Genomic DNA, 55,286 nt, shown 5'->3' with positions numbered 1-55,286 from the left:
GCGTCGCCGCGCGGTCCATCGCGATGTCGAGCGCGCGGGTCGCGAGGCCGAGCCAGCGCATGCAGTGCGTCAGGCGCGCGGGCGCGAGGCGGACCTGGGCGTAGCGGAAGCCCTCGCCGACGGCGCCGAGGACCTGGTCCTCGGGGACGACGCAGTCCGTGAAGGTGATGCGCGCGTGGCCGCCGGGACTGATGTGGTCGATCGTGTCGATCGCCTCCTCGACGACGAATCCGGGCGTGCCGGCGTCGACGAGGAACATCGTCGCCCTGCCGTCCGTCATCGCCATGACGATCGCGAAGGCCGCGCCGACGCCGCCGGTGATGAACCACTTCTCGCCGTTCAGCGCCCAGCCGCCGTCGACCCGGGTCGCCGTGGTCCTGAGCATCGACGGGTCCGAGCCCGCGCCCGGGGACTGCTCGGTCATCGCGAAGCACGAGCGCACGTCGCCCGCGGCGAGCGGGCGCAGGAAGCGCTCGGCCTGGTCGGGCGTCGCGATCTTCTCGAGCATCGCCATGTTGCCCTCGTCGGGCGCGGCGCAGTTCAGCGCGAGCGGTCCGAGGAGCGAGCGGCCGGCCTGCTCGAAGACGACGGCCTGCCCGGCCACGTCGAGGCCGAGCCCGCCGAACTCGTGGCCGATGTGCGGCGCGAAGAGGCCGGCGGCCTTCGCGGCGTCCTGCAGCTCGACGCGGAAGTCGTCGCTCGGACCGTGGTGCCCGCCGCCCGGCCGCGGGGTGTCGCGCGCCTCCAGCGGGACGACGACGTCGTCGATGAACTCCCGGGTGCGCTGCTGGAGCTCGCGGAGCTCGGGTGAGAGGCTCGGGTCCATGCCCGGCAGCCTAAGCGCCGCGGGCGGTCAGGCGCCCCGTGGTCGCCGCACGGCCCCACGCGAGCCCGCGGTCACGTCCTGCCCTCAACGGCCGCGTGGTCGCCGCACCTCCTGGGCCGGCTTGCCGTCCGGCCCGAGCTCGCGCTCCGGCGGCCACGCCCCGATGTGGTTGTCGCGCGCGCCGTCGATCGTGATGACCGACCCGGTCGTGTAGTCCCCCGCCGGCGACGCGAGCTGGCAGACCATCCAGGCGATCTGCTCGGGCGTGCCGAGCCGCTGGAGCGGGACCGTCTCCGCCGCGCCCTCGACGAACTGCGACGGGTACTTCGTCAGGAACGTGTCGGTGCCGACGATGCCCGGGGCGATGGCGTTGAGGCGGATGTCGAAGCGCGCCCACTCGATCGACAGCGTCTTCATAAGGCTCTCGATGCCCGCCCGCGACGCCGACGAGTGCGTCATGCCCGGGAGGCCGGTGTGCGGCGTCATCGTGATCGACACGACCTTGCCGCCGCCCCCCGGAATCATCGCCTTCGTCGCGACGGCGTGGGTCATGAGCCACGTCCCCTCGAGGTTCAGGCGGATGACGGTCCGGAAGCCCTTCGGGGTGATGAGCTCGGCCGGGGTGAGGAACTGCCCGCCCGCGTTGTTCACGAGCAGGTCGATCCGCCCGTGCCGCGCGAGCACCCCGTCGACGGCCGCGTCGACCTCGTCCTCCTCGCGGATGTCGCAGACGACGGCCTCGCAGCGGCCCGACGGCACGAGCGCGCAGGTCTCGGTCAGGGGCTCCTCGCGCCGCCCGAAGACGACGACGTGCGCACCGAGGGACGCGAGCTCGATCGCGGTCACGCGGCCGATGCCCGAGCCGCCGCCGGTGACGATGGCGACCTGGCCGTCGAGCAGCCCGTCGCGGAAGATCTCGTTCATGCGCCCGGACCCTAACCGCCGCGGCTGCGAGGCTCCCCCCATGTCCCGCCTCCTGCTCCGGCACCCGGCGCGCCGCGGCCTCCTCGTGGCCCTGCTGCTCCTCGCCGTCGCCGTCGCGCCCACCGCCGCCCACGCCGCGGTGTCCGGCCCCTTCGGCCACAAGGGCCGCTGGCTCACCGACGTCCGCGGCCGCACCCTCGTCCTCCACGGCGTGAACATGGTCTACAAGCGACCGCCCTACACGGTGCAGGCCGCCGGGTTCGGGGCCGACGACGCCGACTTCCTGAAGGCCGAGGGCCTGGACACCGTCCGCCTCGGCGTCATCTGGAAGGCGCTCGAACCGCGGCCCGGCGTGTACGACGACGCATACGTCGTGCAGCTCCACGCGACCGTCGACCTCCTGCGATCCCGCGGGATCGCGACGCTCCTCGACGCCCACCAGGACCTCTACAACGAGCGTTTCCAGGGCGAGGGCGCCCCCGACTGGGCCGTACGCGACGACGGCCTGCCGGCCGCCCCGATGGCCGGTTTCCCCGGCAACTACCTCGTGATGCCGGCGCTACAGCGGGCCTTCGACCACTTCTGGGACGACGACGCCGCCCCGGGGGACACGACCGGCCTGCAGGAGCGCTTCGCGGCCGCCTGGGCGCACCTGGCCGCGTCCTTCCGCGGCGACCCGGGCGTCCTCGGGCTCGAGCTCTTCAACGAGCCGTGGCCGGGGTCGACGTGGCAGGCCTGCCTGGCCCCGGCCGGCTGCCCGGGCTTCGAGGGCAAGCTCACCGCCTTCACCCGGCGGGTGACGGCGGCCATCCGCGCGGTCGACCCGCGGGTGCTCGTCTTCTACGAGCCGCAGCCGCTGTTCAACGACGGGACCGACACGGCGCTCGGCCCGATCGGCGATCCGCACGCCGTCTTCGCCTTCCACGACTACTGCCTCAGCGCGTCCAACACCGGCAGCGACATCGGCTGCGCGCCGTTCGACGACCTCGTCTTCCGGCACGCCGAGGCGCGCGCGACGCGGACCGGCGACGGCCTCTTCATGACCGAGTTCGGCTCGACCGACGCCACCGACGTCCTCACCCACGACGTCGAGCGGGCCGACCGGGCGATGGTGGGCTGGCAGTACTGGAGCTACTGCGCCTGCGCGGCCCCGACCGACACCGGCGGTGAGGGCGCCGGGCTCGTCCGCGACCCGGCCGTCCCGCCGTCCGGCGCGAACATCAAGCCCGCCAAGCTCCTCATCCTCGCCCGGCCCCACCCGCGTGCGGTGGCCGGGACGCTGTCGTCCTTCGGCTGGGACGGGACGACGCTGCGGGCGGCGTGGACGCCGGGCCCCGGCGACGACAGCGAGCTCGCGGTCCCCTCGCGCTCCTTCCCCCGCGGCTACGGCGTGCGCGTGACCGGCGGCGAGGTGACGTCCGCCGCGGGCGCCGCCGTCCTGCACGTCCGCGCGTGCCCGGGGGCGACGGCGGTGCGGGTGGCGGTGAGCGCGACCGACCTCGCGTCGGCCGGCGCCTGCGCGCCGCGCTTCGGCCTCGCCCTGCGCGTGCGGCACGCGCGGCTGCGTCCCGGCCGGCCGGCGCTCGTCACCCTCCGCGTCACGCGCGCGACGGGCGGCGCACCGGTCGCCGGGGCGCGGGTGACGCTCGGCGGACGCCTCGCCCGCACCGACGCCCATGGCGTCGCGCGGCTGCGCGTGCGGGCGGTGCCGCGCGGTGGCCTGCGCCTGCGCGTCACCGCGCCGGGTGCGCGCCCGCGGGTCCTGCGGCTCGCGGCCGGGTCGCGGCGCGAGGTCCGCACGACCCCGGGCCCCGGCCGGATGAACTGATATGGACGGCCGTTCGTCAACCTAGGGTCGGCGAAGTGGCGCATTAGCGCTCGTTCGTGTCTGTGCTGTCGGCTGGGTTGGTGGCGGTCCGGCAGGCTGTGCGCGACGCGCGGTCAGACTGATATGCGCGGGTTGGGTACCGCAGGACCAGGGGTTCGTCGTGGGGAGCCGCTGTCTAACATCGGGCGTGGCCGGCCCCCTGACGAGGGCGGGTTGCTCATAGTTCAGCCGCGGGTTCCCCGCGCGGTGCCGGGCCGCCACCGACCCAGCCGACGGGATGTCGCCGGGTTCAGGTCACTCGATCTGGCCGATCGCCCACGTGAATCCGGCGAGCTCGCGCGCTGCGGCGACGGCGATGATCGTGCGGCGTTTGCCGCGCTGCTCAAGGCGGTTCCATGTGCGATACAGACGCCGCTGCGCGGTCCAGGCGATCGCGACCGCTTCGGCGGGCTGCCCGTCGTGGCGATCGCTCAGCGCCTTGGTGACCCGCGGCGCCTTGCGGTAGTGCCAGGCAGCCTCGACGAGCAGCCGGCGCGCGTGCCCGGAACCGGTCTTCGTGATCGAGCCGAGGCGGCGACTTGAGCCGGTGGTGTGCTCCGAAGGGACCAGGCCGATGTAGCTCATGAGCTGCTCGGCCCGGGCGAACCGGGCGAAGTCGCCGACCTCCGAGCACAGCCCGGCGGCGGTGAGCGTGTCGATCCCGCGAAGGCACCGCAGCCGGGCGACCTGCACGCCCCACGGTGAGCTCGGAAGCATCCTCGTGATCTGCGCCTCGAGCTGATCGCGGCGATGCACGAGCACGTCGGCCGCGCCGCGCAGGTCCAGCAGCGTCGCCTGCGCCGCGGGCCACACGAGGTCGACCTGATCCAGCCAGTCACGGTGGCGCTGCGTCCATGCCTTGCCGTCATCGAAGCGATGGTCGTGACGCAGCAGCAGCTTCGACAACCGGTGGCGGGCACGCATCAGGTCCACCCGCACGGCCTCGCGCGCCCGGATCAGATCGCGCAGCGCCTCCTCCTCGTGGCCCGGCACCCGCACCGGATGCAGCTTCCCCGCCCAGAGCAAACGCACGAGCAGTTCGGCGTCACGACGATCAGTCTTCACCCGGTCACCCGACGCCCGCGGGATCTTGCTCGGCGCCGCGACCACGCACGACACCTGCCGCGCCGCGAGCTCCCGCGCCAACCCGTACCCGGTCGGCCCGGCCTCATACGCCGCCCGCACCGGCCTGGGCAGTGCGGCGCACAACCTGGCCGCCTCACGCACGTCACCGCGCAACGCGAACCACTGAAGCTCGCCGCTCTCAGCATCGAGCACCGCCGCCACGATCTTCGCGGCGTGTACGTCCAGACCAACGAGGCTTCTAGCCTTCGTCATGGCCGGTCTCCTCCTCTGTGGTTGTGGGCCGCTGCGCGGCTGCAACCGCACAGCTCAAACGTCACCCCACGACCCTTCGCGAGGGACCGGCCACTTCTACCGCCCGCCTCAGACAGACGACTCAGAACCACCGCCGCCAGCGACGGCCCGATCCATATGGTCTAGCCCGGCGCGCGCTCGATGCGCAGCGCGCCGCTCGGGCAGCGCCCGACGACCGCGACGACGTCGTCGGCCTCCGCGCCGTCCGGCTGGATCCACGGCCGGGCCTTCGTGTCGAAGACCGTCGGCAGCCCCTTCACGCACTCCGCGGCGTGCGCGCACACCTCGGGGTCGAAGGAGACGTCGACGTCCTTCCCGGCGTACGTCTTGCGGGGCATCAGAGCTCGAAGTCCTTCCGCCGGCTTTCGGGGACGAGGTCGAGGTAGTCGGCGTGGTGCTCGATATAGCGGCGCACGAATGGGCAGAACGGGAGCACGTCGAGGCCCTGTGCCCGCGCGTCGTCGAGCGCGCCCTTGATGAGCGCAGTCCCGACGCCGCGGCCCTCGAAGGACTGGTCGACCTCGGTGTGGATGAAGGCGATGAGCGTCCCGCGGCGGCGGTACTGCGCGAAGCCCGCGAGCATGCCGTCCTCATGGACGTCGTAGCGCTCCCGCTCGGGGTTGTCGCGGACGGCGGTGGCCATCGGGCGAGCATAGACCTCCGCCGCCGCCCCCTCGGACGGGGGGCTTTCCTCCGATGTCCGGTAGTCGGACGTCCGAGGGGCTGATAGCGTCGCTCCCATGTCCGAGATCACGTGCCTGGGCGTCGTCGGCGGAGGGTTCATGGGGTCCGGCATCGCCGAGTCCGCCGCCCGCGCCGGCCTCTCCGTCGTCATCCACGAACCCGAGCAGGCGCCGCTCGACCGCTCCCGCGCGCGCATCGAGGAGTCGGTCCGCCGCGCGGCCCAGCGCGGCAAGCTCAGCGAGGACGAGGCCGCCGAGATGCTCGGCCGGATCACGTGGTCCACGGAGCTCGAGGCGCTGACCGCGGCCGACGCCGTCGTCGAGGCGATCATCGAAGACGCCCGCGCGAAGGGCAGCCTCTTCAAGAAGCTCGACCAGCTCCTCCCGGACGCGATCTTCCTCGCGTCGAACACGTCCTCGATCCCGATCGCCGAGATCGCGGCCTGGACCCGGCGCCCCGAGCGCGTCATCGGCGTGCACTTCTTCTCGCCCGTGCCGGTCATGTCGCTCGTCGAGATCGTCCGCGCGATCGACACGTCCGACGCGACCGTCGCGGCCGCCGACGCGCTCGCCGCGACGCTGCAGAAGCACCCCGTCCACACCCCGGACCGCGCCGGCTTCGTCGTGAACATGCTCCTCGTCCCCTACCTCATGGCGGCGATCCGGATGTACGAGGACGGCTTCGCGACCCGCGAGGACATCGACGAGGGGATGAAGCGCGGCTGCGGCCACCCGATGGGCCCGCTGACGCTCTGCGACTTCATCGGCCTCGACGTCATGTACGCGATCGGCGAGTCCCTCTACGAGGAGTTCAAGCGCCCGGACTTCGCGCCGCCGCCGCTCCTGAAGCGGATGGTCGTCTCCGGCCACTTCGGCCGCAAGTCGGGCCGCGGGTTCTACGAGTACGAGCCCGAGCCGGCGAAGGTCGCCGCGCCGGCCTGAGGCCTACTCCGGCTCGACGAAGTCCCCGGCCGCGCGCCGGAGCTCGTGGAGCACGTCGGTGATGACGGTGACGTCGGTGCGGCTGAGCGGCTCGGTCCCGAAGCGGATCGCGTTGAGGTCCTCGGTCGCCTTCGCCGCCGTCTCGCGGCCGGGCTCGGTGATCGTCGCGAGCGTCGTGCGGCGGTCGGTCGGGTGGGCGGAGCGGACGACGTAGCCGAGCCCCTCGAGCCCGTCGATGAGGCTCGTGACGCTCGTCGGGTGGACCTGCAGGCGCGCGCCCATCTTGCCGAGCGGCAGCTCGCCCTCGCGGCTGAAGTACAGGAGCATGAGCGCCTCGTACCGCGGGAACGAGAGGCGGTGCGGCTCCAGCGCCGCGTTGAGCCGGGCGAGGATGATCTGCTGCGCGCGCATCATCGACGTCACCGCCATCATCGGCGGAGCGCTCGCCGCCCCCCAGTGCTTGCGCCACTGACGGCCGGCCTCGTCGATCGGGTCGAAGGACAGCGGGTTCGGCACGCCTGCAGCTTTCCACACGGGCGGGACGCGGCGGGTCCCGCTGCCGGCTACCCGTCGCCGAACGCGCCGTGGCGCCCCGCGCCCGCGGCGAAGCGCGCCGCGCCGGTGACCGCCGTCGCGAGCGAGCGGCCGCCGTGGACCCACTCGTTCGCGAGCGCCTCGGGCAGCTCGAGGCCGTCCTGCTCGAGCGCGGCGAGGCGGTCCCCGCGCATCGTCACCTGGGGGAACGCCGCCAGCTCGTGCGCGAGCGCCTCGGCGGCCTGGCGGGACGTCCCGGCCGGGACGACGCGGTTGGCCAGGCCGATGCGCTGCGCCTCCTCCGCCCCGACCGGCCGCCCGGTGAGGATGAGGTCCATCGCGTGGCTCAGGCCGATGAGGCGCGGCAGGCGGACGGTGCCGCCGTCGATGAGCGGCACGCCCCACCGGCGGCAGAAGACGCCGAACGTCGCGTCCTCCTCGACGACCCGCAGGTCGCACCAGCACGCGAGCTCGAGCCCGCCCGCGACCGCGTGCCCGGCGACCGCGGCGATGACCGGCTTGACGAGGTGCATCCGCGACGGACCCATCGGCCCGTCGCCGGCGCCGGGGTCGTGCAGGTGGTTCGAGCGCTCGCCGCCCATCGCCTTCAGGTCCGCGCCCGCGCAGAACGTGCCGCCCTCGCCCCACAGGACGGCGACCGCCGCCTCCTCGTCGGCCTCGAACGCGCGGAAGGCGGCGGCGAGGGCGTCGGCGGTCGGGCCGTCGACGGCGTTGCGGACCTCGGGGCGGGCGAGGACGATCGTCGTCACCGGTCCGTCCTGCTCGATGCGGACTGCACTCATGCGAGCGACACTAACGTCCCGCGCTCCCGCGCCCGCACGCGTCTACAGTCCGTGTCGTGCCCGCCCCCGTCCGCGCGCGCCGGTGACCGCCGGCGCGCTGCTCACCGCCCTCGGGTCCGGGCTCGCCGTGTCGGTCGAGCTGCTCGAGGCGCTCGCGATCGTGCTCGCCGTCGGCGTCACGCGCCGGTGGGGCGACGCCGTCCTCGGCGCGCTCGCAGGCGTGCTCGTCTGCGCCCTCACCGCGGCGCTGCTCGGCCCGGTCCTGCTCCACGGCATCCCGATCGACTCGCTGCGCCTGACGATCGGCGCGCTCCTGCTGCTCTTCGGCCTGGAGTGGCTGCGCAAGGCGGTCCTCCGCCTCGCCGGGGCGAAGGCGCGCTCGTCGGTGCTGAGGGAGTTCGCCGAGACCGAGGAGGAGCTGGCCGACGACCCGCTGCCGCCCGAGGGCGAGCCCGACTGGGCCGGCCGCATCGTCGCCTTCAAGGGCGTCGTCCTCGAGGGGGTCGAGATCGTCCTCATCGTCTCGACCCTCGCCGAGCGCCCGAGCGGCCCCGCCCCGGCGCTCGTCGGCGCCGCCGCGGCGCTCGCGCTCGTCGCGGCGCTCGGCGTGTGGCTCCGCGGCCCGCTGACCCGCCTGCCGGAGACCGAGATGAAGTGGGGCGTCGGCGTCCTGCTGACGACGTTCGGGATCTTCTTCTGCGGCGAGGGCCTGCACCTGCACTGGCCGGGCGGTGAGATGGCGGTCCTCTGGCTCGGCGCGCTCATGGCGGCGGCGAGCTTCACGCTGTCCCGGGCGGTGGCCCGTCCGCGATGACCCTCCTGCGCACCCTCCGCAAGCTCGTCCTCGGGGAGACGTGGCTCGTCCCGCTCGCGGTCGCCGCGCTCGTCGCCGGGGCCGCGCTGCTGCGCCGGGCGAGCCCGTCCGCCTGGCACGACCTCGGCCCGGTCCTGCTTCCCGTCGTGGTCGTCGCGATCCTCGTCGCGGCGGTCCTGCGGACGCTGCCGGCCCGGCGCTGAGCCCCACCGCTCCCCCGGTCGGCGTGCGGCCACGTGGGGGCATATGCCCCACGAGACCGCACGCCGCCCGTCGGCGGTGCGGTCAGTGCGGGCGCGCGGCGTCCCGGATCGCCGCCGCCGTCGCCTCCGCCGCGCTGACCTGGAGCGCGAAGGCGTCCGCCTCCACCCGGCCGGACGCGAGCGCGAAGGTCACGTCGCCGTCGTAGGGCGTGGCGACCGGGTCGACGGCGCGGGCGACGCCGGCCGTCGCCGCCCGGGCGAGCAGCCAGGCGCCGGTGCGATCGAGGATCGCATCGGTGAGGAGCGTGACGAGGACGGTCGCCTCGCGGCCGCTGGGCGGGTCCGCGAATCCGTGCCCGTCGCGGATGAGGTCGGCGGTGCGGTGCATCGTGCCGTCGGGCCCGCGGGCGCCCGCGAGGATCGTCCCGTCGGCGTCGACGACCTCGCCGACCGGGTTCACGACCGCGAGCGCGGTGACGAGCGCGCCGGCGGTCGTGTCGCTCGCCGCGCCGAAGCCGGTGTACGTCCAGCCCTCGGGGCCGAGGAGCTTCCCGGCCGCGACGCCCGCGCCCGCTCCCGCGCGCCCGCGCGCGGGGACCTCGGTGCTCGCCGCCTCGCAGGCCGCCCGGCCGGCCGCGGCGTCCGGCCGGCCGTCCGGGTCCAGGGCGCCACCGTCGAAGACGACCGCCGCGGGGACGAGCGGCACCCGGATCCCCGAGCGGGTCAGGTGGCCCTGGTCGTGCTCAGCGAGCCAGCCCACCACGCCGTCCGCGGCGGCCAGCCCGAACGCGCTGCCGCCGGTGAGCAGCAGGCCGTGGACGTGACGGGCCGCGCTCGCCGGGGAGAGGACGTCGGTCTCGCGCGTCCCCGGCCCGCCGCCGCGGACCTCGACGCCGGCGGTCGCGCCGTCGGGGGCGAGGACGACCGTGCAGCCGGTGTGGCCGCGCGGGTGGGTCCAGTGGCCGGCGCGGAAGCCGTCGGGGAGGCGCGGTTGCACGCCGCGGACGCTACCGCCCTACGCTCGCGCGCCCCCGACGCCCCGCACACCCCGCACGCCCCCGGCCGCCACCGAGGGCGGGACGGGCGCGTCAGTCGCCGCCCGGCGTCGTGCCGGGCGCGACGCCGGCGCCCACCGGGCGCAGGACGACACCGCCGCTGGGCGTGTCGATCGTCGGGTTCTGGATCTGGCCGAGGCGGGCGATGAACCGCGTCCACTGCTCGGGCTTCAGGACCGCGTCGTAGCGGAAGGCGCTCGACTGCTGCGGCGTGAAGCCGACGTGGATGTGGTCGTTGTGGTCGGGCAGCGCGAGCGTGTTCGAGGCGCCGTCGTAGGTCATGAGCGTGATGATCTGCGACGGGCGCATCGCGCCCTGCAGCGTCAGCAGCCGCCGGACCGCGAGGTCGGTGATCGACCCCTCGCCCTGGTGCCCGAGGATCGGGATGCCGTTGATCTTCGCGATGTCGACGGCGTTGCCGGACGAGTGGTCGGAGACGTTGCCGCTGCTCGTCAGGTAGCCGTGGCCGCAGCGCAGCGCGCTGACCGTCGGTCGCATCCCGGAGGCAGCGAGGAACTCGAGCGTCGCGAGGACGCGCCGGTCGATGATGCCCGCCCTGATGTCGCGGCGGCCGCAGGCGTAGATGTCGATCCGCGGGTTGGCGAGCACCTCGCGCATGAGCGTCGTCTTGCTCTGGAGCAGGATCTGGCCGATCGTCTCGGTGCGGGACGCCGTGAGCGGGTTCTGCCCGAGCGCGCGGTAGACGGCCGTCGTCTCGAGCAGCTGCCAGCCGTCGAGGATCGGCTTCGGGTCGATCCGCGGGGCGCCGACGCCGGCGGGCCGGATCTCGAAGGCGAGGTGCGACGCGACGCGTCGGGTCGCGGGCCCGACCTCGCCGACCGTCGTGCCGGCCTTGATGAGCGAGCCGACCTTCAGCCGCCGGACGGGGACGCCGCGCAGCTGCCGCCGCACCGCCGGCCGGTCCGGGTTCGCGAAGAGGCGGATCTTCCCGACGGTCGCGACGGGGCCCGGGGACGTCGGCGCGGCGCGGTAGGACCGCGCCACCGAGCCGAGGTCCCCGTACGTGTAGACGTTGCCCGAGTTGTCGCGAAGCTGGACGAAGCGGCCGAGGCGGTGGGTGTGGCCGATGCGGACGACCTTGCCGTCCTGCACCGCGACGACGCGGGACCCCGCCTGCGCGAAGAGGTGCGCGGTCGGGCCCGAGCGGGCGTAGCGCGTCGGCGCGTCGACCGGGAAGCGCCCCTCGGTCAGACCGGTGAGCGACTCGACGAGCGCCGACGGGATGCCCGAGATGAGCCGCGCCCGCATGAGCACGGAGTCGACGTACCAGCCGGCGTGGTTGTAGGCGAAGATCGCCTTGCGGATGTCCTTGTCGCCGCCCGCCGCCTTGAGGTAGCGCGCCGCCGCGAAGATCGCGTCGACCGGGTTGTACGGGTCCTTCTTGCCGTCGCGGTTCGCGTCGACGCCGTAGCGCTTCCACGTCTCGGGGATGAACTGCATCCACCCGAGCGCGCCGGCGCTCGACACGTCGAGGTTGCGCCCGTAGTCCGTCTCGATCTCGTTGATCGCCGCGAGGACCTCCCAGCGCACGCCGTACTCGGTGCCGGCCGCCTGGTAGATCGGCAGCAGGAACGGCGGGATCCGGAACTTGTCGATGAAGAACGACGGCACGCCGATCGGGGCGGGCCCGGGCAGCGCGTAGGAGAACGTCGGGTTCGACGGCGCGGGGACGCTGAGCTTCGGGCCCGGCTTGGCCGACGGGTGGTCGCGGGGCGCGGTGGTCGACGACGCGGCGGGCGCGGTGATCGGTGCCGCCGCGCTCTTGCCGGCGTGCTTCGCGCGGTGCTTGCGGGCGTGCTTGTGCTTCGCCTTCACCGCGGCCGGCGCACGCGCGGCCGGCGTCGCCGCGGGCGCCTTCGCCGCCGGATCTGAGTTGATCAGCTCGACGCGCGCGATCGGCAGCGTGATGCCCGGGAGCTGCACCTGGTCCAGCGGCGTGCCGGACGGCAGGTTCGCGGTGACGGTCACCTGCTTGCCGCCCGGCAGCGTCACCACGACCGTGACGGGGTTCGCCGCGGCCGCGCCCGCGGTCGCCCCCATCCCGATCCCGGCCAGTGCCGCCGCCGCGCCAACTCCCGCGAGCTTCCTGCCCCCACGCCTCGTACCCATACCGGCGATCCTCGTGCCCCCTGACCCCCGAGCGAGTCCCCCCAGGGGGTGATATGCGCGATCCGTTGGAGGCGACTTCGCTGCTCAGGGGCGGTTCTCACGTCCGAGCGCCCGCACGCCCAGGGCGAGGAAGGCGGCCCCGATGGCCGCCATCGCGGCGAGCGCGACGAGCGGCTTCTCGCCGAAGAAGCCGGACTGCAATCCGGTCACCGCTCCGAGGTTCGACCCGAGCCGCTCGTCGAGGCCCATCGCCCCGCCGATCGCCGCGAGCGCCCAGCGCCCGAGCACCGCGTCGGTGAGGACCTTCAGCGGCGGGATCATCTTGTCGATCGGGATGAGCGCGCCGGCGAAGAGGAGCTGCGGGATGAGCAGCAGCGGGACCGACGTCGTCGCCTGGTCGGGGGTGCGGGCGGCGGCCGAGAGCCACAGGCCCATCGCCGCGGCCGACCACCCGGTGACGATGCAGAAGCCGACGATGAGCGGCGCGCCCTGGGGCACGGGCTGCAGCGCCATCGCCGCGCCCGCCAGCAGCAGCGTCTGCAGCGCGACGACCGGCATGAGGGCAAGCGCCTTCGCGACGAGGTAGCCGCCCGGCCGGACCCCGACGGCGAGCTCGCGCTCGATGATCGCCCGCTGCGAGACGACCTGCCGGCAGGCGGCGATGACCCCGAGCCAGATGCTCGCGGTGAGGAGCATGAACGCGAAGAGCACGCCGTAGAACGGGCCGAAGGTCTGGTCGCCGAGGACGCCGCGCGGCAGCACGACCGCCATCGCGATCCCGATGACCGGCGCCTGCCCGAGGAGGATCGCGAGCGAGCGTCGGTCGCGCAGGTGGCAGATCGCCTCGCGCGCGAGCAGCGCCGGGAGCTGGCCCGGGGCCGGGGCCATGCGCCCGCTTCCGCCGCCCCCACCGGCCGGCGTGAGGACGGGGCGGGCCGCGGCGCCGGGCGTCCCGCCGGCGGGACGCCCGGCCGGGCGCGTGTCGTCGGTGAGCGCGTCGTAGACCTCCTCGAGGTCCTCGACGCCGAGCGCGGCGACCATCCCGTCCGGCGGCCCCGCGTAGCGCACGATGCCGCCCGGCGAGACGGCGACGACGGTGTCGCAGCGGTGCAGGCTCGCGGTCGAATGCGTCGCGACGAGCACCCCGCGGCCCTCGTCGGCGAGGCGCCGGAGCATGATCATCAGGCGCCGCTCGAGCCCGGGGTCCAGCCCGGCGGCCGGCTCGTCGAGGAGCAGGACGCCCGGCCGCCCGACGAGCTCCACCCCGCACGAGGTCCGGCGGCGCTGGCCCTTGGAGAGCGTCGCGACCCGGGCCTCCTCCAGGCCCGTGAGCCGCAGGTCGTCGATGACCTCGTGCACCCGCGCGAGGACGTCGCCGCCGTCGCCGCCCGCCGGGGCGCGCAGCCGGGCGGCGAACAGCAGCTCCTCGAAGACGGTCAGCTCGTCGTGGAGCAGGTCGTCGGCCGGCACGAAGCCGACCGCCCCTGCAGCGCCGCCCGCGGTCTGCACCCGGCCGGCCGCGAGGGGCAGGGTGCCGGCGAGTGCCCGCAGGAGGGACGTCTTCCCCGCCCCGCTCGGCCCGATGACCGCGACGAGCTCCCCCGCCGCGAGCGTCAGCGAGGTCGGCTGGACGAGCGTCTGCTCGCCCGCGCGGACACTCACCCCCTCGGCGACGAGCAGCGTCGCGGTGGGGGGAGATCCGAGGCGATCCGACTGGTCGGGGATCGGCAGACCGCTCACTGACATGGTGTCAGCCTCCCTCATAGGGTGCTCCCCAATCATCCCTTGTGGGTATGACTTTCGTGGCGCTTTGGGAATATGTTCCTTGTGCTCCTGGTTGCAAGCGGTGACGGGAGGCGCCGCCGCGGCACCAGTCGGGTCGAGAGAGAGAGGAGTCCCCACCATGCCGCGAAGCGCTGCCCGTCCTCTGCGCCCGTTCCCCGGGGCCGACGTCGCCGAGTCGACCCCCGCCGCGCGGATCGCCGACACCGTCGCCGCCCTCGACGGTGTCTTCGCCCGCGAGGAGGTCGCCGCGAAGGTCCGGCAGGCCGGCGTCCTGCTCCGGCTCGACTGCACGGACCGCGCGGTGCAGCCGATCTTCCTCATCCTCGACGAGGACCCCGTGCACGTGACGCTCGACCCGCCCGGGCGTCGCCCCGACGTCGTGCTGACGCTGACGACGGAGAGCCTCCAGGCCGTGATGTGTGACGGCGTGGCCCTCCCGCTGCGGATCCTCTCCGGCGAGATCGCCTTCCAGGGTCCCGTCCGCAAGTTCCTCCGGGTCCTCCCCGTGCTGCGCGCGGCGATGACGGACGCGGCGACCACCGAAGGCCGTTGAGCCGGCCGTCACTGCACGCCTGCGGGGGCGTCCTTCAATGCGACCATCGTCCGGTACATCGGGAACAGCGGCTTCGTCATCGGGATGAGGTCGAGCAGGCGGTCGACCGGGCCGCGCGCCTTGACCTTCCCGCGCGAGAGGCCGACCGCCAGGTTGTACTCGCCCCGCCAGTAGCGGTCCGCGACGTCCGCCGGCATCCGCACCACGACATCCGCATCGAGGGCGTCACCACCGTCGACGACGACGATCGGATCCTCGAGCCGCACGGTGAGCGACGCCTCCGGGTCGCTGTAGAACAGCTGCAGGACGAAGCCCGCGCGCGCGAGATCCGGGCCGATGGTCGGGTGCTCGGCCGCCGCGCGGAATGCGCCGCCGACGTAGTGGTAGAGCTCGCCGGCATCGCGGAAGTAGGCCATGGCCCCACGTTCCCGCTGCGTCGTCCCCCGAACATGCCCCCTGGGCCAGAGCCTCGTCGGCCGAAGGGGGAGTCGGTCGGAAGGACACCTGTCGCCGCTGCCCACACCGGGGTAGTGTCGCCGTGAGGTTCCTTCTGGAGGAGGAGGTGGAGATGGCGGCAGCGACGCACGCTGCGCAGGACCGGTCGCTGGCCGTGCTCGAGGAGCGCGCCGCGGAGATGGCTGCGCGGGCCCGGCAGCTCATCGACTCGCACACCCTCGACACGAACCCGGCGTACCCCGAGCAGCTCGCCGAGGAGCTCGAGGCCATCTGCAGGCAGCTGCGCACGCGGCTGACGAGCGACCAGTCCCTCTCCCGCGCCCCGGTGAAGGCCGCCTCGCTCTGCGACGTCCTCGTCGAGCTCACCGACCTGCAGCAGGACCTGCGCGAGCGCGTCATCGCGCAGCGCTTCGAGGTCCTCGCCCGCGTCCACGGCGGCCTCACCCGCCTGCGCGGACTCGAGTCCGTCGCGGAGCTCCTGCAGGAGGCGGTCGAGGAGCTGTGTCACTGCTGCGACTTCGACCGCGCCGTGCTGTCGCGCGTCGACGGCTCCACCTGGAAGCCGGAGGTCATCTGCATCGCCGCGGGCCAGGACCCGGAGGTGACGGCGGCGACCGAGGCGTTCCTGAAGGGTGCCGAGATCCCGCTCAGCCCGATGCTGCTCGAGACCGAGCTGGCCCGCCGCGCGTCGCCCGCGCTCGTCACCGACCCGCAGGAGAACCAGCGCACGCACAAGCCGCTCATGCAGGCGTCCGGCACGAAGGCGTACGTCGCCACCCCGGTCCTCCAGGGCCGGCGGGTCATCGGCTTCCTCCACGCGGACTGCTACGGCAGCGGCCGCGAGCTCACGACCCTGGACCGCGACAACCTGTGGACGTTCGCCGAGGGCTTCGGCCTCATCTTCGAGCGGCTCGTCCTCGTCGAGCGGCTCGACACCCAGCGCGACCGCGTCAAGGCGTCCTTCCGCACGGCGGAGGAGAACCTCGACCGCCTGTGCGACGCGGAGGTGAAGCTCGCCCGGCAGGAGCGCGAGGCCAAGAGCGTCGCCCAGAGCGCGGCGGGCATGCTCGCACCCACCGAGTCGCGCATCAACCTCCTGCTCACCGCCCGCGAACGCGAGGTCCTCAACCTCATGATCAGCGGCGCCCGCAACAGCACGATCGCCGACGAGCTCGTCATCGCCGAGGGCACCGTGAAGTCGCACGTGAAGAACATCTGCCGCAAGCTCCGCGCGACGAACCGCGCCGAGGCCGTGTCCAAGTACCTGCAGATCGTCATGCGGAGCCGGATGTAGATGAGCGTCCTCGACGACCCCCGCGAGCACCCCTTCCCCGCCGCGTCCCCGACCGTCCGCTGGCGCCGCCGGCGGGCCCAGCTCACGGTCCGGATCAACGAGGCGGTGCAGCAGGCACGGACGCTCATCGGCCCCGACCTCGAGGTCGAGCCGCTCGACGCGAGCGATCCGGGCCGCGCGAACGAGGTCATCACCTCGCTGACCTGGCTCGCGATCGAGCGCCTGCGCGAGCAGCGCCCGGCGCGCGCGGCGACGACCGGCATGTGCGAGCTCATCTGCGACCTGCAGACGCTCGCGCTCGAGCTCCACGACCACGACATGGCGAGCAGGACCCGCCGCATCGCCGCGGTCGAGACCGGCCTCGCGAGCCTCCGCGCGATCACGAGCACGTCGGACCTGCTCGACCGCGTCTGCAAGGCGCTCGTCCGCAGCGGCGGCTTCGAGCGCGCGCTCCTCTCCCGGGTCGACGACAACGTGTGGTCCCCCTGGGTCGGGCACTTCACGGACGCGATGCCGGGCTGGTTCGACAGCTGGATCGACACCCGCATCCCGCTCGGCGAGATGGTGCTCGAGACGACGCTCCTCACCGAGCACCGGCCGAGCCTCGTGCACGACGTCAACGCCCCGGAGATCCACCAGATCGTCCGCGACGGGCTCTCCGGCTCCTACGTCGTCGCGCCGGTCATGCCGGCCGGCAACGTCGTCGGCTTCCTCCACGCCGACCACCAGGTCTCCGGCCGCCGCTGCGACGAGGCCGACCGCGACGTGCTGTGGGCGTTCGCCGAGGGCTTCGGCCACATCTACGAGCGCACCGTCCTCCTCGAGGGCGTGCGGGCGCAGCGCGAGGAGCTCCGCGACCTCATGTCCGAGGTCGACACGGCGATGCAGCAGCTCTGCGAGTCGGAGATCGAGCTCGCGTCGCAGCCGAGCACCGGCTCCTCGGTGACCCGCACCGCGGTCTCCGTGCTCACGACGATGAGCTCGAAGATGGAGGAGCTGACGCCGCGGGAGGCGGAGGTCCTGACGCTCATGGTCGCGGGGGCGAAGAACGGCGCCATCGCCGAGAAGCTCGTCATCACCGAGGGAACGGTGAAGTCCCACGTCAAGCACATCCTGCGCAAGCTCGGGGCGGTCAACCGCTCGCAGGCGATCGCCCATTACCTCGGCGTGTCGCACGAGGACCTCAGCTGACGGCTCACGACGGTGGTCCGGGGGGTACCGCCGTCGGGCGGATCGACCGGCGCCTGCGTCGGGGCGAAGCTCGTGGTGCACTTCCACGGCTGACCCCCTTCCGACGCACGGTCCCCCCGCGCCGGGGGGACGAACGCACGTCCGGGCCCGCCTAGCTTGGCGGGATGAAGCTCGGACTCCACATCGCCTACTGGGGCCTCGGCCTCGACGCCGACGACCAGTTGCGGCTCGTCCTCGAGGCCGAGGAGGCCGGCTACGACGTCGTCTTCGTCGGCGAGGCCTACGGGTCGGACGCGGCGACGATCCTCACCTGGATCGCGTCGAAGACCTCTCGGATCGGGGTCGCGTCGGGGGTCTTCCAGATCCCGGCCCGCTCGGCCGCGATGACCGCGATGACGGCGGCGACGCTCGACCAGCTGTCCGAGGGGCGCTTCCGCCTCGGGCTCGGGACGTCGGGCCCGCAGGTCGCCGAGGGGTGGCACGGCCAGCGGTTCGACCGGCCGCTCGGGCGCACCCGCGACTACGTCGCGATCGTCCGCAAGGCCCTCACCCGGGAGCGCCTGGAGTACGAGGGCAAGACGATGACGCTGCCCCTGCCCGACGGCCCCGGGCGCTCCCTGAAGCTCACGATCGGCCCGTACCAGGACCGCATCCCCGTGTACCTCGCCGCGATCGGGCCGCAGAACACCGCCCTCGCCGGTGAGATCGCCGACGGCTGGATGCCCGTCCTCTTCTCGCCGGACCACGTCGACAACGTCACGCCGATGCTCGCCGAGGGCGCCGCCCGGGCCGGTCGCACCGTGGAGGACATCGCGATCACGCCGCTCGTCTACGCGGCCGTCGACGAGGATCTCGACGCGGCCCGGGACGCGGTGCGCGACATGACCGCGCTGTACGTCGGCGGCATGGGCTCGAAGGAGAAGAACTTCTACAACACGCTCGTCCGCAGCTACGGCTTCGAGGACGAGGCGGAGCGCGTGCAGGACCTCTACCTCGGCGGCGAGAAGGAGGCGGCGAAGGCCGCGCTGAGCGACGAGCTGCTCGACACGGTGTGCCTCTGCGCCACCCCCGACAGCGTCGGCGAGCGCCTCGACGAGTACGCGGCCGCGGGCGTCGACACGCTGCTCGTGAACCCGATCGGGGCGACGCTCGAGGACCGGATCGAGCAGCTGCGCGCCATCGCCAGTGCCACCCGAAAAGGGGTCTACTCCCAAAGGGGGGGGTTCGTGTAGCGCAGGCGGGATGCCCCGGAAACCCCCCGACCTTAGGTTCACTTGAGCCGAATCGAACGGAGACGATGATGACCCCCCAGAGCAGCAACCTCCCCGAGCTCATGGTCGAGTTCTTCAACCGCGCCGCGGAGGACGCGGAGCTGAGCGAGCGGATGAGCTTCGCGAACACCGTCGTCCACATGCACTTCACCGACCTCGTCGGCGAGAACGCCTGCACGGTCTCGCTCGACCGCGATCCGATCAGCGCGGAGCTCGGTGCCGTCGGGTCCGGGGAGGTCGAGCTCTTCGGTACCGCGCAGGTCTACCAGGACCTCTTCCTCGGCAGCGACCAGCTCCCGATCGCGATCCTCAACGGCAAGATCAGCTATACGGGTCCGGTGCGGAAGTTCCTGCGCGTCGTGCCGATCCTGCAGTCGTTCGACTTCGACATGTTCCGCGGCCTCGCCTCCGCCCCCGCGGTCTCCGCCGCGCCGCGGGACCCGGCGGCCTGAGCCCCCGGGCCGCGTCCAGGCGCGGTCAGCGCGCGGCGAGGACCTCGGCGCCCACCGGCTCCCCCGCGCCCGGACGTCGCGCGTGACCCGCCGATGACGACCATCGCAGCCCCATCGACCCCTCGTCTCCGCCCGGTCCCCGCCGGAGGGCCGGGCGCCGCCGCCCGCCCCTGCCGGTCCGCCCTGGCGGCGATGGCCCGTGACCCCTCGCTCGGCCCGGCGCAGGCGGGCGCCGCGCTCGACGCCCTGGCGCAGCTCGACGCGGAGATCTGGCAGCGTGAGGCGAGCGACCGCGGCGACCGGCTCGAGTCGCTCGTCCGGATCCACGAGGCGCTCGGGCGGCTGCAGCAGTGCCGCGGGCCGGCCGAGCTCATCGAGGCGGCCCCGCGCGAGGTCCGGCGGGCCTGCGGGTTCACCCGCGTCCTGCTCTCCCGCGTGCACGGCCTGCGCTGGGTGCCCTACGCCCTCGACGAGGACGAGCGCTTCGCCGACCCCGAGTTGACGCGGGCGTTCGCGGCAGCGCTCGACAACGCGGACATCCCGCTCGCCGACCTGCACCTCGAGACCGAGATGGTGCGCCGCCGCGCCCCGCTGCTCGTGAGCGAGGCGACCGCGCCCGACCGCGACAACCCCGTGCTGCGGGCGGCGGGCTGCACCGCCTACGTCGGCGCTCCGGTGGCGCCCACGCACCGGGTCATCGCGCTGTTCCACGCCGACTTCCGCGGGGCCGGGCACGGCCCGACGAAGGCCGACCGGGACAACCTGTGGGCGTTCGCCGAGCACTTCGGCCTCCTCTTCGAGCGGGCTGTGCTCATCGACCGGCTGGCCCGTCAGCGCGAGGCGCTCGACGCCGCCTTCGCCAGCGCCGCCCGCCGCGTCGACGAGGTCTACCGGGTCGAGATGGCGCTCACGATGCAGGAGCCCGCGACCGGCGCGACCGCCCCCGCCACGGTCTCCGGCTGGGTCCGCCCGGGGCTCAGCCCCGTCATCACCGCCCGCGAGCGCGAGGTCCTCGAGCTCATGGCGCTCGGGCACACGAACGTCGCGATCGCGCAGGCCCTCGTCGTCTCCGAGGCCACGGTGAAGTCGCACGTCAAGCGCGTCCTCCGCAAGCTCCACGTGACGAACCGCGCGGAGGCGGTCGCGCGGTACCTGCACTTCGTCAAGCTCGAGGGCGGTGCGCCGTGACCGTCGCCACCGACCCCTCCGGGATCGCCGACCTGCTGTCGGCCTGCGCGAGCGTCGCGACGCGGGCGGCCGCCGTGCTGCGCGAGGACCTGGATGCCGGCCGCCCGGCGACGCTCGCCGACGTCGGGGCGCTCCGGGCGCGGCTCGCCGCCGCGGTCGCCGCCGAGCCCGGCGCGGCGCGCCGCGCGCGGCTCGTCGACCTCGCGCTCGAGGCGCGGTCGGTCGAGGTCGAGGCGCACCGCCTCGCGGGCGTGCGGCGGGCGGGCCTCTTCGACCGCGTCGAGCGCAGCCTCGCGCGCATCCGCGACGCCGGGTCCTCGGCGGCGATGGTCGAGACCGTCTGCCGCGAGGCGGTCACCGCCTGCGGCTTCACGCGGGCGATGCTCAGCCGCGTCGAGCACGGGACGTGGTTTCCGTGGATGACGCACTTCACCGAGCGCTTCGACGCCGAGGAGGAGTTCGTCGCCTGGGCCCGGTCCGCGGCGATGCCGTTCCACGTCGACACGCTCGAGGCGGAGGTCGTCCGCTCCGGCCGGGCCGAGCTCGTCTGCGACACGGCGACCGACCCGCGGGTCGAGCGGCCCCTGGCGGCGCCGGGCGGGACGCGGGCCTACGTGGTCGCCCCGATCACCCCCGCCGGGCGGGTCGTCAGCCTCCTGCACTGCGACCGCCCGCCGGGCGACCGCGGCCTCGACGAGACCGACCGCGACGCGCTCTGGGTCTTCGCCGAGGGGTTCGGGCGCGCGTTCGAGCGGGCCGTCATGCTCGAGCGGCTGGCGAGCCACCGCGAGCACGTGCGGTCCGCCTTCCGCGAGACGGAGGACGTCATGCTCGCGCTGTCCCACGCGGAGATCGAGTTCGTCCGGGACGAGAGCAAGGACTGGGACACCGTCGCCCTCGTCGGGGACGACCGCCGCCGCGCCGCGATCGACGACCTGCTCACCGCACGCGAGCGCGACGTGCTCGCGCTCATCGTCCAGGGCCGTACGAACCGGGCCATCGCCGAGGCGCTGGCGATCAGCGTCGGGACCGTGAAGTCCCACGTCAAGCATCTGCTGCGCAAGCTCGGCGCCGCGAACCGGACGCAGGCGATCTCGATGTACCTCGGGTCCCGGCCGCTCGGCCCGGACGACGAGCACGCCGAGCCCCGGGCCGCCTGACGACACGACCGGCCGGGGCTCGCCCGGCCGGGCCCGCCCGGCCGCTCAGGACGCCTGCGCGCCGCACGTCAGGTCGGTCCCCTGCCCGCGGAACAGGCCGAAGTCGAACGACTGCATGATCGGCACGACCCGCAGGAACTTCCGCACCGGGCCGCGGTACGTCACCTCCCCGTTCAGGATCGCGATCGGCAGTGCGACCCGGCCGGCGAACAGCGAGATGCCGGTCTCGGCGCTCATCGCGAGCTCGATCTCCGCCTCGGCGCTTGCGCCGACCTCCGCCTCGATCGGGTCGCGGTCGAGCCACACCGTGCAGGCGTTCTCCCCCTCCACGTCCGTGTAGGTGATCTGGACGACGGTGGCGGCGAAGCTCATGCGCTCGCTCAGCTCGGCGTCCTGCGCGCCCTTGCGGAAGAACGCGACCGTGAGGCCAGGGAGGTCGTTGGCACCGTGCACCGCTCGATGGTCGCCGCTCGGGAGGTGAGGGTCATGCCCCCATCGGATGAAGCGTGACCCTCGACTGGCCACATGGGGGGACCCCGCCCTTCGTCAGAGCGCGGGGCCGTCTATCGCCGGCCGGCGATCCCACGCCTCCGGACGTCCCCCGGGCCAGTACCCGAGCGCGAGGATCCCCATGCTGAGGAGCCACGAGAGATACATCGCATCACCGATCGGAACCTGCAGCGCGAGGCAGAACGCGCCCGCGATGCCCCAGTAGCCGAGGAAGCTCGTGAGCAGCCCGACCCTCATCGCGTGCGAGGCGACGAGCCCGACCCACACCGCGAAGATGACCCGCGAGGCGACGTCGAACAGCCCGGCACCCTTGAGGGCCCCGCTGTCTTCGCGGAGCTGGTGCGCGCGCGCGACCGACCGGACCCCCGAACCGACGAACGTGTCCGAGACGTCCTTCAGCGCGAAGAACCCGAAGATCGTCGCGGCGACGATGAGGACCGGGCCGACGAACAGTGGGTACCGGACCCACGACGGGGGCGAGCCGCCGCGCCGGCGGATGAGGTCGAGGAGGTAGAGGCCGACGGGGATGCTCAGCGCGATGCCGATGCAGCGCAGGGCCGCGGCAGCCTCCTGCCCGCCGAGGTGCGACGCGAAGTCCACCAGCTGCCGTCGCTGCTCGGCGCGGCTCGTTCCGCCCCCGCCCGTGCCGGGCTCCGAGAGCCTGCCGTGGCTGCTGGCGGCGTTCGCGACGACGAGCGCCGCCAGCGACGCGACGACCGACGCGATGGCGATCGATCCGCCGCGGCGGCCGGCCCGCCTCTCGTCGGCGACCTCGGTGGCGGTGAGCGCGGTGTGGGGCATCGTCGTCATCAGTAGGGGTGCAGCGGGAGGCGGTGGTCGTTGCGGGCCTTCTTCATCGCGCGGATCGTCGACGCGCTGCCCGGCACCTGGCGGGCGGACTTCACGATCTGGTTGAGGAACTGCGCGGCGCAGCCGGTGCCGGGCGGGACCTTCGCGAGCGCGATCCGCGCCTGCTGCGCGGCGGTGCGCAGGGCCTGCAGGTTCTTGTCGACCGTCGCGAGCTGGGCGTCGTTCGCGGCCGAGCTGAGCTTGTACGCCGCGCCGGTCGTGCACCAGTCCTGGGCCGCCGGCGCGTCGGACGTCGTGGCGACGCCGGTCCGCGCGCCTGCGCCGCCCGCCGCCGCGCTCGACGTCGTGTCCGTGCCGCCGCCCCCTCCGCCGCCGCCGCAACCGGCGGTGACCGTGGCCACCGCGAGCAGGAGCGCGAGACACCACCGACGCGGCGCCGTCATGCCACCGGCTCGTGCTGGGCGAGTGCCACCGGTCGCTCCGCCGTCGACGGGCGCTCGGCCCGCCGCCGCGGCGCGCGACGGCGGTCGGCGACGATGCAGAGGACCGGGACGATGACGATCGCGGACAGGACCGAGAGCATGAGCTCGAGCGCCGCGACGAGGCCGAACTGCTGCAGGACCGGGAGGCGGCTCACCGTGAGCACGAGGAAGCCGAGCGCGACCGTCCCCGCGGCGACGACGAGCGGCGTCGCGAGGAGCTCGAGCGCCCGCCGGGCCGCCGCGTCCGCCTCGCGGCCGTTGATGACGCGCTCCTCGCGGTAGCGCGCCTCGAGCAGCAGGCCGAACTCGACGCCGACCGCCAGCACGAGCGGATCCAGGCCGGCGCTCAGCGGCGACAGCTGCAGGCCGATGGCCTCGATGACGACCGCCGTGAGCCCCGCGGCGAAGAGCGCGGGCACGAGCGGGATCGCCGCGCGGCGCACGTCCCGGCGCGCCGCCAGCAGGAGCAGGAAGATGATGAGCGCGCTGGCCGCGAGCAGCCACGGGCGCTCGTCCTGCAGCCCGTTCACGCTCGAGGCCGACAGCGCCTGAAGGCCCGCGACATGGGCGCTGATCCCGTCGGGCGCGTCGCCGAGGATCCGCTGCATCCGGGCGATGAGCTTCGCCTGCGCGCCCGCCGACCCGAGCGGGATGCCGAAGCTGAGCTCCGCGCGCCGGTGGTCCCTCGTGAGGATGCCGTTGACGAAGTCCGGCGGGATAAGCCGCAGGATCCGCGGGATCGCGGCGGCGTCCGGGACGCCCTGCCCGGAGCTGCTGACGATCGACGCGAGGTTCGGCCCCGCCTGCAGGCCCTTGCCGAGCCCGAGGATCCTCGCCTGGACCGACGCCATCCAGGCGAGTCCCGCGGGCGAGGCGATGTTCCTCCCGGTCACGGCGATGCGGATCTGGCCGCCGGTCCCGAGCTCCTTCTGCAGCGCCTCGAGCCGCACGAGCTCCGGCATGTTCCTGTCCGCGAGGCGCCGCAGGTCGGACTGGACCGGCGTGCCGTGGCTCAGCGCGAGGCCGACGAGCGTCACCGCGAGGATCCCGGCGGCGGCGACGGTCCGCGGGCGGCCCGCCCCGAGCAGGCCCGGGGTCGGCACGCGGGGCAGCGGGCGGCCGGGCCGGTCGAGCACGACCATGAGCGGGGCGGCGATCGTCAGGAGCGACAGGAGGCTCGCGCCGACGCCGACTGCGAGCGTGACGCCGAGGCGGCCGACGAGCGGCACCGGGCTCGCCAGCAGCGCGAGGAAGCCGGCCGCCATGACACCGCCGGCGAGCAGCAGCGTCGGCCCGACCTTGCGGAGCGCGACATCGGCGGCCCGCCGCGGCTCGCGGCCGGCCGCGCGCTCGGTCCAGTAGCGCGCCTGCAGCTGGACGACGTAGTCGATCGCGAGGCCGAGGACGACCGGGAGCGCCGCGAGCGTCGCCGGGGTGAAGCCGAGGCCGAGCGGCCAGCTGAACCCGGCGGTCACCGCGACCGCGGCGCCCGCCGGCACGATGAGGTGGACGGCCCGGTTGCGGATGCCCAGCCCGAGGAGCAGCGCGAGCAGCATGGCGACGATGACGACGGGCGCGAGGCGCACCATCTCGTCGGCGACCGTCGAGGTCGCCTCGGCGACGACGAGCGGCGCGCCGGCGACCGACGTCGTGATGCCGGGCAGCCGCGCGGCGGCGACGATCCGGGTCGCGTCGCGGCCGAGGCGCGTGACGGCGGCGTCCGAGAGCCCGTGCTTCGGCCGGATGATGACGAGCGCGTGGCCGCCGTCGGGGAAGAGCCAGGCGAAGCGCTTCTTCGGGGTCGGGCTCGCGCCGAGGACGAGCTGGTCGACGAAGGTGCTGTTCGTCAGCGCGGGAAACCCGATCGAGCCGAAGCGGACGAGCAGCGCCTCGTACTGCTTGCCGAGCGGGCCGAGCGCCTTCAGCCGGGTCTCCTCATTGATCGTCTGCAGCTCGGACTCCGTGAACTTGCCGCTCGCCCGGGCGCGCCTCTCGGCCCGGCGCGCGGCCTTGTCAGCGATCTCCGCGACCGGCCCGAGCTCCTGCTGGACCACCGCGTACATCTGGGACACGGCGCGGTCCACGAACGTCCCCGGGCCGATGACGCTCTTGACCCCCGGGACGGCGGCGAGCTCGTCCTCCATCCTCAGGACCTTCGGCAGGACGGACGGCGCGAGCGTCGTGTCGGTGAGGTTGCCCTCCAGGACGACGACGACCGGCTCGCCGCCGAACGCCTTCTCCTGGGCCACCGTCGCCTTGGCGACGTCAGCGCTCGAGCGCGCCAGCAGGCCCTGCGGCGACGCCGGCGTGAGGCGCGTCGCCGCGGCCGCTGCGACGATGACCACGAGAAGGGCCAGAAGCAGGGCACGGCGCGGTCGGGAGACCGCGCCGTGGCCGAGGCCGACGCTGCTATCGACGAACCGCCCCATCGGCGGAACGCTACTTGTCCGCTGCGACGTGCGGGTAGCTTCCCGAATAGGTCGTCGCGCCGATGTCGTTCGCGGTCCCGGGCTTCTTGAACGCGTCGTTACCCGTGTGGTCGAACTGACCCAGGACGCCCTTCTCGAGGAGGACCGACAGCGCCTGCTGCATCGCCGGCGTGTAGTTCGCGAAGCTGTGCGGGCCGAGGATGCAGGTGCATCGGGCGCGCGCCCCGTACTTGTCGTACTGGACGTTGTCGCCGAAGACGCCCATCGCGCCGGCGACGTCCTTGTTGTACGGGGCGAGGAAGCGCAGGAACGGGTTCAGCTGGCGCAGCGAGGCCTCGAGGGCCGGGAACGCCGGCTTGCCCGCCTTCGCGAACGTCGTCAGCTGCCCGAGCAGCGGGTTCGCCTTCTGCGTGAAGCGCGGCAGCTCGTCGAACACCTTGTTCGCCGAGGTCGCCGTGGGCCCGAGGTCCTGGACGACCGGGGCGAGGTCGGCCGAGGCGAGCTTCAGGTCGTGGACCACCGGGACCGCGCGGCCCGAGAACGCCGACAGGCGGGTCACGGTGCCGCGGGCCTGGCGCAGCGTCGCGGGAAAGTCGGCGAAGTCCTGGGCGAGCTGCGTGTCCCGCGCGGAGACGGCCTTCGCGGTCGTCGTCGCGGCCCGCAGCAGCGAGCGCAGGTCGTTGCGCCGGTCGGCCAGCGCGGCGAACACCGTGCTGCCCTGGGAGATGATGTCCGCGACCTGCTGGTTCTGCGCGTTGAGGATGTCGGTCACCTGCGTGCCGTCGGAGGTCAGCGGCTTGAGCGCGGCGGTGAACCGGTTGAGGTCGTCGCCGTGCTCCTGGAAGCCGCCACCCAGCGCGCGCAGGTTCGTCGAGACGGCCTTCCGCGTCGGGGCGTCGAGCGAGTTGAGGATGCGGTCGATCGGGACCGCCTCCTTGTTCGCCCTCTCGGGGAGCGTGCCGCCGTCCGGGAGCTCGCCGCTCGACGGCGTGCCCGGGGAGACCTCGACGTAGTTCTCGCCGACGAGCGTCTTCTGTCGCACGAGGACCTGCGCGTCTTGGTAGATCGGCGCGATGTTGTCCTCGAGGTCCATCGTGACGTTCGCCTTGCGGCCCTGGCCCGTGATGTCCACGACCTCGCCGACCTTCACGCCCGCGGCGCGCACGTCGGCGTGTTTCAGGAGCTCCTGGGGCTCGTCCACGACCGCATGGAACGTGTAGCGATTCTCCGCCCCCGGCAGACGGCCGCCGGCCGCGCCGTAGTAGTAGACGAGGATCAGGAGCGCGCCGATGGTGATCACCGCGAGCACCGCGATCTTGCCGTACAGGTTGCCGATCTTCATGGCCGGACCTCCGGGCCCTTGGCGATGCCGAGGTATTCACACGGGACGAAATGGTGGCTGCCGGGGTCCTTCGTCGTCGCCTCGCCGAAGGTCGAGAAGCCGACGACCGCCCCTGCGCGGAAGTTCGCCGACGAGTGCGTGCCCGCGCCGTCGGCCGCGTCGCCGAGCTTCGTCGCCGACATGAACTGGGTCAGCAGGTGGCCGGCCGTCGGCAGGCAGGGCACCGCCTTGCCGACGCCGCTGTCGAGCTGCGGCGCCTGCGTCTGTAGCTGCGAGAACGTCTTCGCGAGCGACCGCGAGGTCGGGCGCAGCGACGTGGACAGCGGGAGCAGCGACCGGACCGGCGTCCGGAGCTTGCGCACCGCGGGCGTCGCGTCGTTCGCGAGGCTGTCGAGGCTGTCGAGCCCGGACGGCAGCTGCGCCGCCACCGGCTTGAGCGACTGGAGCGCCGGGTCGAGGACCGCCTCGGTCGCCCGCAGGTTCGCGAAGGACCGCTGCATCGTCTGGAGCGTCCCCGGGAGCTGCGCGAGCGTCGACGAGAACGGGCCGTCGTTCGCCGCGAGCGTGTTGAGGACCTCCTGCCCGTGCTTCACGAAGCCGGCGAGCTGGACGTCGGTCTTCCCCAGCTGCTGGGCGATGCCGCCGAAGTTCGTGACGAAGCGCCTGAAGTTGTCGCGCCGCTCGGCGACGGCGGAGAGGACCGACGTCGCGTTCGCGAAGAACGGGGACATCTCCTGGAACGCCCACCGGAGGTTCTTGCCGCCGTCGTCCAGGCCCCTGCCGAGCTGGTTGAGCAGACTCGCGAGGTTCGTCCGCGTGGTCGCGTCGAAGGTGTCGAGGATGTTGCCGATCTGCTGCGGTGAGACCGTCTGCGTCGCCGGGAGGATGTCGTTCTTCTCGAGCTTGCCGGCGCTCGGCGTGCCGCGGGAGAGGATGTCGACGTACATGTCCTCGAGCGGCGTGATCGGCCGGATCCGCACCTTCGCGTTCTTGTACATCGGTGCGTACTTCTTCTCGAGGTTGATGACGAGGACGGCACGACCGTCGACGAGCTTCGCCTTCTTGACCGAGCCCGCCTTGACGCCGGCGAGCCGCAGCTCCGCGCGGGCCGGGACGACGCCCTTGGCGTCCGAGAAGGCCACCTGGTAGGGCTGGTAGCTCACCCATGGCTTGTCACCCGCGAGGTTGCGGATGATGACCCCCGCCACGAGCAGGCCGCAGACCGAGAGCAGGACGAACAGGGCGAACGGCCCCGACGCGCGCTTGGCTTCCAGCTTGAGGCGGTCCATGCCCGCCTTCTCGGCGGACGTCCCCTTGTTGTCGAGCGCCATCTAGCGACCCTTCTTCTTCAGGATGTCGGTGAGGTTCGAGGGCAGGCCCTTGAACGTCTTCTTGCCCGTGAGGTACTCGCGCAGGAGAGCGGGGGGTGCGGCCGGGTTCTTGATCGTGCTCATCGTCGGCACGATGCCGCTGAAGGCCGCGAACAACGTCGCGGCGGTCAGGTCGCAGGCGACCTTCTGGTCGGGTGTGACCTCCGGGTTCGAGAGCTGCGACGTGCACGGGCTCTGGAAGGAGTTCTCGCCGGCCGCGGCCTCGAAGTTCGCGAACGAGCCGTTCTTGTCGTTCCACGAGGTGGCCGAGCCGACGCTCGAGATCGCCGGGCCGATGTTCTGGTAGTTCGGCCGGTGCTGGGCCGGGTCGTCGGACTTCAGGAACGGGATGTACTTGTCCTGGGCCAGCTGCATCGTGTGGTTCAGCGGCGTCAGGGCCGGGACACCCGCGCGGGAGGCGGTCCGCAGATCGGTCAGGGCCGGGCGCAGGTTGGCGAGCGTCGGGCGCAGGTCGGCCAGGAGCGGCCGCAGGTTGCGCAGCGTCGCCGACGTGTCGTTCGCCGCCTTCGGCAGCTTCGCGAGGCCGGGCTTCAGCTGCTCGGCCAGCGGGTCGACGACGTCGAGCGTCTGCTCGAGGCGCGCGAGCGTCGCGCGGGTCGTCCGCATCGTGCCCGGCGCGGTGTTCAGCGTCGCCGCGAGGTCGGCGCTGCGCGCGGCCGACACCGACAGCGCGGTGGAGCCGTCGGTGACGAGGTTGCCGAGGGCGACCTGGTCACGCGTGAGCTGGCCGAGCGCCCGGTTGGCGCCCTGGACGAGCTTCGGCAGGTCGCCGACGGTGACGCCGCGCAGGGCCGGGAGCCCGGCCGCGGCCGCGGCCATCGACCCGGTGCCGCCGGTCGACCCGTCCGGGGAGAACTGCCCGGTCGCGTCGTGGCCGCCGAGGCCGCGGAACGTGCCGCCCGCCTTGCCGATCGCGTCACGGACCGCCTGCGGGTCCGCGAAGCCCTTGTCGAACTCGGTGATCATCGTCTGGATCGCCTTGCGACCGTCGACGTTGAGCGGCGTGAGCGCCGTGTCGAGCTCCACCTGGTCCTGCGTGCGGCTCTGCGGGAGCGTGCCGCCGGCGTACTTCGGGGCGCTCGGCGAGCCGGGCATGATGTCGACGTAGACGTTGCGGCCGAGGAGCGTGCGCCAGCGGAGCGCCATACGCATGTCCGAGTGCAGGTCGACCTTCACGCCCTTGTCGAGGCGCATCTTCACGATCGCGCCGCGGTTGTTCGGGCCGCGCTTGATGCTCTCGACCTGACCGACGTTGATGCCGTGGACGCGGACCGGCGTGTAGCCCGGCCGGACGTTCGTCCCGGAGACGAACTGCGCGCTCAGCGTCCGGCCGCCGCCCGAGAAGAACGGGACGCTCGGCTTCGTGTAGATCGTGTAGAGGAAGATCGCGACGAGGGCGACGGTGATCGTGCCGTTCCGCAGGGTCTTGGGTTTGTGCTGCCCGGGCCGCAGGTCGATGCGGTCCCGGATCACGTCGCTGAAGCCGGCCATGGTCTACCGCCCTCCTGGAGCGTCGAAGTCGGAGGCCCTGGAGACGACGTTCGGGTTCGTCTCGTAGGGAGGGTTGGTGGTGTCGTTGAACGGTGTGGCACCGGCGTTGACGATCTTGCCCGGCAGCGGGGCCTGGAGGCCGTGCCCGCCCGTGTTCGTCGCGGGGTCACACGGACCGTGGTACGAGCCGCGATGGATGAGCCCCTCGTTGTTCACGCCCGGCCCCTGGCCGCCGAGGACCTCCGGGCGGAGCGCGGACAAGTTGAAGCGGATGGACGTCTCGGTCTCGTTCCCGTTGTTCAGGAACTGGCCCCAGCTGAGGATCGTGTTGCCGACGTCGCAGTACCGCGGGCTGATGACCTGCAGCTGCGGGTTGAGCTGGTTCAGGAAGTCATCCGTCGTCGGCAGCGCCGGCCGCACCGACCCGAGGAGGCCGAGCGTCGGGTCGACCGCGCGCTTCGCGAGGTCGAGCGTCGCCCGGGTGTCCTTGAGGCCCTGGCTCGACGTCTTCAGCAGCGTCGTCGTGCGCTGGAGCGACGACGGCGCCGCGGCGAGAAGCGGCCGCGCGCGAGTGGCGAAGTCCGCCGTCTCGGAGACGAGCCGGTCGATGTTCGGCAGCTGGGCGCGGGCGGTCGCGAGCGTCGGGCCGGCCTCGTCGAGGGTGCCCTGCACGCCGGCCTTCTGGTCGGTGAAGACCTGCAGGGTCTGGCGCTGCGGGCGGAAGCCGTCGACGATGTCGAAGCGGGCGTCGCTGAAGCCCTTGACCATCGCGGCGCCGTTGTGGATGAAGCCGCCGAAGGCGTCGCCGGGCCGGGAGGTGATCGAGTTGGAGATCCCGCGGAGGTCGGTGAGCAGCCGGGGCGTGTCGCGCACGACGTCGTTGAGGTCGGTGCCCCGCCCGTCGACGCCGTTGCCGAGCTCCTGCAGGAGCGTCGACGTCGCGGCGCGGGTCTTCGGGTCGAAGGTACCGAGCACCTGGTCGAGCGCGACCGACGGCTCGACCTGCGTCGTCGGGATCGTCGCCCCCTCGGGCAGCCCCGCCTTCGAGGTGCCCGGGATGATCTCGAGGTAGCGGACGCCGACGGCCGAGCGCAGGCGGACCTGGAGCTTGGAGTCGGCCGGGAGGGGCTTGTACTTGTCGCTGAGCTTCAGGTCCACGACCGCGATGCCGTGCTCGGCGTGCGGGTTGAGCACCTGGCCGACCCGGACGCCGGACATGCGGATCTCGTAGTGGTTCGCGAGGTTGTTCGCGTCCTTGAACTTCGCGTGCAGGTTGTAGTACCCGCGGCCCGGGACCTGGTAGGCGGCCTCGTACCCGATGTAGAACGTCAGGGCCGCGAGCAGGAGGCCCGCGACGCCGATCGACGCCATGAACGCGCGGCCACGGGTCTGGCCGACCGGGCGGCCGAACTGCCGCTTCTTCGTGCTGATCGCCATTGCTATTGCCCCATCAGGTAGTCGAAGAGACGGAGCGCGTCCGAGCTCTTGTTCGCCGGCGGCGGCGGCGCGAGGCCGGGTATGCCGCCGCTCTTCCCGCCGCTCAGGCCGGGCAGGGCCTGCTTCAGGCCGCCCGTGGCGCCGCCGATCGTGTCCTGTACACCCTTGGTGACCTTGTTCGTCGTGTCACCGAGGCCGGGCACGATCTTGTTGAGGATGTCGCCGAGCTTCTTCGTCGGCGCGTCGAGCGGCGTCGGGGTCGCCGCCTGCGGCTGCGTGCTCGGCGCGACGGCCGCGGGGGCGGCCTGCTTCTTGCGGGTCGCCGGCGTGATCGCGCCCTGCGGGGGCGCGAGGACGTTCACGGCCTCCTGGACGTAGTCCGCACCGATGTCGAGGTGGGCGCCGATGAAGTGCCCGACGCCGTCACGGGCCTTCGTGCCCTTCTGGAGGCTGTCGACGCCGAGCAGCAGGTCGTCGTACCCGCGGCGGTCGAGCTCCTTGAGGATCGGCGCCGAGAGGACGAGCTGCGCCGCCGCCTTCTGCAGCGTCGGGCGCAGCCGCTTCACCGTCGGCAGGGCGCCGGTCGCGAGGCGGGTGATGTCCGGGCTCACGTCGGTCGCCTTCTGCAGCGTCGGGCGAGCCGCCTGCGTGAAGGCCGGGATCGCCGCGAGCGTGGCCTTCAGCGGCCCCGTGGTCCGCTGCAGATCAGCCGCGGCCGGCTTCAGCTGCACCGACGCGCGGTCGAGGTTCGCGAGCGTGCTGCGGAGGTTCGCCAGTGCGCCAGGGGCGTTCTGGATCGTCGAGGCGAGCTGCGTCCGCTTCTGGGCGACGACGTCGAGCGCATGGCTCGCCTGGCGGATGAGCTTGCCCATGTCCTCGCGGCGGCCGTTGACCAGCGCGGTCACGGCGTCGGCGCGCTGGACGCCGACCTTCAGGGCCGCGTTCTGGCCGCGGATCTGCTTCAGGAGCTTGGCGGTGTCGTCGAGCGACGGCGGCAGCTGCGCGAGGAGCTTGTTGAAGTCCGCCCCGCGGCCCTCCAGCCCCACCCCCACCTCGTTGATGAGGATGCCGAGGCGCGTGCGCGTGTCGGCGTCGAGCATGTTGAGGATGTCGTCGAGCTCGACGGGCTCCGCAGTCTTCGAGATCGGCACGAGCGCGCCGGACGGCATCGGCTTCGCCGGGTCGCCGCCCTGGATCTCCGCGTAGCGCTCACCGAGGAGGTCGGTCGGGCGGATGTTGACCTTCGCGCCTTGGCCGATCGGCTTGGCGCTGTCGTCGATCTCGAGGGTCGCGATCGCGTGGTCGTCCTTCGTGACCGTGATGTCCCTGACCTTGCCGGCCGGGACGCCCGCGATCTTCACCGAGGAGTTCTTCCGCAGCCCGCCAGCGTCGCTCAGCTCGGCGCGGATCGTGTACTTGTGATGGTCGCCTCCGAGGAGGACGATCGCGGCACCCAGGGCCACGAAGCCGAGAACCATCGCCAGGACCTTGCCTTGCATCAGCGGCCTCCCTTCGACTTGGCGTAGGCCGCCATGTTGGACTCGGACTCAGGGTCCTTCGAGGCGTCGAGCGCGTCCTTCGTGATGCCGCACTCGGGCATCAACATCGGCTGACCGGCGTTCAGTCCGGGGGGCCGCGGGAACGCGTACATCTTGATGCCGAGCCCGGTGCCGGTCGAGACGAGCTTCGACTCGCTCGGCTTCTCGAGCGAGCTCGAGCTCGCCTGGACCTCGGCGCGAAGGCCGTGCGACTGGTAGTACGTCTTCCCGTTCACCCTGACCGCTGGCCCGGTATAGGCGACCGGGTCGCTCGGGTCGACCACGCCGCTGCGGCGCGACGGCTCGAGGTCGTAGGTGCCATGCGACTCCTCGAGGTTGACCAGGGCCCCACCGGTCTCCGGGGCGTACGGGCGGACGCAGGAGAACATCGGTGCCAGATCGGTGAGGACCGGTGCGGCGCGGGTCACGAACGGCGTGCCCTGGGCGAGCAGCGCCCGGATGGACGGAGCCGCCTCACGACCGGTCCGCAGGGTACTGAGCGTCGACGGCACGATCTGACGCAGGTCGGCGAACGCCGGGCGAGCGGCCGCGGCGAGCGGCCTGAGGGCCTTGGCCCCGGGACGCAGCTCGGTCACGAGCTGGTCGAGGTTGCCGATGCTCTGGTCGGTCCGCTGGAGGGTCGACCGCGCCTGCCGGAGCGTCGGCGACAGCTCGTCGATCGAGGCCTGCGTGCCCTGGGTGTTGCTCGCGAAGGTCTGGAACGTCCGCGACGCGACCGTGACGAGGTTGCGGACCGCGTTGTCCCGCCCGGCGAGGATGCTCGTCGCGCGCTGTCCGTTCGTGATGAGGCCCTTGAGCGCGAAGCTGTCGGTCCCGAGGTCGGACAGCAGGTCGGCGGCGGCGTTCGTGCCGTCGTCCGCCTGGTCGAGCAGCGCCCCGAGGTCCTTCTCCTTGCCCTTGAAGGAGTCGCCCATCCCCTTCTGCCAGCTGCTGAGGTTGCGGCGGACCTTCGAGTTGAGGGCGTTGAGGATGAGATCGACGTCGACCGCCGGCTGCGTGTCGGCCGTCGGGATGATGCCGCCCTGCGGGATCGCCGGTGCGGTCGCCGGGCCGGGGACGAGGTCGAGCTTCCGGGTGCCGTTGCCGATCGTGGTGCCCCAGCGGCTGATGACCTTGGTCCCCTGGTGCAGCGGCCAGAACTCCTTGTCGTTGATCCCGATCGTGACGAGGGCCTTGCCGTTGTCGTACCTGACGTGGCCGATCTTGCCGACCTCCTGGCCGTCGATGAGGATGGCCAGCCCCGGAGCGAGGTTGAACGCGCTGGCGAACGAGGCCTTGACCTGGTGCTGGGTCTGGCGGGTCCCGATCACCCAGAAGGTGAACCAGACCATCACCGCTCCGAGCACGAGCATCCAGGGGTGGTCCAGCCCCCACCCCAGGGGGTTGTTCCGGCGTTCCTTCCGCATGACTCTCCTAGCCGCCGACGGGGATCTTGGGGTTGGTGCCCCAGAAGAAGAACGTGAAGCCCTCGTTCAGCACCATGGTGAGGACGAGCGCGACGACCATCGACTTGGCCGTCGCCGCACCCACCCCGACCGGGCCGCCCTTGGCGCGGTACCCGTAGTAGAGCGCCGCGATGACGATCGCGATCCACATGATCAGCGTCTTGGTGTAGCTGAAGATGATCGACGTCAGGTCGGTGAAGTTCCAGTGCACCGACTGCCACGTGCCGGCCGAGATCTCACCGATCTGGCCGAGGATGACGAAGATCTCACCGAGGTAGAAGGTGGCCAGGCCGATGGCGAAGATCGGCGCCGAGATGAGGATGTTCGCGATCAGCCGCGTGGAGACGAGGTAGCGGATCGGGTTGATGCCCAGCGACTCCATCGCGTCGATCTCGTCGTTGATCCGCATCGACCCGATCTCCGCGACGTAGCCGCAGCCGATCTTCGCGCCGATCATGTAGGCGAACATGAACGGCGTCGCCTCCCGGACCGGGCAGATGGCCGAGAACACGCCCGCGTAGGAGGAGGCGCCGTAGCCACGCAGGATGTACACCGACTCGCTGCCGCAGGTCAGCCCGAAGGTGAACTGCATCGCCAGGAGCACCATGGCCGAACCGGTGATGAGCATGCCCATCTGCCGGAGCATCTCGGAGAAGTACCGCAGCGACCCGGGGATCTCCACGAAGGCACGGCCGGCGAACTGCGCCATCTCGCCCGCCTCGGTCAGGAGGTTGCGCACGGGCTCGGAGAAGCCCTTCTTCAGGCGACTCGCCGACTCGCTGCCGGCGGCGCCCGGGCGCCGGTAGGGCGCGGTGTGGGTGGAGGCTTCCATGTCGTTCTCCCGCCCTTACCGAAGGGTCGCCGTCTCCGGGAACGCGCCGAGCAGCAGCGAGTTCAGGAGGTAGTTGTAGATGTAGATCGCGCAGAAGGAGATGACGACGGCCTGGTTGACCGCGCGGCCGACGCCGGCCGACCCGCCCTTGGCGTTGAGGCCCTTGTAGCAGCAGACGATCGCGATGATGAAGCCGAAGGTCAGGACCTTCATGCCGTTGAACACCAGCTCCGCGATGGTGAAGTTCGACGAGAACGTCAGGACGAACCCGGCCGCGGTCTCCTGCCACACCATCATGTTCGCGACCATCTGCCCGACGATCGAGATGAGCGTGTTCCAGTAGTTGAAGATCACGCACATCAGGCCGAGCGCGAGGAAGCGCGGCACGATGAGCGACTTGATGAGGTCGGTGCCGAGGACGGCGAGGGCGTCGAGCTCGTCGCGGATCTTGCGGGCGCCGAGGTCCGAGCAGATGGCGGTGCCGGCGACCCCGGCGATGACCATGCCGTTGATCCACGTCGCGAGCTCGCGGACCGAGGCCATGATGGCGAAGGACCCTAGGCGGTCGGTTGTCGCGAGCGTCGCGATGATCGCGCCGCCGGAGATGCCGGGCGCGCCCCAGGAGAAGACGGCCGTGCAGAAGAGGCACGGGATGAACGCGCGCTTGACGACGAGGAACGACTGCTCGACGAACTCCGGGCCCCACGTATAGGGCGGGGTGAACATCGACACGATCGTCTGCCCCGTGAGCATCACCATTCCGGCGATCTGCTCGAGCCAGGCGAACGGGCCGGAGCCGAGCGTGGGCTTCGGCGTCGGGCGGACCGTCGGGGTCCCGGCCCCGATGCCCACTCCTGGTCTTGCGACTTCCTGCTGCGCCATCTCTCTCCCTCACTACCTCGCTTGCGCAGCGGTGCCCGGTCGGCCGGAACGCACCCCTGCGTCGTAGTGGCGAGCCTAGGTCGGAGGTCCCGGCGGAAGCCATACCCCCGCTGGGTGGTACCCCTCAACCTTTGGGGGACGACTCAGCGGCGGGGCGCCATCCGGACGGTGCCCTGCCACGTACGGGCGGGGTCGCGGCCCGGTCCGCCGGATCAGCGGGAGGCGGGGCCGCGCAGCGCGCGGAGCAGCTCGTCGCGCAGCGCTTCGAGCTCTGGCGTCGGCGCCATCGCCGGACCGCGCTTGGGCGTCGTGCAGGTCGGCGCCCAGCCCGGGCGCGCGGCGCTCAGCTGCACCTCGAGCTCCCCGATCTGACGGAGCAGCTCGCGGCGCATCGGGCCCTCGTCGATGGGGTCGGGCGCCTGCGGCGGGGCGGGCGGGGCGCCGTCGCCGGCGGGGGGAAGGATGCGCTCGCGGATGGACATGGCCCGCCGCGCACTGTGCCATGCGCGGGCAGGTCGGCGCAAACGACGTGTCACCGCCGCGTTAGCCTGCCGGGCCATGGATCAGGGTCTCGGCGTCATGGAGGTGGGGGTGGCCGAGGCCGTGCGGGCCGACTTCCCGCAGCTGCGCCTGTGGGCCGGCTGGGTCGCCGTCCCCCCCGGCCGCAAGAGCTCGCCGGGCCTCCTGGACCGCCTCGCCGACGTCGACGACCGCGCTCGCGGTCTCCCCACCGGCAGGCTGCGGACGGACCCGGTCGCCGCCTCCTACCGCGCCTTCGCGCGGCAGATCGGCCTGGACCCCGACGCCGAGCGCAACCCGCTCGAGCAGCTCGCCATCGAGCGGCTGCGCGTCGGGCGCCTGCCGTCGGGCGGACCGCTCGCCGACGCGATGACCGTCGCGATGCTCGAGACCGGCGTGCCGTTGTGGGCCGTCGCCTCCGAGCGGGCGACCGGCTGGCTGTCGGTCGACGCCGACGACGAAGGACGGCTCGTCATCGCCGAGAACGGCCGCCCCCTCGTGCCGCTCATGGCCAGCCCCGGCGAGGAGCTCAGGCCGCCGATCCACCGCCGCACCCCGTCCACCGCGGTCGTCTACGCCCTCCAGGTCGGGAAGGTCCCCACCTCGACCGTCGAGGAGGCGTTCTGGCACCTGCAGGCCGGCGTCGCCGACCAGGAGATCGCGCGCTGATGCGCGCGCTGCTCGCCCCGCCGCTCGCCGTCGGGACGCTCGGCCTCGTGATCGGGCTCATCGGGGTGATCGTCGCCGCGACCGCCGTGAACATCGTCCGGCTGCGGAAGGACAAGAACGCGACCTTCCTCGAGTGGGACCCCGTCGACCGCGCCGGCTGGCACCGCGAGCTCGACGAGGCCGACGTGCACCTGATGCTCGCCGAGCACAATGCGCGGCGCGCGCGGGACGGGCTCCGGCCCGAGACCATGGAGGAGTACGCCGAGGCGGTGCGCAGGCGACAGGCCTGAGGCCGTGCCCCTTTCGCGGTGCCAAGCTCCCCCGTCGGGTGGGACGCGCGGCGTCGAACCGCGATTAGGGTGCAGAGCATGTCCACCGACGTCACCGCTGCCGGCCCCTGGTTCGCCCTGGGCGAGGACCACCAGTACATCGTCGAGCAGGTGGAGCGGTTCGCGAAGGACCGCTTCTGGCCGCTCCAGCAGCGCATGGACGACGACGAGTGGTGGCCGGAGGACGCCTTCCCCGCCCTCGGCGAGGCGGGCTACCTCGGCGTGACGGTCCCCGAGACCCTCGGCGGCGCGGGCCAGGACTTCTTCAGCTCCGCGCTCGTGCTGCAGGCGGTCTCGAAGTGGAACCCGTCCGTCGGGCTCGGCGTCCTCGCGCACGAGAACCTCTGCCTGAACAACATCCTCCACAACGCGAACGCCGAGCTCTGCGAGCGCTACATCCCCGGGATGAGCGCGGGCACGATCGTCGGCTGCCTCGGCCTCACCGAGCCGGGCGCCGGCTCGGACGCCCTCGGCTCGATGCGGACGACCGCGAAGCTCGACGGCGACCACTACGTCCTCAACGGCTCCAAGCTCTACATCACGAACGGCCCGATCGCCGACGTCTGCCTCGTCTACGCGAAGACGAACCTCGACGCGGGGGCACACGGCATCACCGCGTTCGCCGTCGACTGCGACACGCCGGGCTTCACGATCGCCCAGAAGATGATCAAGATGGGCATGCGCGGCAGCCAGACCGCCGAGATCGTCATGGAGGACTGCCGCGTCCCCGTGGAGAACGTCGTCGGCGAGGTCGACAAGGGCGTGCGCGTCGTGATGAGCGGCCTCGACCTCGAGCGCATCGGCCTCGCGTTCATGATGATCGGGATGTGCGAGCGGGCGCTCGAGCTGTCGATCGACTTCGCGAAGTCGCGCGAGCAGTTCGGTCAGAAGATCTCGCAGTTCCAGTTCATCCAGGGGATGGTCGCCGACATCTACGCGGAGACCGAGTCGCTGCGCTCCTTCTGCTACCAGGTCGGGGCCGAGGCGAACGCCCTGGAGGCAGGCGGCGGGGACAAGAAGCACCTCTCCAAGCGCGCGGCCGCCTGCGTCCTGCAGGCCGGGCTCGTCCTCATGCGCTGTGTCGACCGCGCCGTGCAGATCCACGGCGGCGGCGGCTACATCTGGGAGACCGAGGTCAACCGGCTCTACCGCGCGGGCAAGCTCCTGCAGATCGGCGCGGGGACGAACGAGGTCCGCCGCATCATCATCGCCCGCGACCTCCTGGGCCGCTGACGATGAGCACCACCGAGGTGTCCACGCCGGCGCGCCTCGAGGTGGCCGGCCCCGTCGCGACCCTGACCCTGGCGAACGTCAAGGGCATGAACGCGATCAACAAGCCGCTGACGCGGGCCGTGCTCGCGTGCCTCGACGAGGCCGAGGCGAGGGCGGGCGTCCGCGTCCTGCTGACCGTCGCCGAGGGCCCCGCCTGGTGCGCGGGTGGCGACGTCGCGTCGATGGCCCGGCTCGGCGACGGCACCCACGACTGGATCCGCGACGTCGGCGCCGACGTCAACGTCCTCATCCCCCGCATCCACGAGTCGCCGCTGCTGACGATCGCCGGCGTGGACGGGGCGGTGGCGGGCGGCGGCCTGGGCCTCATGGGCGCCCACGACGTCGTCCTCGCGACGCCGGGCACGTCGCTGACCTTCGCCTACAGCGCGCTCGGGCTCTCCCCCGACGCCGGCGGCACGTACTTCGTCACCCGGGACCTCGGGTACCGCCGGACCCTCGACCTCTACCTGAGGAACACGAAGCTCGACGCCGCCCGCGCCGCCGAGCTCGGGCTCGTCACGCGCGTCGTCGACGACGCGGCCGCGCTGACGGACGCCGCCGCCGGGTACGCCGCCGGCCCCGCGCAGGCGATCCGCGAGACGAAGCGCCTGCTGCGCGGCGCCGCCGACGGGCACCTCGCCCGCCAGCTCGAGGACGAGATCCGCACGCTCGCCGACGGGACGACCGGCGCCGAGTTCCGCGAGGGCCTCGCCGCCTTCCTGGAGCGACGCCGGCCGAGCTTCGGGGACGCGTCGTGAGCGCGAGCCGCCCCGCCCAGGGGGCCCGCGTCCCGTTCGCGCGGGCGACCGGTCTGGAGGGGGTCCGGTGAGCCTCCAGGCCGTCCTCGTCGCCAACCGCGGGGAGATCGCGGTCCGCGTCATCCGCACCGTCCAGGCGCTCGGCCTGCGCGCGATCGCCGTCTACTCCGACGCCGACGCCGCCGCGCCGCACGTGCGCCTCGCCGACGAGGCGATCCGCCTCGGGCCCGCGCCGGCCGCCGAGTCCTACCTCAGCGTCGAGCGGGTCCTGCAGGCCGCGCGGGACGCGGGCGCCGACGCCATCCACCCCGGCTACGGCTTCCTCTCCGAGAACGCGGCCTTCGCCCGCGCCTGCGTCGACGCCGGCCTGACCTTCATCGGGCCGTCCGGCGACGCGATGGAGGCGCTCGGCGACAAGGTCTCCGCGAAGGCCGCCGCGAACGCCGCGGGCGTGCCGGTCCTCCCCGGCCTGAGCCGTCCCGGCCTCACCGACGAGGACATCCTCGCCTTCGCCGACGGGACGGAGGACGTCTTCCCGCTCATGGTGAAGGCCGCGGCGGGCGGCGGCGGCCGCGGGATGCGCGTCGTCCACGAGCGCGCGCAGCTCGCCGAGGCGCTCGGCGCCGCGCGGCGCGAGGCGATCGCCGGCTTCGGGGACGACACGCTGCTCGTCGAGCGGTACGTGCCGCGGTCCCGCCACGTCGAGGTGCAGGTCGTCGCCGACACGCACGGCGGCGTCGTCCACCTCGGCGAGCGCGAGTGCTCGCTGCAGCGGCGCCACCAGAAGGTCGTCGAGGAGTCCCCCTCGCCGGTGATCTCCGCGGCCACCCGCGAGCGGATGGGCTCGGCCGCGGTCGAGCTCTTCCGGCACGCCGGCTACGTCGGGGCGGGCACCTGCGAGTTCCTCGTCCCCTACGACACGCCCGACGAGTTCTTCTTCCTCGAGGTCAACGCGCGGCTGCAGGTCGAGCACCCGGTCACCGAGCTCGTCACCGGCCTCGACCTCGTCGAGCTGCAGCTGCGAATCGCCGGCGGCCATCCGCTCGGCCTCACGCAGGACGACGTGCAGCTCCGCGGTCACGCGGTCGAGCTGCGCATCTGCGCCGAGGACCCGTCCTCCGGCTTCCTCCCCGCGACCGGCACGCTCGAGGGGTACGCCGAGCCGCGCGGCGCCGGCATCCGCGTCGACAGCGGCGTGGCGCTCGGCTCCGAGATCGGGTCGAGCTACGACTCGCTGCTCGCGAAGCTCATCACCTTCGCCCCCGACCGGGAGACGGCCCTCGACCTCGCGGTCCACGCCGTCGGCGACCTGCACCTGCTCGGGGTCACGACGAACGCGGGCTTCCTCGCCCGGCTCCTCGAGAGCCCCGAGGTCCGCGCCGGTGACATGGACACGTCGATGATCGAGCGCGGCGTCGCCGCGGTCGGACCCGGGGAGGCGGACGTCGTCCGGGCCGCCGTGGCCCTGGCGGCGATCGAGCGGCTGCTGCTCTCCGAGCACGACGCGGGGGCGTCGGCCGACCCGTGGGACACGCTCGTCGGGTGGCGGATCGAGGGCGAGGCCCCGATCGAGTTCAAGCTCCTCCCGCCGGGCGCGAAGGAGCCGATCGTCCTGCACGTCAGCGGCTCCCCCGCCGACCTCCTCGTCACCCACGGCGAGGACGAGTGGCCCGGCGCCGTCGAACGCGTCGACGCGACGCGCGTCGCCGTCCGCATCGGCGGGCGGCGGACGCTCTGGCACCGCGCCGCGCGCGGGCAGGAGCGGTGGGTCGCCGCGGGCGCCGACGCGTTCGCCTTCACCGTCGTCGAACCCGCGGTCCAGGGCGCGGACGCCGCCGGCTCCGGCGCGCTGGAGGCGCCGATGCCCGGGACGGTGCTGTCGGTCCGCACCGCCGAGGGCGACGCCGTCAGCGAGGGCGACGTGCTCGTCGTCATCGAGTCGATGAAGATGGAGCTGTCGCTCACCGCGCCCGCCGACGCCGTCGTCAGCGCGGTCCACGTCAGCGAGGGCCAGTCGGTCCGGCAGGGGCAGGCCGTCGTCGAGCTGGAGAGCGGAGAAGACTGATGTCGATCGTCCTGAAGAGCACCGCCGACCCGTCCTCGGAGGCGTTCAAGGTCAACCAGGCCGCGCACGCGTCGCTCGCCGAGGACCTGCGGGCGCAGCTCGCCCGCGTGCGCGCCGGCGGCGGCGAGAAGGCGTCCGCGAAGCACACCGGCCGCGGCAAGCTCCTCCCCCGTGAGCGCGTCGAGCGGCTGCTCGATCGCGGCTCCCCGTTCCTCGAGCTCAGCGCGCTCGCCGCGCACGGCATGTACGACGACGAGGCGCCGGGCGCGGGCATGATCACCGGCATCGGGCGCGTGAGCGGTCGTGAGGTGATGATCGTCTGCAACGACGCGACGGTGAAGGGCGGCTCGTACTACCCGATGACCGCGCGCAAGCAGACGCGCGCGCAGGAGATCGCGCTGCAGAACCGCCTGCCCTGCGTCTACCTCGTGGACTCCGGCGGTGGCTTCCTGCCGCTGCAGGACGAGCTCTTCCCGGACGTGCGCGGCTTCGGGCAGTCCTTCTACAACCAGGCGAACCTCAGCGCGGAGGGCATTGCCCAGATCGCCGCGGTGCTCGGCTCCTGCACCGCCGGCGGCGCGTACATCCCCGCGATGTGCGACGAGTCGGTCATCGTGAAGAACCAGGGGACGATCTTCCTCGGGGGTCCGCCGCTCGTGAAGGCGGCCACCGGCGAGGACGTCTCCGCCGAGGACCTCGGCGGCGGCGACCTGCACACGAGGAAGTCCGGCGTCGCCGACCACCTCGCCGCCGACGACACCGAGGCGCTCGCGATCGTCCGCTCGATCGTCGCCTCGCTCGGCAGGCGCGGCGACGCGCCGTGGCAGCGCGTGCAGACCGAGGCGCCCGCCGTCGACCCGGCCGAGCTCACCGGCGCGGTCCCGGCCGACCTGCGCACCCCGTACGACCCGCGCGAGATCATCAGCCGCATCGTCGACGGCTCGCGCTTCCACGAGTTCAAGGCCGGTTACGGCTCGACGCTCGTCACCGGCCTCGCGCACCTGCACGGCCACCAGGTCGGCATCCTCGCCAACCAGGGCGTCATCTTCAGCGAGTCCGCCATGAAGGGCGCGCACTTCATCGAGATGTGCGACCAGCGTGGCATCCCGCTCGTCTTCCTCCAGAACATCACCGGCTTCATGGTCGGTCGCGAGGCCGAGGAGGGGGGCATCGCCAAGCACGGCGCGAAGATGATCTCCGCCGTCTCCGTCGCCCGGGTCCCGAAGCTCACCGTCATCGTCGGCGGCTCCTTCGGCGCCGGCAACTACGGCATGTGCGGCCGGCCGTACTTCCCCCGCTTCCTGTGGATGTGGCCGAACGCACGCATCTCCGTCATGGGCGGCGAGCAGGCGGCGAACGTCCTCGCGACCGTCGGTCGCGAGACCGACCCGGAGAAGATCGAGGCCCGCAAGGGGGAGATCCGCGACCAGTTCGAGCGCCAGGGCCACCCGTACTACGCGACCGCCCGCCTGTGGGACGACGGCGTCATCCTCCCCGAGTCCACGCGCGACACCCTCGGCCTCGCGCTCTCGGCCTGCGCCGGCGCGCCGCTCAAGGCGCCGCGCAAGCCGGTCTTCCGGATGTAGCCGTCGGCGGAGGGAGGTCGACGGTCTGCCGCGGAGGCGCACGAACACCCCGTCATCCGTGCAGTTTCGTGCGTCGCCAAGGACGGCCCGACGAACGTCGATGCCGGGGTACTCCCGGACGCTACCCCCGCTCAGGGCGCGTCGCTCCCGCTCAGGTGTTGAGGAAGACGACGATCGCGATCACGAGGCAGATGAGCAGCCCCGCGATGAAGATCTGAGGACCCGCGTCGCTCTTGGTGGTCGGGACGCCGGAGTTCTTGACGGGCGCGGGATCGTGCGGGGACATGGGCCCATTCCTACCGCCTCGCGGGCGCGCGGGAAAGCGGCCTACCCCCGTCGACGGGGCCATCTCCCGCCCCGTGGGTAGGCCGTCTGAGACGCCGCTTCGGGGGTGACCCCTTCGGGGGGTGATCCTCCACCCAGGGGGCATGAACGGGGATCGGTGAGCCTCCAAGCTGTGGTCCATGAGCCCCTTCAGCACCATCGACGACGCGCTCGAGGACATCCGCAACGGCCGGATCGTCGTGGTCTGCGACGACGAGGACCGCGAGAACGAGGGTGACCTGACGCTCGCCGCGCAGTTCGCCACGCCGGAGGCGATCAACTTCATGGCGGTGCACGGGCGCGGCCTCATCTGCCTCGCGATGACGCCGGAGCGCTGCGACGACCTCGGCCTCGAGATGATGGCGGCGAAGAACGAGTCCCCGTACGAGACGGCGTTCACCGTCTCGATCGAGGCGCGCGAGGGCATCACGACCGGCATCTCCGCGGCCGACCGCGCGCGGACCGTCCAGGCCGCCGTCGCCCCCGGCGCCGGGCCCGCGGACATCGTCCAGCCCGGACACATGTTCCCGCTGAAGGCCAGGCCGGGCGGCGTCCTCGAGCGCACCGGGCAGACCGAGGCCGCCGTCGACCTCGCGCGCCTCGCCGGCCTCACCCCGGCCGGCGTCATCTGCGAGATCATGAACGCCGATGGCACGATGGCCCGCGTCCCCGACCTCACCGTCTTCTGCGCCGAGCACGGCCTGAAGATGATCACCGTCAAGGACCTCATCGCCTACCGCCGCCGCCGCGAGCAGCTCGTCGAGCGCGTCGTCGAGGCGGTCATGCCGACGGCGTTCGGCGACTTCCGCGCCGTCGGCTACCGCGAGCTCGCCGACGGCCGTGAGCACGTCGCGCTCGTGAAGGGCGACGTCGCCGGCCGCGAGGACGTCCTCATCCGGGTCCACACGAGCTGCGCCGCCGGCGACAAGCTCCGGGCGACCGCCTGCGACTGCCGCGCGAAGCTCGAGGACGCGATGCGCCGCATCGAGGAGGAAGGCTGCGGCGTCCTCCTGCACCTCGAGGCCGACGGCCTCGGCGCGTGCTTCGCCGGCGAGCACACGGGCCCCGTCGGGCTGCCCGTCGACCTGCGCGACTACGGCGTCGGGGCGCAGATCCTCGCCGACCTGGACCTGTCGTCGATCCGGCTGCTGACCAACTATCCCAAGCGCATCCACGGCCTGGAGGGCTACGGTCTCAGTGTGAGCGCGCAGATCCCCGTCGGCCGCCGCCCCGCCGCCCCGCCCGTGTCCACGGCGGGCCCCGCCGGCTGGCGCCCGCGCATCGCCACCGACCTGAACGAGGAGCACGCGGCATGAGCCCCGAGAACGGCACCTTCACCCCCGCCCACTTCGGGGACCTCATGGCGGAGCTCCCCGCGGGCGTCGCCGTCATCACCGTTAAGGGCGACGACGAGCAGCCCAAGGGCCTCGTCGTCACGTCGCTCACCGCGTACACCGCGGAGCCGCCGTCGATCCTCGTGTCGGTCGCGCACTCCTCCCGCTGCTACTCGGCGCTCCTCGCCGCCGAGCACTTCGGCGTCCACGTCCTCCAGGTCGGTCAGGACGCGATGGCCTCGACCTTCGCGAGCAAGGCCGACGACAAGTTCGCGGGCCTCGAGTGGGCGTGGGACGGGGACGTGCCGCGCATCGCCGGCTCGCTCGCGTACCTGCGCTGCCGCACCTCGAAGGCCTTCGAGCACCTCGACCACACGGTGATGATCGGCATCATCGAGGAGGTCGAGCGGCTCGAGCAGGTCGAGCCGATGCTCTACCTCCGCCGCGCCTTCGCGTGGCGGGTCTCCGGCTGATCCGCCGCCCTCAGACCGCCTTCGGCGTGTAGCGCCAGAGCTCGATCGCGCGCTCGAGGTTGTCGAGCAGCGCCTCGAGCTCGATGACCTCCGCCTCGCCCAGCGGACCGACGGCGACGGCGGCGACGAGCTCGTCCGCGCGTGCGGCGAGGGCCTCGAAGTCCGCGCGCAGCGACCGGCCGCCCTCGACGTCCGCGAACTCGAGCTCGAGGAGGTGGACGGCGGCGCGCACCTGCAGCGCGGCGGCGCGGGTGCGCCCGTGGTCGAGGTCGGTGTACGCGCGCAGCAGGAGGTCCTCGCCCTCGAGGATGCTCGTGCGGCCCGCGAGGACGTCGGCGGTCGTCTCGGACGGCTGCAGCCGCTCCTCGCGGCTGGCCTTCGCGCCGATCGGCGGCGGCAGGACCGCGGCGCGCGTGAAGCGGCCGTCCGGCAGGCTGTCGGTCGTCCCGTACCCGATGCGGGTGGCGCGGGCGTCGCGCTGCGCGACCTCGGTGACGTACGGGTCGCGCGAGCCGGCGCGGTAGCCGCGGATCGCCTGGTTGAGCACGCGCAGCCCGTCGGCGACCCAGGCCTGCTGCGCGTCGTCGTCCTCGGCGATCCGCAGGAGCAGGGCGTCGGCCTCGGCGTCGGCCATCGGCTCGGTGCCGCGGATGAACGTTGCGAGGATGAGCGGCACGTCGGCGGGGGCGGCCGCCACGTCCGCCTCGCGCGACCGGCGGCGGATCCGTCCGCGGGGCGTCGCCGAGGCGGCGGCCGCGGCCACGAGCGTCACCGCGAGGACGTCGGCGGTGCCCGCCGCCATCGTCTGCCCGCTCAGGCGCTGGCGCCGCGTGAGCTCGTCGCTGCGCAGCGCGGCGCCCGCCGCGTCGACCGCGCGCGGATGCGCGACGACGTACCGCCCCGCGTGGGGGCCGATCGCGTGCGTGAACTCGAATTGCACGGCGAGAAAGGTCGACGCCATGCGGGCGACACTACTCCCGCGCGAGGGGCGGACCCACCAAAGGCGGAGAGAAGTACCCCTCAGAGAGCACGCCCCCGAAGGGGCGCCTGGAAGAAGATGCCCAGGACGCTGTCGCCGCGCGAGTGCGGCGATGACCAACGCTGAGGAGACGGGCGAATGAGTGAGCTGATCGAGGTGCCGTCGGGTGCCGGGTACGCGGACCCGCAGACGCGCGATCTGCTGGACCAGGCGGCGACGTTCGAGCTGCACGAGGGCCAGGGCTCCCTCGCGGAGGAGGTCCCCGGTGAGTTCTGGTCGATCCAGTGCCAGGACGTCTACAAGAACTTCGGCCGCCACCAGGTGCTCGACGGGCTCAACCTCGGCATCCCCGAGGGCATGATCACCGTCGTCCTCGGCCCGTCCGGCACCGGCAAGTCGGTGCTCATCAAGCACCTCATCGGCCTGCTCTTCCCGGACGGCGGCGACATCAAGGTCCACGGCAAGTCGGTCCCGAACCTGCGGATGTCCGAGCTGCTCGAGCTGCGCCGCCGCTTCGGCATCCTCTTCCAGGACGGCGCGCTCTTCGGCTCGATGAACGTCTACGACAACACGGCGTTCCCGCTGCGGCAGAACTCCGACCTGTCGGAGAACGCCATCGCCGACGTCGTCCACGCCCGCCTCGCGGAGGTCGGGCTCGGCGGCGCCGAGCAGGCGATGCCCTCCGAGCTCTCCGGCGGCATGCGCAAGCGCGCCGGCTTCGCCCGCGCGCTCGTCACCGAGCCGGAGATCGTCGTCTTCGACGAGCCGGACTCGGGCCTGGATCCCGTCCGCACCTCGCTGCTGTGCGACCTCATCAAGGACATGCACAAGCGGCACGGCGGCACGTACATCCTCATCACCCACGACATCGCGACGATGCGCCAGATCGGCCAGTACATCGGCGTGCTGTGGAAGGGCCGCATCGTCCAGGCCGGCGGGCGCGACGAGATGCTCAAGTCCGAGAACCCGTTCGTCCGTCAGTTCCTCAACCGCCAGTCCTCGGGCCCGCTCGGCATGGACTGATCCGTCGGCCCGCTCCCACGGGCCGCCACCGACCGTCCCTCGAAAAACGGTCTCGCAGCACCCGATGCCCGGCACCCCTCGCCGGGCATCGGTGCGTCCGCGGACGCCCGTTCTGACCCCGGAAAACCCCCTTGCTCCTTTCGACCGGGGTATCCCCCTCCTTGGGAAGACGGCCCCCGATCGGGCCGGACGTAGCGTCGTCGATACCGCCAAAACCGGTTCCAAACGAGGAGAGACCCCGGATGAACTACGCCTTTGCCGTCAAGTGGCTGAGAGGCTTCCGCACGAGCCCCGAGGATGTCTGCGCGCTGTACGCCGACGATTTCCTCTTCGAGGACTGGATGCTCGACCAGACCATCACCGACATGGAGGACCTGCACCGGGTCTTCGCGCCGTACGCCAACACCGATCCGGACAACGGGATCGGCATCCACAACTTCCGCATCCGCGGCTACGAGGGCGACGAGAGGAGCGGGCTCATCCGCTGGGAGTGGGGTCCCGACCACGCCGCCGTGTTCCTCGGCCTCGACGTCGCGAACAAGCCGTTCTGGACGCAGGGCCACACGTTCCACGTCTACAACGAGGAGGGCAAGATCGTGAAGGAGTCCTCCTGGTGGGACGCCTCCGCGGTCCTGCGCGGCATCGGCATGACCGCCGAGAAGTCCGTCTTCCCGGTCCAGTCCGCCGTCGGCGCGGCCTGAGAGGAGCACGACATGAACCTCGAATATGCACAGAAGTGGGCCGAGCTCCGCGGCAGCGACACGGAGGCCTTCGCCGACCTGTACGCCGGCGACCTCGACTTCACCCTCGAGCACACGATGGTCGACGACCACATGAAGGACACGATCTACACGCGTGACCAGATCGTCGACCGCCTCGGCGGGTTCGCGAACGACGACGCCGGCAACGGCCTCGGCGTCCACACGTTCACCGTGACGAAGTACACCGGCGACGAGCGCTGGGGCATGGTCGAGTGGGACTACACCGTCGAGGGCATCGCGTCCTTCCGCGGCATCGACAACCCGGACGGCAAGACGCTGAGCACGAACGGCTCGACGTTCCTGAAGTTCGACGCGGACGGGAAGATCGTCCTCGACTCGACGGTCATGAACGACTGCCCGGTCTTCGAGGCGCTCGGCCTCCCGATCATGCGTCCCCACTACTGGGACGCGGACTTCGATCCCGCGAGCCTCATGGCCTAGCCGGACCGGCGCCCGGAGGGCTCGACCCGGTCGGGAGGTGGCCCACGGGGCCATCGTCCGGCCGGGCGACGAGGGGCCGCCTCCGGGCGGCCCTTCGTCGTTCCGGGGTCCGCTGTGCCTCCGAGGGGGGACACGGACCCGGCCCTGGGGCGAGGAGCGGGGCGCCCGGCGCGGATACGGTCGCTCGTGATGATCGACGACCAGCTTCCCGACCGGGTCCGCGTGCGCGAGGTGGGGCCGCGCGACGGCTTCCAGAACGAGCCCGAGCGCATCGCCACCGCCGACAAGATCCGCCTCATCGAGCAGCTCGCCGGCGCGGGCTACAAGCGCCTGGAGGTCGCGAGCTTCGTCCGGCCGGACGTCATCCCGCAGCTCGACGACGCGATCGACGTCCTCCACGGGCTCGACGTCCCCGGCGACGTCGAGCTCACGGTCCTCGTGCCGAACGAGCGCGGTCTGCAGACCGCGCTCGAGCACCGGGAGACCTTCCACGACGTCGTCATCTTCCTCAGCGCCTCCGAGACCCACAACCGCAAGAACGTCAACCGCCCGGTGGACGACTCGCTCGCGACGCTCGAGCGGATGGCGCCGGTGATCAAGGACGCGGGGCTGCGGTGCTCGGCCGTCATCGCGACGGCGTTCGGCTGTCCGTACGAGGGCCACGTCGACCCGGCGCGCGTCGTCGAGCTCGCCGGGCGCCTCGCCGCCGCGGGCTGCGACGAGCTCGGCTTCGGCGACACGACCGGCATGGCGAACCCGCGCCAGGTGAGGGCGTTCTTCACCCGGGCGCTCGAGGCGCTCCCGGGCGTGGAGCTCACCGCCCACTTCCACAACACCCGCGGCCAGGGCCTCGCCAACTGCCTCGCGGCGCTCGAGGCCGGCATCACGTCGTTCGAGTCGAGCTTCGGCGAGCTCGGCGGCTGCCCCGTGCCACCCGGAGCGACCGGCAACGTCGCGAGCGAGGACCTCATCTCGATGTTCCACGAGATGGGCGTCGACACGGGGGTCGACCTCGACGCGCTGCTCGCCGCGGCCCGCGAGGTCCAGTCGGTCCTCGGGCGGCGCCTGACGAGCCACGTGCTCGTCGCCGGCCCCATCGCGTGGGGGGAGCGGGCCGGTGTCTGACCTGCAGACGCCCGCGGTGGCCCCGCTGTGGACCGCCCCGCCGGACATGGTCGAGGCGGCCGAGATGACCGCGCTCATGCGCGAGGTCGGCGCCACGGACTACAACGAGCTGTGGGAGTGGTCGGTCGCCGACGTCGAGCGCTTCTGGCGCACGCTGTGGGACCGCTACGAGCTCCAGGCCGACGGCGACCCCACCCGGGTCCTCGACACGCACGAGATGCCGGGCGCGCGCTGGTTCCCCGACGTCGCGCTCTCCTTCCCCGAGCACGTCTTCCGCGGGAAGGACCCGGCCGCCCTCGCGCTCCAGTTCGCCGCCGAGGAGCGTCCGCTGCAGGCGTGGACGTGGGCGCAGCTCACCGAGGAGGTGACGCGCATCCGCGCCGGCCTCGCCGCGCTCGGCGTCGAGCGCGGCGACCGGGTCGCCGGCTACCTGCCGAACATCCCGCACACCGTCGCCGCCTTCCTCGCCACGACGTCCCTCGGCGCGATCTGGTCCTGCTGCTCGCCGGACTTCGGCACCCGCACGGTCGTCGACCGGTTCGCGCAGATCGAGCCGAAGGTCCTCCTCGCCGTCGACGGCTACCGGTACGGGGGCAAGGCCTTCGACCGCACGCAGATCGTCCACGAGCTGGCGGCGGCCCTGCCGACGGTGGAGCGGACGATCGTGCTGCCGTACCTCGGGACCGAGGGCGGCTGGGCGGAGGCGTTCCCCGCGACCGAGGAGCCGCTCGCCTTCGAGCGCGTCCCCTTCGACCACCCGCTGTGGATCGTCTACTCGTCCGGCACGACCGGCCTGCCGAAGCCGATCGTCCACGGCCACGGCGGCCCGCTCCTCGAGCACCTCAAGACGTGGCGGCTGCACCAGGACAACAAGCCCGGCGACCGCGTCCTGTGGTTCACGACCACCGGCTGGATCATGTGGAACTACCTCGTCTGCGGCCTGCTGTCGGACGTCTCGATCGTCCTCTACGACGGCAACCCGGGCTACCCGTCGCTCGACACGCTGTGGGACGTCGCCGACGAGTCCGGCGCCGCGCTCTTCGGCGCGGGCGCCGCGTTCATCCACGGGTGCATGCGCGCGGGGGTCGAGCCGGCCCAGGGCCGCGAGCTCGCGAACCTGCGCTGCGTCGGCGTCACCGGCTCGCCGCTGGCGCCCGAGGGCTTCTCGTGGATCGCCGAGCACGTCGGCCCGCACATCTGGACCGTGTCCACCTCCGGGGGCACCGACATCGCGGGCGGCTTCTTCGGCGGCGCGCCGCTCATGCCCGTCCACGTCGGCGAGCTGTCGGCCCGGATGCTCGGCGTGAAGGTCGAGGCGTGGGACGACGACGGCCGTGCCGTCGTCGACGAGGTCGGCGAGCTCGTCGTCACCGAGCCGATGCCGTCGATGCCGGTGAAGTTCTGGAACGACGCCGGCGGCGAGCGCTACCGCGACTCGTACTTCGAGCTCTTCCCCGGGGTCTGGCGCCACGGCGACTGGATCCGCATCACCGCGCGTGGCTCGGCGATCATCTACGGGCGCAGCGACTCGACGATCAACCGCGGCGGCATCCGCATGGGCACCGCGGAGATCTACGCCGCCGTCCTCGCCGTCGACGGGATCGCGGACGCGCTCGCCGTCGACGTCCCGCCCGCGAGCGGCACGGGCGACAGCTGGCTCGGCCTCTTCGTCGTCCTCGAGGACGGCGTCGAGCTCACGCCCGAGCTGACGAAGCAGGTCGCCGCGAGCATCCGCAGCGACGCGTCCCCCCGCCACGTCCCCGACGAGCTCGTCGCCGCGCCCGACCTGCCGAAGACGCTCACCGGCAAGCTCCTCGAGGTGCCGATCAAGAAGCTCATGATGGGCCGCGACCCCGGGTCGGCCGCGAACGCCGGCTCGCTCGCGAACCCCGAGGCGCTGCAGTGGTTCGTCGACTGGTGCCGGAAGCGCGGGCCGGTCGCCTGACCCGGCCGCCGCCCCCGCCCCTCGGCGGGTCAGGCGGCGACGGCGGCCTTCGCGTCGGCCGCCGCCGCGACCTCGAGGATGTTCCGCGCGACGAGCTCGGGGTCGTCGAACATCGGGACGTGCCCGACGCCGGGGAGGATCGTGAGCTCGGCGCCGGGGACGTTCGCGACGAGCGGGCGGCCGTAGCGCTCGAGCGGGATCGTGCGGTCCTTCTCGCTCCAGGCGATGCGGATCGGGTAGTCGGCCGCGGGGGCGGCCGGCAGCGGCGTCCCGGTCCGGATCGAGGTGAGGATCGCGTCGAAGGCGACGCAGCCGAGCGCCTCCTCGAGCATCTCGGCGACCGCGGCGGGCGGAACGCGCTCACCGTGCTCGGCGACGCTGCGGAGCATGAGGCGGCGGAAGCGGGGCCGCGCGAGCAGCGGGGTCAGGCCCGCACCGCCGCGCTCCATCATCAGCCGCCCGCCGCGCATGAGGCCGACGACGCGCTTCAGGTCGCGCGGGCTCCGCCAGCCGCCCGCCGGGGACAGCGCGAGCACCGACAGCGCGCGGCCGCGGCGCCCGAGCTCGAGCGCCATCCAGCCGCCGAGCGAGTTGCCGACGAGGTGCGCCCGCTCGATGCCGGCCGCGTCGAGCTTCGCCTCCAGCCCGTCGACGAGCTCGGCGATCGTCCCGCCGAAGCCGGGCGCCGGCGCCTCCGCCCCCGCGTGCCCGGGCAGCGACGGCGCGAAGACCGCATGGTGCGCGGTGAGCGCCGGCAGCAGCGGGCGCCACACCCGCCAGCTCCCGGTGAAGCCGTGGAGCAGGACGAGCGGCGAGCCGCTCCCGCCGGCGTAGCTCGCGGGCGTCTCGTGCGGGCCCGCGCTCATCGCTGCCACACCGCGGGCTCGGCGCCCGGCACGAGGTCGAGGACCTCGCCGAAGCCCTCGACGAGACAGCGGCCGAAGCGCTCGGGCTCGGTGATCGCCGCCGGGTCGAGGTTCACCGCGACGCAGCACAGGTCCGCGTGCGAGAAGAGGACGATCATCGCCGCGCAGCCGGGCAGCGGCGCGTAGCCGTACATCCGCTCGACCTTCGCGCCGGCGAGGAAGACCTCCTCGCGGATGCCGGGGACGTTGGAGGCCTGCAGGTCGTTCGCCTTCGTCAGCGACCCGGCGAGCTGCGCGATGACCGGCCCGGGCAGGCGGGCGAGCGCCGGCGCCATCGCCCCGACGCCGTTGAGCGCGGGCTCCTCGCGGACGGCGCGGACGGCCTTGCCGAGGATCTTCATCCGCTTGACGGGGTCCTTCTCGCCGACGGGGCCCGCCAGGCGCGCGGCGGCGAACGCGTTGCCCCCGGTCTCCCCCTCCTTGCGCACCGAGATCGGCATCGCGAACGGCATCGTCCGGATCGGGACGCCGAGCTGCTCGTGATAGCGGCGGAACCCGCCGAGCAGCGCCGCGAGGAAGGCGTCGTTGAGCGACGCGTCGGCGACCTTCGCGGCGGCGCGCAGGTCCTTGAACTTCAGGTCGATCATCCCGAAGTGCCAGTCGTGGCTGCGGCCGGTGAGCAGCGGTGACGGCTCGGCGCCCGAGTCGCCCAGGACGCGCCGCAGCGACGCGACGTACGCGGCGAGGTCACGCGCGGCGCGGTCGGGCCGGCCGATCCGCAGCAGGCGGCCCGGGGCCGAGCGGGCGAGCCCGACGAGGCCGCCGACGTCCTTGCCCGCCTGCCGGGTGACGACGGCGAGCGACGACGTGCTCCCGGCCGCGGGCGGCGGCGGCATCTTCTTGCCCTTCGTCGGCTCGCGCTGCCGGGAGTGCAGGCCGCCGAGGAGCTGCATGCCCGCCATGCCGTCGAGCGTCGCGTGGTGCATCTTCAGCGCGTAGGCGGCGCGACCGTCCGGCAGGCCCTCGAGCAGGATCGCCTGCCACGGCGGGCGCGAGCGGTCGAACGGCACCGTCGCCACCGCCTGCACCCGGTCGAGCATGTCGCGGTAGGTCGACCCGTCGGGGAGGACGACCCGGCGGACGTGATGGTCGAGGTCGAAGCGCGGATCGACGACCCAGATCGGCTGACCGAGCCCGGCGGGCCCGTCGACGACACGCTGGCGGAACCGCGGCACGACGCTGCAGCCCCACTCGTGCGCGGCGCGGAAGCGGGGCCAGTCCGGGGAGCGGTCGAGGATCTCGAGCGCGAGGACGGTCGAGTTGAGCGTCGGGTCCACCTCGGCCCGCCACATGACCGTCTCCAGCGGGTTCAGCGCGTTGCCCGCGCCCCAGTCGAGGACGCCGTCCTCGCGGATACCTGTCGCCATCAGTGTGCTCCCTTGCCGTTGGTGGCCGTCGGCCAGTCGCGCAGGATCTCGAGCATCGCGTCCCGCACCTCGTCGGCGTGGATGCCCACCGTCCTCGGCTTCCACCTGTCCGTGAGGAAGGGCGGCAGGACGACGACCTCGACCGTGCCCGGGTGGATGAGCTGCCCGCCGCGCGACTGCACGGTGTGGATGCCCTTCAGGACGATCGGGACGATCGGGACGCCCGCCTGCATCGCGATGTGGAACGGGCCCTTCTTGAACGGGCCGAGCCGCGGGGTCGGGGTCCGCGTGCCCTCCGGGGCGATCATGAGCGACTTGCCGCCCCGGATCGCCTCGACGACGGGCTCCAGCGCCTCGCGGGCCTTCGCGTTGTCGCTGCGGTCGATGAACGTCATCCCCGCGAGCTGGAAGAACTGGCCGAAGACGGGGACGTTCTTCGCCTGGGCCTTGCCGACGGCGGTGAAGTCCTCGCGGATGAGCTTCGTGACGACCATCGGATCCATCTTGCTCTGGTGGTTGAAGATGAAGACGGCGGGGCGGTGCGACCAGAGGTGCTCGCTGCCGCGCACCACGCGGACGTCGACGCCGGCGAGCTTCAGCGCGACGTCCGTCCCCATGCCCATGCCGATGTCGCTCATCGCGCTGCGCCTGCGCGAGAGCAGGCCGACCCCCGTGCCGATGCCCATGGCGCCGAGCAGTCCGCCGTAGAACGCGGCGGTCCGGGCGACGTCCTTCGGCCCCGGGATGCTCGACGGCGGCGGGGCGCAGCGCAGGACGGGCCAGCCGCGCAGCGCGGCCTCAGCCCAGAGCTCGGCGTCGGGCTCGATCGCCGCCGCGTGCCCGACCGCCTCGAGGAACGGGATGTCCTCGCGGCCGTTGGAGTACGCGAAGGACTGCTCGAGGTCGAGGCCCTCGGCCTGCGCGAGGTCGCGGAGCCCGCGGGCCTTCTCGGGCCCGAACAGCGGCTTGCCGACGACGCCGCCGGTGACCCGGCCGTCGACGATCTCGATCTCGGTCGAGAGGACGTGCTCGATGCCGAGCTCGCGGGCCATCGGCTCGGTCTGGAAGCGCATCGCCGAGGACGCGAGCACGAGCGTGTGACCCATCTCGCGGTGGGCCTCCACGAGCGCGAACGCCTCGTGGTGGAGCTTCGACGCGATCGTCCCCTTGAAGAGCTTGTCGCCGAGCGCCTCGAGGTCGGCCTCCTCCGTCCCGATCCACGCCTCGAGCGCGAAGGTGAAGAAGGTGGCGAACTCGGAGGGGTCGGCGATC

General features: G+C 72.8%; 53 protein-coding genes (2 of these 53 running past the window's edge). 24 read left to right on the top strand and 29 right to left on the bottom strand.

Annotation, left to right across the window (positions count from 1 at the left end):
- Positions 1 to 826, bottom strand: the 5' portion of a protein-coding gene (locus NBH00_RS04355; protein ID WP_254572130.1) for an acyl-CoA dehydrogenase family protein. 368 nt of this gene lie to the left of the window's left edge; the window shows 826 of its 1,194 coding nt (coding positions 1-826); it begins with the start codon at positions 824 to 826; its stop codon lies off the left edge, out of view.
- Between the two features lie 84 nt (positions 827 to 910).
- A complete protein-coding gene (locus tag NBH00_RS04350) occupies positions 911 to 1,750 on the bottom strand; it encodes an SDR family oxidoreductase (protein WP_254572129.1) in 840 nt (279 codons plus the stop codon).
- Between the two features lie 40 nt (positions 1,751 to 1,790).
- On the opposite strand from NBH00_RS04350, the gene NBH00_RS04345 reads away from it, so the two are divergent.
- On the top strand, positions 1,791 to 3,578 hold the full coding sequence (locus NBH00_RS04345) for a cellulase family glycosylhydrolase (protein WP_254572128.1): 1,788 nt from the start codon (positions 1,791 to 1,793) through the stop codon (positions 3,576 to 3,578).
- A gap of 294 nt (positions 3,579 to 3,872) precedes the next feature.
- Here the strand turns inward: NBH00_RS04345 and NBH00_RS04340 are convergent, their stop codons facing one another.
- From NBH00_RS04340 to NBH00_RS04330, 3 genes are all read right to left on the bottom strand, one after another.
- Entirely contained in the window at positions 3,873 to 4,955 is a 1,083-nt protein-coding gene (locus tag NBH00_RS04340; protein WP_254570847.1) for an IS110 family RNA-guided transposase, read from the bottom strand.
- A 161-nt stretch (positions 4,956 to 5,116) separates the two neighbouring features.
- Entirely contained in the window at positions 5,117 to 5,332 is a 216-nt protein-coding gene (locus NBH00_RS04335; protein WP_254572127.1) for a (4Fe-4S)-binding protein, read from the bottom strand.
- A complete protein-coding gene (locus NBH00_RS04330) occupies positions 5,332 to 5,736 on the bottom strand; it encodes a GNAT family N-acetyltransferase (RefSeq protein WP_367401283.1) in 405 nt (134 codons plus the stop codon). Before NBH00_RS04330 ends, NBH00_RS04335 begins: the two co-directional genes overlap by 1 nt.
- Here NBH00_RS04330 and NBH00_RS04325 point away from each other — a divergent pair.
- Positions 5,735 to 6,619 carry a 3-hydroxybutyryl-CoA dehydrogenase gene (locus NBH00_RS04325; RefSeq protein WP_254572125.1) on the top strand — a complete coding sequence of 295 codons (885 nt, stop codon included), beginning with the start codon at positions 5,735 to 5,737 and terminating at the stop codon, positions 6,617 to 6,619. The genes NBH00_RS04330 and NBH00_RS04325 overlap by 2 nt on opposite strands.
- A 3-nt stretch (positions 6,620 to 6,622) precedes the next feature.
- On the opposite strand, the gene NBH00_RS04320 is transcribed toward NBH00_RS04325, so the two are convergent.
- Together NBH00_RS04320 and NBH00_RS04315 are read right to left on the bottom strand one after the other, a co-directional pair.
- On the bottom strand, positions 6,623 to 7,135 hold the full coding sequence (locus tag NBH00_RS04320; RefSeq protein ID WP_254572124.1) for a MarR family winged helix-turn-helix transcriptional regulator: 513 nt from the start codon (positions 7,133 to 7,135) through the stop codon (positions 6,623 to 6,625).
- A gap of 47 nt (positions 7,136 to 7,182) precedes the next feature.
- Complete coding sequence (locus tag NBH00_RS04315; protein ID WP_254572123.1) at positions 7,183 to 7,956, bottom strand: crotonase/enoyl-CoA hydratase family protein; 774 nt, start codon at positions 7,954 to 7,956, stop codon at positions 7,183 to 7,185.
- Between the two features lie 82 nt (positions 7,957 to 8,038).
- Here NBH00_RS04315 and NBH00_RS04310 point away from each other — a divergent pair, with 82 nt between their 5' ends.
- Both NBH00_RS04310 and NBH00_RS04305 read left to right on the top strand, forming a co-directional pair.
- Positions 8,039 to 8,770: a TMEM165/GDT1 family protein gene (locus NBH00_RS04310; RefSeq protein WP_254572122.1), complete on the top strand. Its 732-nt coding sequence runs from the start codon at positions 8,039 to 8,041 to the stop codon at positions 8,768 to 8,770.
- A complete protein-coding gene (locus NBH00_RS04305; RefSeq protein WP_254572121.1) occupies positions 8,767 to 8,973 on the top strand; it encodes a hypothetical protein in 207 nt (68 codons plus the stop codon). The genes NBH00_RS04310 and NBH00_RS04305 overlap by 4 nt, the downstream gene beginning before the upstream one ends.
- 82 nt (positions 8,974 to 9,055) lie before the next feature.
- Here NBH00_RS04305 and NBH00_RS04300 read toward each other — a convergent pair whose 3' ends face one another.
- The 3 genes from NBH00_RS04300 to NBH00_RS04290 all read right to left on the bottom strand — a co-directional run bounded on the left by NBH00_RS04300 (position 9,056) and on the right by NBH00_RS04290 (position 13,904).
- Positions 9,056 to 9,970, bottom strand: a complete 915-nt coding sequence (locus NBH00_RS04300; RefSeq protein WP_254572120.1) for a P1 family peptidase — start codon at positions 9,968 to 9,970, stop codon at positions 9,056 to 9,058.
- A 91-nt stretch (positions 9,971 to 10,061) separates the two neighbouring features.
- Positions 10,062 to 12,158, bottom strand: coding sequence for a lytic murein transglycosylase (locus NBH00_RS04295; protein WP_254572119.1), 2,097 nt, complete (start codon positions 12,156 to 12,158; stop codon positions 10,062 to 10,064).
- An 84-nt stretch (positions 12,159 to 12,242) separates the two neighbouring features.
- On the bottom strand, positions 12,243 to 13,904 hold the full coding sequence (locus NBH00_RS04290) for an ATP-binding cassette domain-containing protein (protein WP_254572118.1): 1,662 nt from the start codon (positions 13,902 to 13,904) through the stop codon (positions 12,243 to 12,245).
- Positions 13,905 to 14,061: 157 nt separating this feature from the next.
- Here NBH00_RS04290 and NBH00_RS04285 point away from each other — a divergent pair, with 157 nt between their 5' ends.
- Entirely contained in the window at positions 14,062 to 14,496 is a 435-nt protein-coding gene (locus NBH00_RS04285; RefSeq protein WP_254572117.1) for an SCP2 sterol-binding domain-containing protein, read from the top strand.
- A gap of 8 nt (positions 14,497 to 14,504) precedes the next feature.
- On the opposite strand, the gene NBH00_RS04280 is transcribed toward NBH00_RS04285, so the two are convergent.
- Positions 14,505 to 14,912 (bottom strand): hypothetical protein, encoded by a 408-nt coding sequence (locus NBH00_RS04280; protein WP_254572116.1) that lies wholly within the window; start codon positions 14,910 to 14,912, stop codon positions 14,505 to 14,507.
- Positions 14,913 to 15,034: 122 nt separating this feature from the next.
- Here NBH00_RS04280 and NBH00_RS04275 point away from each other — a divergent pair, with 122 nt between their 5' ends.
- The 6 genes from NBH00_RS04275 to NBH00_RS04250 all read left to right on the top strand — a co-directional run bounded on the left by NBH00_RS04275 (position 15,035) and on the right by NBH00_RS04250 (position 21,508).
- Positions 15,035 to 16,246: a LuxR C-terminal-related transcriptional regulator gene (locus NBH00_RS04275; RefSeq protein WP_254572115.1), complete on the top strand. Its 1,212-nt coding sequence runs from the start codon at positions 15,035 to 15,037 to the stop codon at positions 16,244 to 16,246.
- Positions 16,247 to 17,437, top strand: coding sequence for a LuxR C-terminal-related transcriptional regulator (locus NBH00_RS04270; protein WP_254572114.1), 1,191 nt, complete (start codon positions 16,247 to 16,249; stop codon positions 17,435 to 17,437).
- Between the two features lie 164 nt (positions 17,438 to 17,601).
- On the top strand, positions 17,602 to 18,669 hold the full coding sequence (locus NBH00_RS04265; protein WP_254572113.1) for an LLM class F420-dependent oxidoreductase: 1,068 nt from the start codon (positions 17,602 to 17,604) through the stop codon (positions 18,667 to 18,669).
- Between the two features lie 65 nt (positions 18,670 to 18,734).
- Positions 18,735 to 19,160 (top strand): hypothetical protein, encoded by a 426-nt coding sequence (locus NBH00_RS04260; protein WP_254572112.1) that lies wholly within the window; start codon positions 18,735 to 18,737, stop codon positions 19,158 to 19,160.
- A 192-nt stretch (positions 19,161 to 19,352) separates the two neighbouring features.
- Positions 19,353 to 20,348, top strand: coding sequence for a helix-turn-helix transcriptional regulator (locus NBH00_RS04255; RefSeq protein WP_254572111.1), 996 nt, complete (start codon positions 19,353 to 19,355; stop codon positions 20,346 to 20,348).
- A complete protein-coding gene (locus NBH00_RS04250) occupies positions 20,345 to 21,508 on the top strand; it encodes a LuxR C-terminal-related transcriptional regulator (RefSeq protein WP_254572110.1) in 1,164 nt (387 codons plus the stop codon). The genes NBH00_RS04255 and NBH00_RS04250 overlap by 4 nt, the downstream gene beginning before the upstream one ends.
- A 45-nt stretch (positions 21,509 to 21,553) precedes the next feature.
- Here the strand turns inward: NBH00_RS04250 and NBH00_RS04245 are convergent, their stop codons facing one another.
- The 13 genes from NBH00_RS04245 to NBH00_RS04185 all read right to left on the bottom strand — a co-directional run bounded on the left by NBH00_RS04245 (position 21,554) and on the right by NBH00_RS04185 (position 36,600).
- Positions 21,554 to 21,961: a hypothetical protein gene (locus NBH00_RS04245; protein ID WP_254572109.1), complete on the bottom strand. Its 408-nt coding sequence runs from the start codon at positions 21,959 to 21,961 to the stop codon at positions 21,554 to 21,556.
- Between the two features lie 93 nt (positions 21,962 to 22,054).
- Entirely contained in the window at positions 22,055 to 22,828 is a 774-nt protein-coding gene (locus NBH00_RS04240) for a hypothetical protein (protein ID WP_254572108.1), read from the bottom strand.
- Entirely contained in the window at positions 22,828 to 23,271 is a 444-nt protein-coding gene (locus NBH00_RS04235) for a hypothetical protein (RefSeq protein ID WP_254572107.1), read from the bottom strand. The genes NBH00_RS04240 and NBH00_RS04235 overlap by 1 nt, the downstream gene beginning before the upstream one ends.
- Positions 23,268 to 25,739 (bottom strand): MMPL family transporter, encoded by a 2,472-nt coding sequence (locus NBH00_RS04230; protein WP_254572106.1) that lies wholly within the window; start codon positions 25,737 to 25,739, stop codon positions 23,268 to 23,270. Before NBH00_RS04230 ends, NBH00_RS04235 begins: the two co-directional genes overlap by 4 nt.
- A gap of 10 nt (positions 25,740 to 25,749) precedes the next feature.
- Positions 25,750 to 27,081 (bottom strand): MlaD family protein, encoded by a 1,332-nt coding sequence (locus NBH00_RS04225; protein ID WP_254572105.1) that lies wholly within the window; start codon positions 27,079 to 27,081, stop codon positions 25,750 to 25,752.
- Positions 27,078 to 28,412 (bottom strand): MlaD family protein, encoded by a 1,335-nt coding sequence (locus NBH00_RS04220; protein ID WP_254572104.1) that lies wholly within the window; start codon positions 28,410 to 28,412, stop codon positions 27,078 to 27,080. Before NBH00_RS04220 ends, NBH00_RS04225 begins: the two co-directional genes overlap by 4 nt.
- A complete protein-coding gene (locus tag NBH00_RS04215; RefSeq protein ID WP_254572103.1) occupies positions 28,413 to 29,963 on the bottom strand; it encodes an MlaD family protein in 1,551 nt (516 codons plus the stop codon). It lies immediately after the preceding gene.
- A gap of 3 nt (positions 29,964 to 29,966) precedes the next feature.
- Entirely contained in the window at positions 29,967 to 31,400 is a 1,434-nt protein-coding gene (locus NBH00_RS04210; protein WP_254572102.1) for an MlaD family protein, read from the bottom strand.
- 2 nt (positions 31,401 to 31,402) lie between these two features.
- Positions 31,403 to 32,899, bottom strand: a complete 1,497-nt coding sequence (locus NBH00_RS04205; RefSeq protein ID WP_254572101.1) for an MlaD family protein — start codon at positions 32,897 to 32,899, stop codon at positions 31,403 to 31,405.
- Positions 32,899 to 34,311 (bottom strand): MlaD family protein, encoded by a 1,413-nt coding sequence (locus NBH00_RS04200; protein WP_254572100.1) that lies wholly within the window; start codon positions 34,309 to 34,311, stop codon positions 32,899 to 32,901. The genes NBH00_RS04205 and NBH00_RS04200 overlap by 1 nt, the downstream gene beginning before the upstream one ends.
- Before the next feature lie 61 nt (positions 34,312 to 34,372).
- Positions 34,373 to 35,236 (bottom strand): MlaE family ABC transporter permease, encoded by an 864-nt coding sequence (locus NBH00_RS04195; RefSeq protein ID WP_254572099.1) that lies wholly within the window; start codon positions 35,234 to 35,236, stop codon positions 34,373 to 34,375.
- A gap of 15 nt (positions 35,237 to 35,251) precedes the next feature.
- Positions 35,252 to 36,118, bottom strand: coding sequence for an MlaE family ABC transporter permease (locus tag NBH00_RS04190; RefSeq protein ID WP_254572098.1), 867 nt, complete (start codon positions 36,116 to 36,118; stop codon positions 35,252 to 35,254).
- A gap of 212 nt (positions 36,119 to 36,330) precedes the next feature.
- Entirely contained in the window at positions 36,331 to 36,600 is a 270-nt protein-coding gene (locus NBH00_RS04185) for a hypothetical protein (protein ID WP_254572097.1), read from the bottom strand.
- A gap of 76 nt (positions 36,601 to 36,676) precedes the next feature.
- Here NBH00_RS04185 and NBH00_RS04180 point away from each other — a divergent pair, with 76 nt between their 5' ends.
- The 6 genes from NBH00_RS04180 (at position 36,677) to NBH00_RS04155 (ending at position 43,316) form a co-directional block, all read left to right on the top strand.
- Complete coding sequence (locus NBH00_RS04180) at positions 36,677 to 37,306, top strand: hypothetical protein (protein ID WP_254572096.1); 630 nt, start codon at positions 36,677 to 36,679, stop codon at positions 37,304 to 37,306.
- Positions 37,306 to 37,596, top strand: a complete 291-nt coding sequence (locus tag NBH00_RS04175; RefSeq protein ID WP_254572095.1) for a hypothetical protein — start codon at positions 37,306 to 37,308, stop codon at positions 37,594 to 37,596. The genes NBH00_RS04180 and NBH00_RS04175 overlap by 1 nt, the downstream gene beginning before the upstream one ends.
- Positions 37,597 to 37,674: 78 nt before the next feature.
- Positions 37,675 to 38,868, top strand: coding sequence for an acyl-CoA dehydrogenase family protein (locus tag NBH00_RS04170; protein ID WP_254572094.1), 1,194 nt, complete (start codon positions 37,675 to 37,677; stop codon positions 38,866 to 38,868).
- 2 nt (positions 38,869 to 38,870) lie between these two features.
- On the top strand, positions 38,871 to 39,665 hold the full coding sequence (locus NBH00_RS04165) for an enoyl-CoA hydratase/isomerase family protein (protein ID WP_254572093.1): 795 nt from the start codon (positions 38,871 to 38,873) through the stop codon (positions 39,663 to 39,665).
- A 67-nt stretch (positions 39,666 to 39,732) separates the two neighbouring features.
- The gene (locus NBH00_RS04160) at positions 39,733 to 41,730 is read left to right on the top strand and encodes an ATP-binding protein (protein ID WP_254572092.1); all 1,998 of its coding nucleotides are present in this window, start codon (positions 39,733 to 39,735) and stop codon (positions 41,728 to 41,730) included.
- Positions 41,730 to 43,316: an acyl-CoA carboxylase subunit beta gene (locus NBH00_RS04155; RefSeq protein WP_254572091.1), complete on the top strand. Its 1,587-nt coding sequence runs from the start codon at positions 41,730 to 41,732 to the stop codon at positions 43,314 to 43,316. The genes NBH00_RS04160 and NBH00_RS04155 overlap by 1 nt, the downstream gene beginning before the upstream one ends.
- Positions 43,317 to 43,467: 151 nt before the next feature.
- Here NBH00_RS04155 and NBH00_RS25185 read toward each other — a convergent pair whose 3' ends face one another.
- Positions 43,468 to 43,602, bottom strand: coding sequence for a hypothetical protein (locus NBH00_RS25185; RefSeq protein WP_302182688.1), 135 nt, complete (start codon positions 43,600 to 43,602; stop codon positions 43,468 to 43,470).
- Positions 43,603 to 43,780: 178 nt separating this feature from the next.
- Between NBH00_RS25185 and ribB the strand changes: the two genes are divergently transcribed.
- Positions 43,781 to 44,956, top strand: coding sequence for a 3,4-dihydroxy-2-butanone-4-phosphate synthase (gene ribB, locus NBH00_RS04150; RefSeq protein WP_254572090.1), 1,176 nt, complete (start codon positions 43,781 to 43,783; stop codon positions 44,954 to 44,956).
- A complete protein-coding gene (locus NBH00_RS04145) occupies positions 44,953 to 45,447 on the top strand; it encodes a flavin reductase family protein (protein ID WP_254572089.1) in 495 nt (164 codons plus the stop codon). The genes ribB and NBH00_RS04145 overlap by 4 nt, the downstream gene beginning before the upstream one ends.
- A gap of 10 nt (positions 45,448 to 45,457) precedes the next feature.
- Here the strand turns inward: NBH00_RS04145 and NBH00_RS04140 are convergent, their stop codons facing one another.
- Positions 45,458 to 46,408: a hypothetical protein gene (locus NBH00_RS04140; protein WP_254572088.1), complete on the bottom strand. Its 951-nt coding sequence runs from the start codon at positions 46,406 to 46,408 to the stop codon at positions 45,458 to 45,460.
- A gap of 156 nt (positions 46,409 to 46,564) precedes the next feature.
- On the opposite strand from NBH00_RS04140, the gene NBH00_RS04135 reads away from it, so the two are divergent.
- From NBH00_RS04135 to NBH00_RS04115, 5 genes are all read left to right on the top strand, one after another.
- Positions 46,565 to 47,449, top strand: coding sequence for an ABC transporter ATP-binding protein (locus tag NBH00_RS04135; RefSeq protein WP_254572087.1), 885 nt, complete (start codon positions 46,565 to 46,567; stop codon positions 47,447 to 47,449).
- Between the two features lie 242 nt (positions 47,450 to 47,691).
- Positions 47,692 to 48,150: a nuclear transport factor 2 family protein gene (locus tag NBH00_RS04130; protein ID WP_254572086.1), complete on the top strand. Its 459-nt coding sequence runs from the start codon at positions 47,692 to 47,694 to the stop codon at positions 48,148 to 48,150.
- Between the two features lie 12 nt (positions 48,151 to 48,162).
- Positions 48,163 to 48,651 carry a nuclear transport factor 2 family protein gene (locus NBH00_RS04125; protein WP_254572085.1) on the top strand — a complete coding sequence of 163 codons (489 nt, stop codon included), beginning with the start codon at positions 48,163 to 48,165 and terminating at the stop codon, positions 48,649 to 48,651.
- 189 nt (positions 48,652 to 48,840) lie between these two features.
- Positions 48,841 to 49,776: a hydroxymethylglutaryl-CoA lyase gene (locus NBH00_RS04120; RefSeq protein ID WP_254572084.1), complete on the top strand. Its 936-nt coding sequence runs from the start codon at positions 48,841 to 48,843 to the stop codon at positions 49,774 to 49,776.
- Positions 49,769 to 51,721: an acetoacetate--CoA ligase gene (locus tag NBH00_RS04115; protein ID WP_254572083.1), complete on the top strand. Its 1,953-nt coding sequence runs from the start codon at positions 49,769 to 49,771 to the stop codon at positions 51,719 to 51,721. The genes NBH00_RS04120 and NBH00_RS04115 overlap by 8 nt, the downstream gene beginning before the upstream one ends.
- A gap of 29 nt (positions 51,722 to 51,750) precedes the next feature.
- On the opposite strand, the gene NBH00_RS04110 is transcribed toward NBH00_RS04115, so the two are convergent.
- The 3 genes in view from NBH00_RS04110 to NBH00_RS04100 are tightly spaced (each overlapping or abutting the next) and all read right to left on the bottom strand, a layout consistent with a single transcriptional unit that may run on beyond the window.
- Positions 51,751 to 52,587 carry an alpha/beta fold hydrolase gene (locus NBH00_RS04110; protein ID WP_254572082.1) on the bottom strand — a complete coding sequence of 279 codons (837 nt, stop codon included), beginning with the start codon at positions 52,585 to 52,587 and terminating at the stop codon, positions 51,751 to 51,753.
- Positions 52,584 to 54,014 carry a wax ester/triacylglycerol synthase domain-containing protein gene (locus tag NBH00_RS04105; RefSeq protein WP_254572081.1) on the bottom strand — a complete coding sequence of 477 codons (1,431 nt, stop codon included), beginning with the start codon at positions 54,012 to 54,014 and terminating at the stop codon, positions 52,584 to 52,586. The genes NBH00_RS04110 and NBH00_RS04105 overlap by 4 nt, the downstream gene beginning before the upstream one ends.
- On the bottom strand, positions 54,014 to 55,286 hold the 3' portion of the coding sequence (locus NBH00_RS04100; protein WP_254572080.1) for an HAD-IB family hydrolase. Its footprint extends 200 nt past the window's final position; 1,273 of the gene's 1,473 nt are visible here — the last part of the coding sequence; the start codon falls outside the window, past its right edge; it ends in the stop codon at positions 54,014 to 54,016. Before NBH00_RS04100 ends, NBH00_RS04105 begins: the two co-directional genes overlap by 1 nt.

This window comes from Paraconexibacter antarcticus (genome assembly GCF_024220175.1).
Taxonomy (GTDB): domain Bacteria; phylum Actinomycetota; class Thermoleophilia; order Solirubrobacterales; family Solirubrobacteraceae; genus Paraconexibacter; species Paraconexibacter antarcticus.
The sequence above is the reverse complement of the archived record's forward strand: the minus strand, read 5'-3'. Positions and strand labels throughout refer to the sequence as shown.

Excerpts from the sequence above, each read along its gene's own strand:
- NBH00_RS04350 (WP_254572129.1), bottom strand. The coding sequence starts at position 1,750 with ATGAACGAGATCTTCCGCGACGGGCTGCTCGACGGCCAGGTCGCCATC.
- NBH00_RS04345 (WP_254572128.1), top strand. The coding sequence starts at position 1,791 with ATGTCCCGCCTCCTGCTCCGGCACCCGGCGCGCCGCGGCCTCCTCGTG.
- NBH00_RS04340 (WP_254570847.1), bottom strand. The coding sequence starts at position 4,955 with ATGACGAAGGCTAGAAGCCTCGTTGGTCTGGACGTACACGCCGCGAAG.
- NBH00_RS04335 (WP_254572127.1), bottom strand. The coding sequence starts at position 5,332 with ATGCCCCGCAAGACGTACGCCGGGAAGGACGTCGACGTCTCCTTCGAC.
- NBH00_RS04325 (WP_254572125.1), top strand. The coding sequence starts at position 5,735 with ATGTCCGAGATCACGTGCCTGGGCGTCGTCGGCGGAGGGTTCATGGGG.
- NBH00_RS04330 (WP_367401283.1), bottom strand. The coding sequence starts at position 5,736 with ATGGGAGCGACGCTATCAGCCCCTCGGACGTCCGACTACCGGACATCG.
- NBH00_RS04315 (WP_254572123.1), bottom strand. The coding sequence starts at position 7,956 with ATGAGTGCAGTCCGCATCGAGCAGGACGGACCGGTGACGACGATCGTC.
- NBH00_RS04305 (WP_254572121.1), top strand. The coding sequence starts at position 8,767 with ATGACCCTCCTGCGCACCCTCCGCAAGCTCGTCCTCGGGGAGACGTGG.
- NBH00_RS04295 (WP_254572119.1), bottom strand. The coding sequence starts at position 12,158 with ATGGGTACGAGGCGTGGGGGCAGGAAGCTCGCGGGAGTTGGCGCGGCG.
- NBH00_RS04290 (WP_254572118.1), bottom strand. The coding sequence starts at position 13,904 with ATGTCAGTGAGCGGTCTGCCGATCCCCGACCAGTCGGATCGCCTCGGA.
- NBH00_RS04285 (WP_254572117.1), top strand. The coding sequence starts at position 14,062 with ATGCCGCGAAGCGCTGCCCGTCCTCTGCGCCCGTTCCCCGGGGCCGAC.
- NBH00_RS04280 (WP_254572116.1), bottom strand. The coding sequence starts at position 14,912 with ATGGCCTACTTCCGCGATGCCGGCGAGCTCTACCACTACGTCGGCGGC.
- NBH00_RS04270 (WP_254572114.1), top strand. The coding sequence starts at position 16,247 with ATGAGCGTCCTCGACGACCCCCGCGAGCACCCCTTCCCCGCCGCGTCC.
- NBH00_RS04265 (WP_254572113.1), top strand. The coding sequence starts at position 17,602 with ATGAAGCTCGGACTCCACATCGCCTACTGGGGCCTCGGCCTCGACGCC.
- NBH00_RS04260 (WP_254572112.1), top strand. The coding sequence starts at position 18,735 with ATGATGACCCCCCAGAGCAGCAACCTCCCCGAGCTCATGGTCGAGTTC.
- NBH00_RS04255 (WP_254572111.1), top strand. The coding sequence starts at position 19,353 with ATGGCCCGTGACCCCTCGCTCGGCCCGGCGCAGGCGGGCGCCGCGCTC.
- NBH00_RS04240 (WP_254572108.1), bottom strand. The coding sequence starts at position 22,828 with ATGACGACGATGCCCCACACCGCGCTCACCGCCACCGAGGTCGCCGAC.
- NBH00_RS04235 (WP_254572107.1), bottom strand. The coding sequence starts at position 23,271 with ATGACGGCGCCGCGTCGGTGGTGTCTCGCGCTCCTGCTCGCGGTGGCC.
- NBH00_RS04230 (WP_254572106.1), bottom strand. The coding sequence starts at position 25,739 with ATGGGGCGGTTCGTCGATAGCAGCGTCGGCCTCGGCCACGGCGCGGTC.
- NBH00_RS04225 (WP_254572105.1), bottom strand. The coding sequence starts at position 27,081 with ATGAAGATCGGCAACCTGTACGGCAAGATCGCGGTGCTCGCGGTGATC.
- NBH00_RS04220 (WP_254572104.1), bottom strand. The coding sequence starts at position 28,412 with ATGGCGCTCGACAACAAGGGGACGTCCGCCGAGAAGGCGGGCATGGAC.
- NBH00_RS04215 (WP_254572103.1), bottom strand. The coding sequence starts at position 29,963 with ATGGCCGGCTTCAGCGACGTGATCCGGGACCGCATCGACCTGCGGCCC.
- NBH00_RS04210 (WP_254572102.1), bottom strand. The coding sequence starts at position 31,400 with ATGGCGATCAGCACGAAGAAGCGGCAGTTCGGCCGCCCGGTCGGCCAG.
- NBH00_RS04205 (WP_254572101.1), bottom strand. The coding sequence starts at position 32,899 with ATGCAAGGCAAGGTCCTGGCGATGGTTCTCGGCTTCGTGGCCCTGGGT.
- NBH00_RS04200 (WP_254572100.1), bottom strand. The coding sequence starts at position 34,311 with ATGCTCGTGCTCGGAGCGGTGATGGTCTGGTTCACCTTCTGGGTGATC.
- NBH00_RS04195 (WP_254572099.1), bottom strand. The coding sequence starts at position 35,236 with ATGGAAGCCTCCACCCACACCGCGCCCTACCGGCGCCCGGGCGCCGCC.
- NBH00_RS04190 (WP_254572098.1), bottom strand. The coding sequence starts at position 36,118 with ATGGCGCAGCAGGAAGTCGCAAGACCAGGAGTGGGCATCGGGGCCGGG.
- NBH00_RS04185 (WP_254572097.1), bottom strand. The coding sequence starts at position 36,600 with ATGTCCATCCGCGAGCGCATCCTTCCCCCCGCCGGCGACGGCGCCCCG.
- NBH00_RS04180 (WP_254572096.1), top strand. The coding sequence starts at position 36,677 with ATGGATCAGGGTCTCGGCGTCATGGAGGTGGGGGTGGCCGAGGCCGTG.
- NBH00_RS04175 (WP_254572095.1), top strand. The coding sequence starts at position 37,306 with ATGCGCGCGCTGCTCGCCCCGCCGCTCGCCGTCGGGACGCTCGGCCTC.
- NBH00_RS04170 (WP_254572094.1), top strand. The coding sequence starts at position 37,675 with ATGTCCACCGACGTCACCGCTGCCGGCCCCTGGTTCGCCCTGGGCGAG.
- NBH00_RS04165 (WP_254572093.1), top strand. The coding sequence starts at position 38,871 with ATGAGCACCACCGAGGTGTCCACGCCGGCGCGCCTCGAGGTGGCCGGC.
- NBH00_RS04155 (WP_254572091.1), top strand. The coding sequence starts at position 41,730 with ATGTCGATCGTCCTGAAGAGCACCGCCGACCCGTCCTCGGAGGCGTTC.
- NBH00_RS25185 (WP_302182688.1), bottom strand. The coding sequence starts at position 43,602 with ATGTCCCCGCACGATCCCGCGCCCGTCAAGAACTCCGGCGTCCCGACC.
- ribB (WP_254572090.1), top strand. The coding sequence starts at position 43,781 with ATGAGCCCCTTCAGCACCATCGACGACGCGCTCGAGGACATCCGCAAC.
- NBH00_RS04145 (WP_254572089.1), top strand. The coding sequence starts at position 44,953 with ATGAGCCCCGAGAACGGCACCTTCACCCCCGCCCACTTCGGGGACCTC.
- NBH00_RS04140 (WP_254572088.1), bottom strand. The coding sequence starts at position 46,408 with ATGGCGTCGACCTTTCTCGCCGTGCAATTCGAGTTCACGCACGCGATC.
- NBH00_RS04135 (WP_254572087.1), top strand. The coding sequence starts at position 46,565 with ATGAGTGAGCTGATCGAGGTGCCGTCGGGTGCCGGGTACGCGGACCCG.
- NBH00_RS04130 (WP_254572086.1), top strand. The coding sequence starts at position 47,692 with ATGAACTACGCCTTTGCCGTCAAGTGGCTGAGAGGCTTCCGCACGAGC.
- NBH00_RS04125 (WP_254572085.1), top strand. The coding sequence starts at position 48,163 with ATGAACCTCGAATATGCACAGAAGTGGGCCGAGCTCCGCGGCAGCGAC.
- NBH00_RS04120 (WP_254572084.1), top strand. The coding sequence starts at position 48,841 with ATGATCGACGACCAGCTTCCCGACCGGGTCCGCGTGCGCGAGGTGGGG.
- NBH00_RS04110 (WP_254572082.1), bottom strand. The coding sequence starts at position 52,587 with ATGAGCGCGGGCCCGCACGAGACGCCCGCGAGCTACGCCGGCGGGAGC.
- NBH00_RS04105 (WP_254572081.1), bottom strand. The coding sequence starts at position 54,014 with ATGGCGACAGGTATCCGCGAGGACGGCGTCCTCGACTGGGGCGCGGGC.